Genomic DNA, 56972 nt, shown 5'->3' on the forward strand with positions numbered 1-56972 from the left:
CCAAAACCCAAAACCTAAAACCTAATACCCAAAACTATGCTTACAATAATAGACAAATACATCCTAAAAAGATATTTAACCACATTTGTGGTGATGTTGTTGTTGTTTATCCCCATAGGAATCGTTGTTGATGTATCTGAGAAGATCAACAAAATGCTGGAAAACAAGGTTCCGTTTTTAGAGATTGCACTTTATTACTACAACTTTACGGTTTATTTTGCGAATTCTCTTTTTCCGATATTTTTGTTTTTATCCGTGATTTGGTTTACCTCAAAACTGGCAAATGATACGGAGATTATTGCTATTTTGAGCTCCGGAATTTCATTTACGCGTTTCTTAAGACCGTATATTATTGGTGCTTCCATAGTTTCTGTTTTTGTTTTACTGATGGGATTTTTTGTTGTTCCCGCTGCCAGCGAAGGCTTTAATAACTTTAGGTATACGTATTTAAAAGGAGGCGGAAAAGAGGCCATGCGCGGGGATAATACGGATGTGTATCGCCAAATTAGTAATGATGAATTTATCTATGTAAACAGTTTTAATACGGAGTCTAAAATAGCTTTTAATTTTTCACTGGAAAAATTTAAAAACGAAAAACTCGTTCATAAAATCACGGCCAGCAGGATCAAATGGAATCCAAAGGACAGTACCTACACCCTGTATGATTATACAAAAAGAACGGTGGGCGAACTGAATGATAAAATTGAAAAACTACCCCAGAAAGAGGCTATTTTCACATTCGATTTAGAGGATTTAACTCCAGTGGTGTATATTGCAGAAACCCTGAATTTAGGAAAATTGAATGCCTTTATTGCCAAAGAAAAAGAACGCGGTTCCTCTAATATCAACATCTATTTAGTGGTTTTGTACAAAAAATACAGTGTCCCGATATCCGCATTTATCCTGACCATCATTGCAGTTGCAGTCTCATCGATGAAACGAAGAGGCGGAATGGGAACGAATCTGGCCATAGGAATTGCGCTGGCTTTTGCCTTTGTATTCTTTGATAAAATCTTTGGTGTTCTTGCAGAAAAATCCAGTTTCCCTCCCCTATTAGCGGTTTGGTTGCCCAATATTGCTTTTGGAATTTTAGCCATCTACCTATTACGAAATGCAAAACGATAATTTAAAAAGTTACTTAAACCTCCATTTGATTGTTTTTATTTGGGGTTTTACCGCCATTTTAGGCGCTCTAATCACTATAACGGCAGATGCCTTGGTGTGGTACCGCATGTTTTTTGCCGGTATCTTTTTAGCTCTTTTTCTGGTGTATAAGAAAAAATCGTTTCGGATTCCGCTAAAATCATTTTTTAAATTGATTTTTGTCGGATTATTGATTGCTTTGCATTGGATTTTATTTTTCAAAGCGATCCATGTTTCTAATGTGTCTATTACATTATCCGTTTTTTCATTGGGTGCTTTTTTTGCATCGCTGCTGGAGCCACTTTTTTATGGTCGAAAAGTACTGTGGTACGAAGTCTTTTTTGGACTGATCATAATTGCAGGGCTGGGACTGATTATGAAGGTCGAAATCAATTACCTGGACGGAATGTTATACGCCTTAGCATCCATTATATTAGGTGTTTTATTTACGCTGATGAACGGAAAACTCATTGCGGATCACGATCCTTCGGTTATCTCGTTTTATGAATTCCTGGCGGGTGTTGGTTTCATATCGATTTACTTTGTGTTCGAACAAAAATTCACGGCCGATTTCTTTGTATTAACGGCTAATAATTGGATCCTGATATTGATTCTGGCATCCGTTTGTACCGCCTATGCCTTTACTGCTTCAGTAAAAATAATGCAAAAACTAACGCCATATACCGTAATGCTGACTACGAATTTAGAACCGGTTTACGGCATTGTTTTGGCCTATTTTATCCTTGGCGGAAAAGAGAAAATGAGTTTTGAATTTTACATTGGTGCACTAATAATTGTAATCACCGTAATCCTAAACGGGGTGATTAAACACTATCAAAAAAATAAAATTAAAAAAGAATCTCCCGCTTTAGAGAAGCAAACTTTTACACATAAATAGAATATTTACCTTTTCGAACGATTTAAAATTTTATATTTGCGGTTCGAAATAAAAACAAAAACGCAAAAATCCTATGGAATATTTAGATTTTGAGCTTCCAATAAAAGAACTAGAAGAACAGTTAGATAAATGTCTTATTATTGGTCAGGAATCAGATGTTGATGTAACGAATACTTGCAAACAAATCAACAAAAAACTAGAAGAGACCAAAAGAAAAATCTATAAGAATTTGACTGCCTGGCAACGTGTCCAATTATCCAGACATCCAAGCCGCCCGTATACAATGGACCACGTGCGTGCCTTGTGTGGCGATACGTTTCTGGAACTTTTTGGCGACAGAGGTTTTAAAGATGATAAAGCCATGATTGGTGGTTTAGGAAAAATTGACGGGCAATCCTTTATGATTGTGGGTCAGCAAAAAGGATTCAACACTAAGACACGACAGTTCCGTAATTTTGGAATGGCCAATCCGGAAGGATATAGAAAAGCGTTGCGATTGATGAAGATGGCAGAGAAATTTGGAATTCCTGTTTTGACGTTGATCGACACTCCAGGGGCTTACCCGGGATTAGAAGCCGAGGAACGCGGACAAGGAGAAGCCATTGCCAGAAACATATTTGAAATGATTGGTCTTAAAGTGCCAATTATTACTGTTATCGTAGGAGAAGGTGCCTCTGGTGGCGCATTAGGAATAGGAGTTGGTGACAAGGTATACATGATGGAAAATACCTGGTATTCCGTCATTTCTCCAGAATCATGTTCTTCTATTTTATGGAAAAGCTGGGAATATAAAGAACAAGCTGCCGAAGCACTGAAGCTGACTTCAGCTGACATGAAAAAACAAAAATTAGTAGATGATATTATTCCTGAACCACTAGGCGGTGCACATTATGACAGAGCAACTGCTTTCAAAACGGTAGAGCAATATATTATGAAAGGTTTCAACGAATTGAAAGACTTATCAACAGCAGAATTAGTGGCTCAAAGAATGGATAAATACTGCAAAATGGGAGAATATAAAGAGTAAAATCTTACGAATTACTATTTAATCCGAAGCCTTGCCGTTTCGGATTTTTTTTTGGTTATAAACAAAAAATAGTTAGTTATGAACAATTATTTGTAACAACTCAACGACTATGTTTTTTTAATTTTAGTTACTTTCGCTTCATGGAAAACTTCAGAAATATTAATCCTGTCAAGGTTGATAAAACGACTATTATAAGCCTTGAAAAAGGAAAATTACAACCACAGGTGCTCGATTTAGAAGAGGCTGTGCTTGGTGCCATGATGATTGACAAAAAAGGGGTTGATGATGTTATTGACATATTACAACCTGATGCTTTTTATAAAGAAGCACACAAACATATTTTTGAGGCTATTGTTCAATTGTTTACAGAAACACAGCCTATTGATTTATTAACCGTTTCTGCCCAACTGAAGAAAAATGTAAAATTAGATTTAGCAGGCGGTGATTTTTACTTAATTCAGCTTACGCAAAAGATATCCTCTTCGGCACACATTGAATTTCACTCCAGAATCATTCTTCAAAAGTTTATTCAACGCAGTTTGATTCGGATTTCTACTGAAATCATTGAAGACTCTTACGATGAATCAGCGGATGTTTTTGATTTATTAGACAGAGCTGAATCTAAATTATATGAAATAACACAAGGAAACATCAAACGAAGTTCAGAGACAGCTCAAAGTTTAGTGCTACAGGCAAAAAAACGAATTGAAGAAATTGCCGGTCAAGAAGGATTGAGCGGTGTTGCCACTGGTTTTGATAAGTTAGATAAGATTACTTCCGGTTGGCAGCCCAGCGATTTAATTATTATTGCGGCACGACCTGCAATGGGAAAAACTGCATTTGTATTATCCATGGCCAGAAATATGGCTATTGATTACGGAATACCAGTGGCTTTATTTTCTCTGGAGATGGCATCAGTACAGTTAATTACCCGGTTAATTTCCTCTGAAACAGGTTTATCATCAGAGAAATTGCGTACCGGAAAACTAGAAAAACACGAATGGGAACAGTTGAGTACCAAAGTTAAAAACTTAGAAAAAGCACCTCTCTTTATTGATGATACGCCTTCCTTATCGATTTTTGATTTACGGGCTAAAGCCAGGCGATTGGTTTCGCAACATGGGATCCGAATTATCATTGTGGATTACTTGCAATTGATGACGGCTGGCGGAAACGGAAAAGGAGGCGGAAACAGAGAGCAGGAAATTTCTAGCATTTCCCGAAACTTGAAAGCATTAGCCAAGGAATTGAACGTTCCTGTTATTGCACTTTCTCAATTATCTCGAGCGGTAGAAACCCGTGGATCCAGCAAGAGACCGTTATTGTCTGATTTACGGGAATCAGGAGCGATTGAGCAAGATGCGGATATTGTGTCTTTTTTATACCGTCCTGAATACTACAAAATAGACGAATGGGATGATGAAGAAGCCTCACCAACAGCCGGTCAGGCAGAAATAATGATTGCCAAACACCGTAATGGTAGTATAGAAAACGTTCGGTTGAAGTTTATTGGACATCTGGGAAAATTTGATAACCTGGAAGATTACAGTGGCGGATATGATGACTTACCATCCAGTATGAATCAGGATGACAACCCTTTCATTACTAAAAACCTGCCCTCTGCCAATGATGCTTTTGGAAGCAATTTGAATGATCCGGATGATGACAGCGATGTTCCTTTTTAACAAACAAGCCTCATCAGCATGCGCACTACCCGTTTTTCTTTACAAAAAAAAGCAAGCATAATAAATACAGTTTATAATTCACAAGAAAGCCCGCTATTGCGGGCTTTCTTGTGAATTATAATTGAACCTAAAAATAAAGACAATGGTATTTTGACACTATTCTTGTTTAATTTATTTATTTGCTTGTACGCAATCGTACCAAACAAAAAACCGACACAGATTCCACAGATTTTCAATAAAAAAATGTCTAATTTGTAAAAATATATGAAATGTGTGTCAAAAAATATTTCTTACGTAGAACTACAGACAAGCATACTTCTTTATTAAACCATGGCCGGGTAATCAGTATATCCTTTCACAGTATCCGTGTAAAACGTGCTTTGATCTGGTTTACTTAATGGAGCATCAGTCTCAAAACGAGCCACTAAATCCGGATTTGCAATAAAGGGAACTCCATAAGCAACAAGATCTGCATACCCATCTTCAAGCACTTTGATTCCCATTTCTTTTGTAAACCCTTTATTGATGATTAATGTTCCTTTGTAAAACGGTCTGAAATGCTTAGCTACTTCAGTAACAGCAAAAGGTACATCATCAACCGGCGTAAAAGGCTCCGTCAAATGCACATACGCTAAACCATAGTCATTCAAACGGTTTACAATATATTCATAAGTAGGAATTGTCTGTTCATCTAACATCATTCCCTGCGTATTATGCAGGGTAGGATTCAAACGAACACCCACTTTAGAATAATCAATAACACCGGCTAAAGCATCTAGAATTTCAAAAAGGATTCGGGTTTTATTTTCTATTGAACCACCATATTCATCGGTACGATTATTGGAATAACCATTAAAAAACTGTTGTAGTAAATAGCCGTTGGCAGCGTGCAATTCGACACCATCAAAACCCGCCTCAATAGCATTTTTAGCTCCATTTTTAAAATCTAAAACGGTTTGTTTTATGTCTTCAATAGTCATTTCTTTTGGAACAACAGTGTCTACAAAACCGTCTTTTGTGTAAGCTTTTGCATACGGATTCAAAGCGGATGGCGCATGTGGTAATTCGCCATTATGCAAATCCGGATGCGACAACCGTCCCGTGTGCCACAATTGTGCAAATATAGTTCCTCCTTTTTCGTGAACTGCTTTTGTAACCAGTTTCCAACCTTCGGTTTGTGCTGCACTGTAAATTCCGGGCACATTGATAAAACCCACTGCTTTTGTACTCACAAAAGTTCCCTCGGAAACAATTAAACCTGCTGTAGCTCTTTGTGTATAATATTCTGCCGTAAGTGCAGTAGGAACATTACCTTCATTATTAGAACGGCTTCTGGTCATTGGAGCCATCACCATTCGATTTTTTAAAGTACTGCTTCCTAATGTATAGGGTTGAAATAAAATTGATTTACTCATTTGATTTTTGTTAAAAATTAGTGTTTTATTAAATTAAATACTGGCTTTCAAACCAATACTTGTAAATAGAGTTAAAATAGTGTTTAAGGTTTCTTGCTCATTTCCTTTCAAAAGAAGGGAATCGTTAGAATCATACGCTGATTCGTTGCTCAGAACAACTTTAGAAAAAGGAAACAAATGCTGTAATTTATCCAGTGTACTTTCGGAATTAATCACCTCCATTTCGTTTCCCAAAATAAGTACGATTTTACCCGTTGCCACTTTTTTGATTTTTTCAATAAGAGTAACATTTGTTTCCACATCATTTGAAAGTATAATAATATCTGCCTCCCAACTTGCATTGGTTGGACAAATCATCATTTCTACATTTGCCTTCGGATTCTCTGAAATAATTTCGGTATACACCTCCAAAAGTGTAGCGGCTTTTTGATCAAACAGCAAAACGGGATTGGTTTTGGCAATTTGCTTTGCTAAAACAATACTATTAGTTACTGAAACTCCTAGGACTGCAAATGTGGTTCTATTTGACATCGACTTATATTTACAGGACAAATTTAAGGCTGTATTGCAAAAGTTTTCGTTGATGTAAAACAAGAAATTCTATTGATCTATGTCAATTAAAATGAACTTCGATTGTTAATTTGTTTGCGAACCCGACTCAATGTTTCCGGTTTCAGACCAAGGTAAGAGGCGATCATGTGTTGGGGTACACGTTGAACAATTCCGGGATAAGCAATTCCTAAATTGGTGTATTTTTCTTCGGCGGTTTCTGTTAAAGTCGAATTTATTCTGGCTTGATTGGCGATGTAGGCATTTTGCAAAAGCAAGCGTTGGTATCTTTCAAACATGGGGACTTTATCCATTAAAGCTTCTCTTGCCGATGTTGTCAGCAAAAGCAGTTCAGAATCCTCCAAGGCTTCAATCGTATAAATAGAGGAACTATTTGTTAGAAAACTGGACAAATCTGCGATCCACCAGCCTTCAATTGCAAATTGTACGATGTGTTCATTTCCTTTTTCATCGATGGAAAAAGAGCGCAGTATTCCTTTTTCAATAAAGGCATTGTAGACACAAATGTCTCCTTCTTGCAACAGGATTTGTTTTTTGCGTAATCTTTTAGGGATAAAAAAAGTTTTACACAACTCCATTTCTTCCTGAGTCAGTATCACTTTTTCCTGAATGCTTTTGAATAATTGTTGAAACATGGTTGCAAGATACTAAATAATCAAGAATTCTTAAAAATAGTATTGCTGCTAAAAAAACAATCCTTGATAACTATTGATAAATCTAAAAATGGAAGTCTGTATAAATCAAAATATCTGACTACATTTGCCCAGACTAATTTTAACACACAAATGAAACCGAACACACAACAATTAAACGATTTAACAATCCAAGTCAGAAGAGATATTCTTCGAATGGTACACGCTGTCAACTCAGGTCACCCAGGTGGTTCTCTAGGTTGTACTGAATTCCTTGTCACTTTATATCAAAATATAATGGAACGCAAAGAAGGTTTTGATATGGACGGTATTGGAGAAGATCTTTTCTTTCTTTCAAACGGGCATATTTCACCTGTATTTTACAGTGTTTTAGCTAGAAGCGGTTATTTTCCAGCAGCAGAACTAGCTACTTTCCGTTTGATCAATTCAAGACTACAAGGACACCCAACTACACATGACGGCTTACCAGGAATACGTATTGCATCTGGTTCTCTTGGACAGGGATTATCAGTAGGGATTGGTGCTGCTCAAGCAAAAAAATTGAATGGTGACAACCATATTATTTATACACTTCATGGTGATGGTGAATTACAGGAAGGTCAAAACTGGGAAGCAATCATGTATGCTGCTGCAAAAAAAGTGGACAACCTTATTGCTACAATCGATTTAAACGGAAAGCAAATTGATGGAACAACTGACGAGGTTTTAGCCATGGGAAGTATTCGTGCCAAGTTTGAAGCTTTTGATTGGGATGTTTTAGAAATTGAAAAAGGAAATGATATCGAAGCTATTATTGCCGGAATGAATGATGCCAAATCCAGAACTGGAAAAGGAAAACCAGTTTGTGTATTGTTGCACACTGAAATGGGTAATGGGGTAGATTTTATGATGTACAGTCACGCTTGGCACGGTAAAGCGCCTAATGATACGCAACTTGAAATTGCTTTAGGCCAAAACTACACAGCAGCAGAAAGCGACTACTAATCCCCACCTAGCCTCCCCGAAGGGGAGAAACAGCTACAGAATCATTAAATAAAAATTTAAAACCCTATTTACCCCAATAGGAGCTCCCCTCCTTTGGAGGGGTTGGGGGAGGAAAATGAAAAAATATACAAATACAGGAAGTAAAGATACACGTTCGGGTTTTGGAGCGGGAATGACTGAATTAGGTCAAAAAAACGAGAATGTTGTGGCACTTTGTGCAGATTTAATTGGTTCTCTTAAATTTGATGATTTCAAGAAAAATCACCCAGAACGTTTTTTCCAAATTGGAATTGCAGAAGCCAACATGATTGGAATTGCTGCCGGTTTAACTATTGGAGGAAAAATTCCTTTCACGGGAACTTTCGCTAATTTTTCTACGGGAAGAGTGTACGACCAAATTCGTCAGTCGGTTGCGTATTCAGAGAAAAACGTGAAAATTTGTGCTTCACACGCCGGATTAACTTTAGGGGAAGACGGTGCAACACACCAAATCCTGGAAGATATTGGTTTAATGAAAATGTTACCGGGAATGACGGTAATCAATACGTGTGATTACAACCAGACAAAAGCGGCTACATTGGCAATTGCGGATCACCACGGTCCTGTTTATTTGCGTTTTGGTCGTCCGGTTGTGCCTAACTTTATGCCCGCTGACGAACCTTTCGAAATAGGGAAAGCGATTGTTTTAACGGAAGGGACTGATGTAACTATTGTTGCTACGGGACATTTAGTTTGGGAAGCTCTTATCGCAGCTGAAGCATTAGAAGCACAAGGTATTTCTGCTGAAGTAATCAATATTCACACGATCAAACCATTAGATGAAGAAGCAATTTTGAAATCATTGGAAAAAACAAAATGTATTGTTACCGCTGAAGAGCATAACATTCTTGGTGGTCTGGGCGAAAGCATTTCTAGAGTTTTAGCTTTGAACAGCCCATTACCACAAGAATTCGTGGCAGTGAATGACAGCTTTGGAGAGTCCGGAACACCAGAACAATTAATGGATAAATACAAATTGAACAATCAAGCGATTGTTGAAGCGGTTCAAAGAGTAATGAAAAGAAAATAATAGCTTCCTTTTACTTATACAAAAAAAAAATCCAGTTCAAATTGAACTGGATTTTTTTTGATTTGTATGTTTTAATTGCATTTTACTAAATGTCTTTTGATTCTTGCCGGATCAGTAGTATTTCCGTTACAGCTTGGGATAGATTCAAATGGGATTAAAACGCCATTAGCATCCGTGATTTCCGTTCTGGTACTCACACTGTCTCCATCATCATCAGTATCTAAAAAGTTTGGAATTCCATCTCCATCCGTATCATCCGGATTTATAACTCCTGTCGCTAAAACGCGCATATAACCATCGCCGTCAAGATCTTCTTGAAAATTCATGATTCCATCACCATCTGAATCCAGTCTGTTAATTTCGTATAATTTAAAACTAAAAACTAGAGGTGCGTAGGAAGGAATCGATCCACTTCCTGAATTATAATATCCTAATCCAGAAGGCAAAAACATTACTCCTGCTCCAAAATCTCTGTAAGATACGGTGCCATCTGTATTAGAATCGTAAGTCCCAGTCTTAAATTGCGGAAAAGTTTCGCCCCATCCTACTACTGTAGTAAGCAAACTAAAGAATTGTTGTGGGTTTTTCACCACCTCAAACTGAGTAGCAGAAAGTGTCGTAACTTCCGAAACCGTGGTTCGGGATAAATAATCTCCTTTGTAAGAAGCCAATACCGCATCAGCATTAGTAGGAGATTTGCCCGCTCCCTCTCTAAGCACTAAATAATACAAGGTATACGTTATATCATGAAGTTTGACATCTCTACTCAAAAGTTTAGGAAAGGTTGTTTTATCTTTATAAGACCAAATAGAGGGCTGGCTACCTCCTGCAGGAATTTTTGTATAGCTAACGTCCTGGTCGTCCGGGAAACCGGCGTGATTTACAACTGTGATATAATAGTTTTTTAAATATTCTTCGATATCCGTTAAATCAGTCGCATATTGCACTGCGAAATCTCTAGGCGGTTGAATTTCAGCAGCCTCATCCTTTGAGCATGAAAATAAAGAGATAGTTGTAATTAATAGAATAAAATAATACTTAAATTTGTTCATTATAGCTAATTTTTTTAAGTGCGCAAGATACAATATTGATTGATTTTTGTAAACAATTTAACTCCTATTTTAGAAAATTTATGAGAATAGATAAATATTTATGGTGCGTGCGGTATTATAAAACCCGAAATATGGTTACTGAAGCCTGCAAAAAGAATCACGTAACCGTTAACGGTCTTGTTGCCAAGCCTTCTAAAGAAGTTTTCGCTACTGACAAAATCACGTTTCGGAAAGACCAAATTACCCAAATAATCACCGTGTTGGATATCCCGGAAAATCGTGTCGGAGCAAAACTGGTTGATATTTACAGACGAAACGATACTCCGGCAGAAGCGTATCAACATTTAGAATTACTAAAACTATCAAAAGAACATTATCGAAAGAATGGCACGGGAAGACCTACCAAAAAAGATCGAAGAGATATTGATGAATTTCTCCCCTCCCCGACCCTCCCCGAAGGTGAGGGAGACTAGCCTTAGTAAATTAAGTACAATCCCGAATGAACTTTATCAAACACAATTCTCACCCCAGAGTTTTGAATGTAAGATAAGTGACAAATAAAAATTAAGTAAAACATCGAATAACCTTTGCCAGTCCTAGCTCCCTTCCCTTCGGGGAGGGTTGGGGAGGGGAATATAAAAATTTTAAATAATGAGCAAAAATATCATCTTAACAAATCAGGAAATTGATCACAAAATAAAAAGAATTGCCTACCAAATATATGAAACTTTCGTAGATGAAGAGGAAATAGTCATTGCAGGAATCGCCAGTAATGGTTTCATTTTCGCAAAAAAAATAGCCGCCGTCCTGGAAACTATTTCCCCTCTTAAAGTTGCACTATGCGAAGTGCAGATCAACAAACAAAACCCTCAATTACCCATTCATACTTCGTTATCAAAAGAACAGTATACCAATAAAGGTTTAGTTCTGGTAGATGATGTATTAAACTCCGGAACGACACTTATCTATGCCGTACGACACTTTATAGATGTTCCTTTGAAAAAATTCAAAACCGCAGTGCTTGTGGATAGAAATCACAAAAAGTATCCTGTAAAAGCAGATTTTAAAGGAATCTCGCTTTCTACTTCGTTATTAGAGCACGTACAAGTTGTTTTTGATGAAAACGATACTAATTATGCGTATTTAAGCTAAAAGAGCCACAATATCCTGCGCAGTCTGATCGATTGTTTTACCATCAACCACAACTTTATATTGCGCTTGGTTGTAATAAAAGCTCCTGTCAAAAAGGTGTTTTGCTATGAACTCTTTCATATCTTCAGGACTTTTATCCGCAATCAGTGGACGCTTACTTACATTAAAAGCCAATCTGTTCAATAACGTTTCAATAGAAGCCTTTAGATAAATAGAAACAACATTATCTCCTTTTAGCAACTCATGATTATTGGCATAACAAGGAGTCCCTCCACCTAAACCTATAATACATGATTCGGGAGCGTTTAATAATTCGATAAAAACTTCGTGTTCTACCTTTCTAAAATAAATTTCTCCATGCTTTTCAAAAATGGCATTTATAGACAAATTCATCTTCTCTACTATCTTTTCATCCAAATCTACAAAAGGAAATTGGATAATTTTGGACAACTTATTTGCAATTGTAGACTTACCACACCCCATATAACCTAATAAAATTATTTTTTTCATCTGAATAAAACCTTACAAATTAAGGTGTTGAGTAATTTTGTTTAAAAAAGACAAATTTATAATAAAATTGCTTGGAAAACTCCAAAATAAGTCCTTATATTTGCACCCGCATTCAAGGAAAGAAAATGACTCGATAGCTCAGTTGGTAGAGCACATCACTTTTAATGATGGGGTCCTGGGTTCGAGCCCCAGTCGGGTCACAATTTTAGTGATCAACACATACTTTCCTTGAAGCATTGACTCGATAGCTCAGTTGGTAGAGCACATCACTTTTAATGATGGGGTCCTGGGTTCGAGCCCCAGTCGGGTCACAAAAGGTCGAGTAATTTATTACTGGACCTTTTTTTTTATAAGGCCACGTGGAGAAACGGTAGACTTGCCAGCTTGAGGGGCTGGTGCTCGCAAGGGCGTGTGGGTTCAAATCCCACCGTGGTCACAATAAAAGCCTATTTACAGGGCTTAACAAACATTTTAGTTAACATTTACTTAACCATTTTCAAAACACTCATTTTTTGGGTGTTTTTTTAGTTTGATTACTCACGTCTTTTACCCTTGAAAAAACCGTTTTCAACAAAAAATAAATGTTTTGTTTTGAGTGCATATTTTACACATTTTACATTTCATCTATTCAATTTTAATTTTATTGAAAATATCTCGAATATCAAAATCCAAACTACATTGGTTTAAAAATATCGGACGTTCTCCAGTATTATTTTTGCAAAAAGTTTTAATGTAATATTCGGTAGCTATTATAACCTCATCTTTTGTCATCTCAAATAATGAAACTACATTTAATGCTTTGCATACTATCTGGGTGGCTTGTTCAGAATTTATATCTTTTAGCTTTATAAACTCCAGCAATTCAGCATAATTAGTGATGTGAATTTCCATTAATACTTTGCTTCAAGTTCAGGATTAATACCAGTGCCCAGATTTATTATTACTGGATTAAATTTGTTTTCGTTTCCGATGGTTAATTCTGTCGCCTTCAAAGTAGGAACTACAAATTTTGCTAATTCTAAAAGTATCCTTATCCTGTCTTTAGGTTCTAATAAATCAATATCACTTTGGATTTTATCGAAATTATTTTCAATCAATAAAGTAAATTTTTCTCTTAACTCTAAGGTAGTTTTATTTAATGTTCCCGAGGTACGCCCGCCTGTTTTTATGCCTGTTGCCATTTGTCTAAATTTATCTATTATAGATAAAACAAATGTAATAAATTATTTTAATAGTTATTAATTATAGTTTATATTTGTTGAGGTTTACCACTTGCCTGTGGTTGGCTATTTGAACAAAAAAAAAGAGCAACTGTTTGGTTGCTCTTTAATATTTAAAAGATTTTTCTGTTTACCAACCATCTTTTGTTTGCGAATTAACCGCTGATTGAATCGATAACATAGTTGCTTTCATATCAGCAACAATTGTAGAATTTATTCCATCATACATTGGTTTAGTATTTGCTTTATACGTTTCTCTTTTCTCTTTACCAATGAATCCCATTTTTAAAGTTGTTTCTAAAGAATCATTTATACTTGTTATTACTGCAACTGGTGTACCATTAAGATTTATACAATCAAAACCATTCTTTGTTAATGATGGTGTCATATAAACTGCAACTGCTTGGTCATATTCTATTTCAAGAATTCTATAATTAACTCTATACTTGTTTTCCTTAACATTAATTTCAATTAGATGATTGAATTTCATTACGTTAATTTCTGGTATTGATTTCATATTAGGGTATAATATTTTTGCACCATTATTATAATTAATTTGATTGATACCTTTTACAACTATATTACCCGCTTCAGCATCTAATAATTGTGTTACTGATTTACCACTATTATAATTGATACTAATCCATTTATTTATAGCCGAAAAGATTTCAGCTTTGGTTTTACTTGGTACTTCAAATACACCTGTTAAACTTTTATCATCATTGGTATATGTTTGTGCATAATCAGTAAGTGAAAACATAAGCAACATTGCTAATAACATTCTTTTCATTTTTTAAGATTTAGATTAATAATTTTCAAATGTAATCATTTAAAAATCATTTACTTTACGGTTTCCCGTAAACTGGATATGCAAATAAATCCTGCAGTATTAGTTAATCAACATTTTTAAAATTTTTCGATTCTTTTTTATAATTTAAAATTAAGGTTTTTATTCTTAACTTTTTATGCGGGTAAAGTTAGCAAGTCCATTGGTGATTTTTTATTGGTTTCATTTTGTAAAATAAATTACATTTAAATGCGTTAATTTAATATCTAACTAAAAAATAGTACCTTTATAGTGCAATTTTATTCTTTACCCGAGTTCTTAACAAGCCCAATACTCTGCAATCTATTTTTATGAAAAAATTAATTTTTCTTGCATTATTATTAAGTTCCTTAACTGGCTGGAGTCAGAGTCCAATTGCCTACGAATTTTTTGACCAAGCTTTAAAAAAAGCAGAAACAGGCAATCTAAAAGGCGCTATTGCTGATTATACTAAAGCCATACGAGCTGATCCATTGTTTGCTGAAGCCTACTTAAACAGAGCCCTTTTGAAACAAAAATCAGGCGATATAAAAGGGGCGTTAGATGATGTCAATAAAACCATCCTCATTGAACCTAAAAAAGGAGATGCTTATACCACCAGGGCTGACATCAATTACAAGGCTAAAAATTATACGGGAGCCATTGAAGATTGCACGATATCTATCACGTTAAATCCTAAAGACTACATTGCCTATAATCTTAGAGGGTTATCTAATATTCACATTCAAAATAAAAAAAATGCGTGCGCTGATTTCACCAAAGCCATTAAATTAGGAAGCCAAAGTGCCGTTAAAAATAAAAAAATGTTTTGCAAATAATATTCTTGAAATAGGCATAAAAAAAGCGTCTCGATTACAACATCAAGACGCTTTTTTTTATAGATATAACTCTGTTTATTTCATGAACTGCTATAGCGGCTTCAATTGTTCTAAATCAATGTTCGATTGTTGCAATACGCTCATCATAATCATTACGCTGGTTGGGTTCCTCTTATTTTCTGCCTTTAGTTGCTTTTTTTAAGTCATCACCTCCTGGAATTCGCATCTTATCGGTAAGAACTGAAATTTCATTCAAATCAAAATTTCCTGTCAATGACATCAGCACTGTATCCTCATTTTTAGCTCCTTCAATAAACATCAGCAATTCTCTAATTTGAGAATCTGAAGTTCCTGATTTTACCAGAATTTTTATATTCCTTCCGTTTTCATTCACGCGCATCAACTCTTCTAATCCCGCTGTTTTGATGTACTTCTCTGCAGCAGCTTTCATTTCTCCCTCTGCTCTGGTACTTTTTGTAGTAAAAACTTTTAGGTTGTCCAATTTTTTTATCAAACTCAGGTACTGTTGCGTTTCTTTATCAGAAGCATCTACTTTGACCTTACTCATCAAGTCGAACATTTTTTTATTGACTATAATGGACGTAACATCATCTTGTCCGTCAAATTTGTCAAAGACTGCTTGCGCAAAAAATGGACTCGAAATAACTAGAAATACTAAAGTGATCAGACACTTTTTGCTAAAACTCCTATTGATACTTTTTTGAATGGTTGCTTTCATTTTATTTAATTATTTTATTGTTAGTATTCTTAGTTTGATTTTTAGGATCTTTTCCACTCTTTTTTAGCGCTTACAAAAACCCTGTTTTTAACGGTTTGATATTCTTCAATGTATTGTACACTTTTTATGCCAATATTCACATTCTTGGATAATAATGACAATGCTTTTTGAGTGGCCCTAAAAGCGGCTTCAGGATCTTCATAGGTTCCTAAATTTGTATTTTCTTTTGTAGCATCCAAATCAAAAAGGACATACGTTGCTATTCCCATCAAAACAACAACTGAAGCTGCAATAGAAACCCAGCCTAAATTCCCTTTTTTATTCTTGTTTTGATCCATAACAACTTCAAATACTGGAGTTTTATTCATATTCTGCTGCTCTTTTGCAACAGCAAAACAGTCAAATAATGAAGCATACTGTTGTAAATGCGAAGCAACATCCTGAGACGAAAAATAATCCCGCAACTCTTTTTCTTGGGCTAAAGTGGCCGCTACCTGAAAGTATTTTCCTAATAAACCCTCGACTTTATTTGATTCCATAATTGTGTATTTGTATCATAAATTCTTTAATCGTTTTTCGTGCCCGGGAAAGTGACACCCGGATTGCGTACTCTTTCATATCCATTAAAAATCAAACGAGTTATACTATTAAGATGAATCCTATTTATTTTTGCAACAAAAAAACATAAAATAAAACTAAAGTTAGTATTTTTACGTTAATAAAGTATTAAAATACAATTATGAGAACAGTATTCAAATTTACACTTTTATTTTTCATAGCTACTTTCACTTTACAAAGCTGTCAGGACAATGATGACGTGACACCACCTGCAAGTCTCGAGATTCAGGATTTCATTTGGAAAGGAATGAATCTGTACTATTTGTGGCAAGCTGATGTTCCAAATTTAGACGATGACCGATTCGCAGATCAAACTGCATTAAACTCTTTTTTAAAAGACTATCCCGTGCCTGAGGATTTGTTTAATGCATTGCGGGTAAATCCCTCTACGGATAGATTTAGTTGGATTGTAAGCGATTATTTAGAACTCGAAGGAACGCTTCAAGGTACCACTAAAAACAATGGTATCGATTTTGGTTTAAGTTTTAAACCAGGTAGTACAACTGAAATATTTGGCTACGTTCGTTATATTATTGCAAACTCAGACGCCTCCAGTAAAGCTATAAAACGTGGTGATTTTTTTACTGCCGTAAATGGTACACAGCTGACTTTAAGCAATTATGAATCGTTACTTTTTGGTTCAAACGAAAATTACACACTAAATCTTGCTGATTATAACGGAACTACAATTGTCAGCAACGGTAAATCAGTGGCATTGACAAAAACAGTCCTATCCGAAAATCCAATTTTAATCAATAAAGTAATCACCTCCGGCTCTCACAAAATAGGCTATTTGATGTACAATGGCTTTTATGCTAATTTTGACACTCAATTAAACGATGCTTTTGCATCTCTAAAATCACAAGTAGTTACGGACTTGGTTTTAGATTTACGTTACAATGGCGGTGGTTCTGTACAAACGGCTACACGATTAGCAAGTATGATTACCGGGCAATTTAAAGGAAAAGTCTTTGCAAAACAACAATGGAATGCAAAAATTAATGCTTATTTCGAGGCTGAAAATCCCGAAGCATTATTCAATTATTTTACCGATAAAATAGGAAGCACAGCCATCAATAGTTTAGGATTGACTAAAATTTATATTTTAACTACGAAAAGCTCTGCATCAGCAAGCGAGTTAGTAATCAACGGGCTAGAACCTCACATTCAAGTTATACAAATTGGGGATGTTACAGTAGGAAAAAACGTAGGATCCGTAACGCTTTATGACTCCCCGACTTTTGGAGCTCAAAGCAGGAATCCCAATCACAGATATGCCATGCAGCCAATCGTGTTAAAAATTGTCAATTCAGTGGGTTTTGGGGATTACTTCAGTGGGTTACAACCTGATTTTCTACAAAAAGAAACATTGATCACTCTGGGAATCCTTGGCGATTCTGCAGAACCGTTATTAAGTACAGCCATTCGCAAAATTACTGGAACTGGTCGCGTATTGCGACAAAGTCCCGGACAAGATTTTGAGTTTTTCACGGATGCCAAATCAATAAAAGGAATCCAAAACCAAATGTACATTGAGAAAGCACCAGAAGGTCTTTTGAGAGCTTTGGAATAGAATAAAGTTACACAATAATTCTTATTTTTATAAGTTACAATTGAATAACAAATTAAACAAAACCACATGAAAAAAGCAATTCCGTTATTTCTAACTCTTGCCACCGTCGTCTCTTTTGCATTTGTAATTCCGAATACTGTCCTATCTAAACAAATAAATGTTGTTATTGATGCCGGACATGGTGGATCTGATTTTGGAGCAACTTCCAGTAGTGCTACTGAAAAACAAATTGTAGCGAAAATCACAGACAAAATCAAATTTTTGAACAAAAATGAGAAAGTGACCATACACCTTACAAGAATTGGAGACCAATTTCTTTCTTTGAGTGACCGTTCTGCGTTGATCAACAAGATCAAACCCGATTTAGTTTTGTCACTTCATGTCAATCAAAATTTAAATCTATCAAAATCAGGAATGGAATTTTATATTGCCACAGAATCAATTGCGAATGAAAGGTCAAATGAGATTGCGGTGGAACTTCGCAACAAATTTATCCGCAATACTACTATAAAATCATCAGAAATAAAGAAAGCTCCCTTCTACATTTTAAAAAAATCAGAAGTCCCGGCTGTACTTGTTGAATTGGGTTATATGTCTAACCTTGGTGACCGAGACTATTTAACCAATGATGTGGAACAAAATAAAATTGCAGCAACTATCGTAGCATTCATTTCAGAATTGAAATAAGAATATTTTATAAACTAAAAAGAGGCTTTCATCACTGAAAGCCTCTTTTTTTATGGAATAATGCAATGGTATTACATTTTGATATTCAAACCTACTTTGAAATTTCGTCCTCTGGTACTAAACCCTCTTGTTTCAACAAAATCCTTATCTAAAATATTATCTGCTGCTGCAAAAATATTCATTCGATTTTTGATCAACTCATACCGTACATTCATGTTGATCAGCTGGTAATCTTTCAGTATTTCAGAATTCAATACCGGATCAAAAGTGGGTGCCGGATATGTTGTATACTCAAAATAGCGATCCGAAACAAATTGATATGTGGCATTAAAAGCCAAACGTGGCGTTGCTTGCAGATCAACTGCGGCGTTCGCTTTGTGTTTTGGATTCAGCACTCGCGATTGTTTTTCTAATTCTGTAAACGCATAATTGGCATTCAAATTTATTTTAGCCGTCAAAGCATACGAAATCATGGTCTCAAACCCTTTGACTTTATTTAGACCCGCAACATTAAAATACTTGTAAGACACTAAATCAAACCCAATCGCATTTTCTTCCTCTCTTTGAAAAACCAAAGCATTCAGAACCAATTTTTTATCAATCATCGTTGTTTCAAAACCCAATTCAAATGTTTTATCTTTCTCTGAGGATAAATTCAAATCACCATAAGGAGAATACAATTGATACAAGCTAGGGGCTACAAATGCCGTACTGTAAGAAACTAATAGTTTCAAGGGTAAATTAGGAAATGAAAAAGAAGGATTTACATTGTAAACTAAATTATTTCCGTATTTACTGTGCATGTTGTAACGAGCTCCCAAATTCAGGTTTAACCCAAATTCAGAGCTATAAACCGCCGTCACATAGGGATCAATCATATTAAATTTGGCCAATTCATTTGCTATGGCCTCGTACGGGCTCTCATTAGACATTTCATGAAATTGAAATTGAGCACCTGTTACCAGGAATAATTCAGGTGAAATTTCATATTTATTAAACGCATCTGCATTGACGCTTCTGGATTTATAATCCAACATTGTTCCATAATTAAAAATGGACCTTGTAATTAAATTAGCACTTGAATTGATTACAAATTCTCCTTTTTTATATTTGTATTTTGGTGAAAACCCAACTCGAAATTGTTCAGAGGCACTGCTGTTTTCATCGTTATCCGCAAAAGATCCTGCATCAAAATCGCTTTTTATTTTATCGTAGTTTGCAAAGAAATCCAAATCTAATTTAGCTGTTGGCTTGAAACCAATTTTCACCACTGAGTTCACTCTGGAAAAACGATCAGCTTCAAATAAAACAGCGTCATTAGGTGATTTTGCCTCAGAAATTCCCGTGGTTTCGGTGCTGTTTAAGGAAGCATAATAATTAATTTTTTCAGCGCTTCCGTTCAAAGCAACCCCTTGGCTGTAGTCATTTATACTATAATTTTCCTGATTGGCAATCGTTTGGGTGCCCACATTAAGGTATGCATTTGCTGCAATCGCTTTTTTGGAGGCTTTTTTCAACGTAATATTAATAACTCCGGCAGCGGCACCTGATCCGTATAAAGTACTTGAAGCGCCTTTCATCACCTCAATACTTTCTATTTGTTCAACGGGCAGCAAGCGCAAATCATACGATAAGCTAATTCCAGAAGCATCGGTAACCGGAACGCCATCAATAAGAATTAGCACTTGATGATTTCGTCCCCCACGAATGTAAACCCCTAAATCCTTTCCATTCCGGCTTTGGTTTCCGTTGATTTCAATTCCGGCTACTGAACTCAAAATGGTAGCTACAGTTTGCCCTTGTCTTCTCTTTAAATCTTCGGCTGTAATTTTTACGATTACTTTTCCGGACTTTTCTTTTGGCAAAGCAAATTTAGAATCGGAAATTACGACCTCATCCAATTGATTTGTGGATGCAATGGTGTCTTTTTGTTGTGCGAAAGCACACGAAGTCATCAGTACGCAGAGCGCACTAATACGAACGATTTTCTTGTTCATTTTGAAACATTTAATAGCAGTTTTATGGTACTGCCACATGACTATAAATGGGAGAAAAGCATAGAATTACCCATACCCAAACCTTTTTTCCCGAAAGTTTGATACTCGATGTAACAGGCAGGTCTCCTGGCTCGCGTCTTGTTGTTTACCTTCCCATTCGCAAAGACGAACAGTGGTTTTGTAGATAACAACAAGCTTTATAGCTTACAGTTGCGGGTACAGCCCAGGATTTTTGATTCTTGATTTAGGATTCTTGATTTAGGATGTAAACTCTCTAATCTGAATACTGAAATCTGTAATCGCTTACCTGATTCCCTTTTAATGCTGGTATGAAAAACAAAACAGCAACCTCATTACGGCGGCAAAGATAAAATTATATTACGTTATTATCCTACACTATTCTCTAATTATTATTTCAATTTTAATCACCGCTCCAAAGTTCACTTTATTTTGAAACGCATCTCGTAATGGCAACTTTGTAATTTTACACAAAATACTTCGAATCACTCCGGCATGGGTCACGATCACAATAGGTTTAATGGTCTTTTTAGGAAGTTCATGATCTAAAAAATCGCTAACTCTATCATGGAGGTCTGCAAAAGACTCCCCGTTTGGCACACGAACATGAACGAAATCATTCATCCAAGGGGTCAAATCGATAACAGGAATGCTATCCCAATTTTTTAATTCCCAATCACCAAAATTCATTTCCATTAACCGGGAGTCCATTTGTATTTTTGTTGATGATAGGAAGTTTGCCAACTCCACGCATCGATTTAACGGACTAGAGTACACGATACTTTCAGCAGGAATTTGTGCTTTTATGGCTTCAAATTGTTGTTCATAAGGTTCCAACAATGCCACATCAGCTTGTCCGTAGCAAATTCCTTTTTCACAAACGGTTTCGGTATGGCGTACTAAATAAACTTCCATAAAGCAATACAAGATAAATAGAATATAATTTCACAAACTTGCTGTGTTGCACCAAGACAATCCCCAGTGTAGCCGTCTATCCATTTATGAAAATAGAGGGCCAAAAAATAGCGGGTGATAAAAACCGGCACTAACACCAACAGCATTTGCCAATGAAAAAAAGACAAAACAATAAGCGGTAACAACCCAAAAAAGAACGCCCCAATCACCTCACGCCAGGAATAACTTTGTGCAATGGGCTTGCTTTTACTCGAAGCATCTTCACGGGAATACTGATGCGTAAAAACAATAGAAATGGCTGCCAGACGACTCACGGAATGTGCTGCAACAAAAAGTAATAAATTCTGTAATGAAGAAGTAGTAAGTACCTCCGAAACAGCCTGAAACTTCAATAAAAACAGCAGTACCAAACCTATGGCGCCATAAGCTCCAATGGCACTGTCTTTCATTATCACCAAGATTTTTTCTTTGGTCCAACCCCCACCAAAACCATCACAAACATCAGCAAAACCATCTTCATGAAAAGCACCGGTAGTAAGGATTCCAGCAATCATCGAGAGAACAATCGCTATTTCAGGGGTAAAAACACCAACCGATACATCATAGACTATAAAACTAATAGTACCTACAATCCAACCAATTAAAGGAAAATAACGAGATGCCTTGTTTAAATAATCCGGGTTATGATCGATGTTTTTAGGACAGGGAATTCGGGTGTAAAACATCAATGCGGTAAAAAATATGTGTAGTTCTTTTTTCATGTGAATGCAATCTGGATTTTATGTCGTTTTTAGTGCTCTATTTATGAATTTGGACTGAAAAAATTATTATTTTGTACTCACACCGGCACTGTCAAAACTGGCCATTTCATTCAAAAAAGCAACTGCCGATTGAATAATTGGAAAAGCCACCGCACAACCCGTTCCTTCACCCAAGCGCAAGTCAAGTTGGAGCAAGGCTTTTACACCTAAATAATCCAATAATTTAGCATGCGCCTGTTCTGCAGAACAATGACAGAAAACAGCATTTTTTAGAATCAGTGGATTTTTTTTATATGCAATCAAAAAAGCCACACTGCAAATAAATCCATCTACAAGAAGCAGCATTCTGTTTTGATGTGCCGTGAGCATTCCAGAAGCCATTTGCATAATTTCAAAGCCACCAAAATGAGCTAACTTATCTTCTAATGTTGGCGAGCCTTGATAATCCTCAATAGCTTTTTTGAGTAAGCGGTGTTTTTGAAGTAGTCTTTCATCGCTAACTCCCGTTCCTTTTCCGATACAGTCTTCAATTGCAATTCCAGTAATTACACTCATCAAAACTGAAGCAGTTGATGTATTCCCAATACCCATTTCTCCAAAACCAATACAATTACTTCCCGTTTTGGCAATAGCAGTAACAATTTCATTCCCCTTGGTATAACAGTGCTGCAATTCGGTAAGACTCATTGCAGGACCCTGCAGAAACGACTGGGTTCCTTTGGCAATTTTGGCCGAAATCAAAGTACTCGTCATCGAAAAATCATAATTTACTCCTGCATCAACTATGGCTAATTTGATGGAATTTTGTTTACAAAACACATTTATTGCAGCTCCACCGTCCAGAAAATTAGCCACCATTTGTCTGGTAACATCTTGTGGATAAGCGCTAACACCGTGGGCAGCAATTCCGTGATCTGCAGCAAAAACAACAAGTGTAGGTTCTAAAATTTTTGGTTCCAATGTTTGAAAAACTTCGCCAATTTGTTTGGCTAAAACTTCCAAAACACCCAATGAACCTGTTGGCTTGGTCTTCTGATCGATTTTATACTGCAGTGCTTCAGATAAATGGATTGTATCTAGAATGGCAGTCTTAAATTCCGGCACCGAAATTTTATCTTTTTGATGCACTTTCGTAATTTCTTCGACAGATGGACTTTCTGATTTTTGTTTCCAATTCAATTGCTGTAACATGGGTTGGTTGTCGTAATCAGTAGCTGGTTTTCCCACACAGAAATACCCTAAAGGCTCCATGTTTTCTCCCAAACCCAATAATTCCTTGAACTGACTATAATTCAAAATAGAAACCCAGCCCATGGAATACCCTTGTTCGGTTAGGGAAAGCCAAATATTTTGCGCAGCACAAACCGCACTAAATTTGATGGCTTCATTACTTCCCACGGTGCCGATGGTAAAATTATTCAAAACCGAACGATCATAACAAATCACCAATCCAAGCGGTGCTTCCTCTATTGCCTCTAATTTTAAAGCTTGATACTGCGTTTTTTGTGCTGCCGTGTCAGTTTGATTCGCTGCTTTTTTATCAAAATCCAAAAATAAATTTTTTATGGCTTTTTTTATGACATCTGATTTAATGAGGTAATATTTTGTAGCATCCGTCAATCCAACAGAAGGAGCATAATGACCGGCTTGCAATGCTTTTTCAATAACAGATTCAGGGACTGGTTCCGAGGTAAAATGACGGGTATCTCGGCGCGATTTTATAATTTCATCTAAGTTTTTCATCTTGAAATACGATGTTTTTGAGTACTTTTAAAGTTTGGACAAACAGTGATTCAATAGCCACCTGCATTTTTTGGGCTTGCTGCTTCAAAACAGACAACGGCAATCCGTGTGAGCGGGAAACTTTCCCGTTTTCATTCATCATATTGAGTAATCCCTTTGGAATAAAACCGTTTTGACTAGCTTTCATCACAGCATAACAGCTGTCTTTTCCTCCGCTCCAAGAACTTACAAAATTCATCTTTTATTGTTTTATAGTAACCGGAATTCCAGAAATCATCAAAATCACCTTATCCGCATTTTTAGCTAAATATTGATTCATCCAACCTTGTAATTCGGTAAATTTTCTGCCAATTTGAGTTTCAGCATGTACGCCCATGCCTATCTCATTAGTGATAATAATAACGGTTGTATTTTCCTGATTGGCCACTTGTTCAAATTCGGCTTTGGCTTGTTCCAAACATAAAGCGACATCATTTTTAGTGTCTACAAAAAAATTAGTCAACCAAAGGGTCACACAATCAATCACGGCTACTTTACCGGAAAAATCGATCTCGCTCCATTGTTTTTCTTTCTCGATATTTATCCAGCGCTCGTCACGTTCTTGTTGGTGACGATCAATTCGCTTTTGAAAATCACCATCCCATTTTCTGGCGGTTGCCACATACATGGGTCTGGCCGAAAGTTCCATTGCCAGGTCCTGAGCATACCTACTTTTTCCGGAGCGTTCTCCACCTGTTATCAAATATATCATGCTACTTCTTTTTAAATCCATAGGGACAATGGCGGCAACCATTAGTACAACAATGTCCTCTTTTTAAATGAAACCAAGCCTTAAAAACGTAATTGCCTTGTGCAATATAATAATCGATTCCTTCGATTAGCTGATCCGTTTTAGGCAAAGTTGCTGCTTTATTTCCTTTAGCCGTTTCCGGGGTTATTGTGCCCACATACTCCTCAATTTTAATCGAACAAGCCGTAGCAAAACAGCTGGGACAAAGGCAATCCACACCATCTAAAGGAGAAAAAACAGGAGGAAAATCAGCACACCAACAGCTATTACCTTGAAAATCGTCCCCGCAGTTAAAAGGTTTTGTACAACTGGAGCAGTTTTTAATCTTTAGGCTATCCATTTGTCAAAGATAGTATTTGTTGAAATTTTTACTATAAAAATTAAACAATAAATTTTATAAATGGCCTACCTTTGCCAGTATTGAAAATGGAATCATGAAAATTTATCTTTATAAAATCCTTTTTGCGGTGGCACTTTTATCATTCGTCAGTTGTAAAAAAAACGAAAACCCTGCAACACTAAAAATAAGTAACGCTAACAACGAAATTGAATATGCAAGTGGTCTGGCTATTTACAAATATCAAGGGTACTCGCTGGTAAAAGTGAGTAATCCATGGCCAAATGCTGCTAAAGACTTCACTTACATCTTAAAAGAAAAAGGAGCTGTTATTCCCGATACTTTACAAAAAAACCTCATAATTCAAGTGCCGTTAGAAACGATTGTGGTTACCTCAACAACCAATATTCCTTTCCTGGAAATGATTGGTGCCGAAAACAAATTAGTTGGTTTTCCGCATACTGATTACGTATCTTCTGAAAAAACCCGTCGTTTAATTGACAAGGGGTCCGTCAAAAATGTGGGGCAAAATGAAAAGCTAAACATGGAACAACTCATCGATATCGCTCCTGACCTGATTGTCACTTTTGGCATCGACAATAACAACCCGATGATTGAAAACTTACAAAAAAGCGGATTGAAAATCATGATTCAAGGCGACTGGATGGAACAATCTCCTCTTGGAAAAGCAGAATGGCTCAAACTTTATGGCGCTCTTTTTGGCAAAGAAAAAGAAGCTAAAATACTTTTTGACCAGATTACAAAAGACTACAAGGAAGCGGTACAATTAGTTGCAGACAAACAGCCTGAATCTACTGTATTGTATGGCTCAATGTATCAAGATCAATGGTTTGTTGCCAAGGGAAACAGCTGGGTGGCACAATTCATGAAAGATGCAAAAGCAACGTATCTCTGGGCAAATCTGGAAGGAACAGGAAGCCAGGCACTTTCTTTTGAACAGGTATTGTATAAAGCAAAAAATGCGACTCACTGGATTGCTTCCGGGTCATTTAAAAACCTGTCAGAATTAGAAAAAAGCAATCCCCATTACAGTCAGTTTAACGCTTTTTCTACCAAAAATATTTATACTTTCGAAAGCAAATTAGGAGCAACAGGAGGAACCATTTATTATGAAACAGGACCGAGCAGACCGGATTTGATTTTAAAAGACTACATCAAAATTTTTCACCCTGAATTGCTTCCAAATTATACTTTTACTTTTGCACAAAAACTGAACTAAGTTGGCCAATAAAAACCGAAATATCCTTTTATTTTCCGCTCTTGCTTTAGGGCTTCTTTTCTTGTTTTTTCTGAACATCAGTTTGGGTTCGATACGAATTCCTTTTCGGGAGGTGTACACGAGTTTAACCGGTGGTCAGTCCAGCAGATCAACTTGGGAATACATTATCATCAACTACCGCTTACCTAAGGCTATCACTGCAGTTTTAGTGGGAATGGGACTTTCGATCAGCGGATTATTAATGCAAACCCTTTTTAGAAACCCGCTGGCTGGTCCCTATGTTTTAGGGTTGAGTTCAGGAGCGAGTCTGGGAGTTGCCTTTGTAATTTTGGGTGCGGGATTATTACCTCCATTTCTAAGTGGTATTTTACTGTCGTCTTACGGAGTAGTCCTTGCCTCTACCCTTGGCAGTTCTATCGTTCTACTTGCCATTTTAGTAATTTCCAGACGCTTGCGGGACACGATGACCATACTGATTGTAGGCTTGATGTTTGGTAGTTTTACAAGTGCTGTGGTTGGCGTACTGACCTATTTTAGCTCGGCAGAACAATTGCAAAAATTCACTTTCTGGTCTATGGGATCTTTAGGGAACCTTTCTTGGTCCTCGATTTTGATTTTGACAGTGTGCGTAGTTATAGGATTATTATTAAGCCTATTCAGCGTAAAACCACTTAATGCCTTGCTTTTAGGAGAGAATTATGCCCAAAGTATGGGACTGAATTTCAAAAGAACACGATTGATTATCATTATTGCAACGAGTATTTTGGCGGGAAGCATTACTGCGTATGCTGGACCTATAGCTTTCATTGGTTTAGCCGTGCCACATATAGCAAAATTACTGTTTCAAACCAGCAACCATTCTATATTGTACTGGAGCACCCTCCTTTTAGGAGCAGCAATAATGCTCATTTGCGATGCAATTTCCCAAATGCCAGGTACGAATATCACATTGCCAATAAATGCCATCACTTCCTTACTAGGAGCGCCTATAGTTATCTGGCTGATTGTCCGAAAACGAAAAATGATGGGATAATATTAAAAATTGCGTGCCTATATTTATATTTGTTTTTAAAATCGATATAATCGACGTTTAAATTTTCCAAAAAAAGAAAAATGAGTACCACTAAGAACATCCTTTCAACAAACAATTTGAGCATTGGTTACAAAACTAAAAGTGCGGCTATTTGTATTGCCGAAAACCTCAACTTAAACTTAGATAAAGGAAAACTCATTACCTTAATAGGCGCTAACGGAATTGGAAAATCTACACTTTTACGAACCATAACCGGAATTCAGAAACCCCTTTCAGGAACTGCTTTGCTGAATAACAAAAATATTCAAGAGCTGGATACGTTAACCTTGGCACAAAATTTAAGCATCGTTTTAACTGAAAAATTACCGCCCAGTAATTTGACCGTTTGGGAACTCATCGCTTTAGGAAGGCAACCGTACACCAATTGGATTGGAAAATTAACCGACACTGATATTGCTAAAATTAACCAAGCAATTGCACTCACACAAATTGGTCATTTGGTCTCAAAAAAACATTACGAAATCAGTGACGGACAGTTACAAATCGTTCTGATCGCAAGGGCTTTAGCACAAGACACACCGTTAATCATTCTGGATGAACCCACGACCCATTTAGATTTATTACACAAAGTGGTGTTGTTTAAACTCCTAAAAAAACTTACAGCGGAAACTCAAAAATGCATTCTTTTTTCTACACATGATATTGAAATGGCCATACAATTAAGTGATGAAATGATCATTATGACTCCGGAAACCGTCGTTCAGGACCAACCTTGTAATTTGATTATGAAAGGAACTTTCAATACGCTGTTCAAAGATGAGCATATTGTTTTTGATGCTAAAAAAGGGAAGTTTATTATTTCTTAAATCTGCAATCCTATTTGTCTTTTTGCTTCGCCAATGACAAAAGCCACGGAATTAGCAATATTGAAACTCCGGATCAGCGGTGCCATAGGAATTGTCAGATGATTGGGGAATTCGTTTAAAACAGCTTCACTCAACCCTTTGCTTTCTTTGCCAAAAACCAACCAGTCACCCTCTTGAAAATCATTTTCTAAATACGATTTTTTAGAATGGGAACTCATCAGAAAAACGCGGGACAAATCCGGAATCTGCACTTTCCATTCGGCTATATTTTGATATTCGGTAACGTCAAGATGCACCCAATAATCGAGTCCAGAACGCTTTAGATTTTTATCATTGATCACAAAACCAAAAGGATGAATTAGATGCAACCGGCTTTCGGTTCCTACGCACAATCGGCCAATATTTCCGGTATTATTTGGTATTTCGGGTTCTACTAAAACGATATTTAACATTGTAACTATTGTATTTTTTATTGTTATTTTTCATTTGAAAGGACTGCAAAATCAGACACTTCCACAACTTCTCCCGCCTGTAAATCATGTAAAAAAACATTTCCTATCCGCACTCGAACCAATCGCAAGGTAGGAAACCCAACCGCTGCGGTCATTTTTCGTACTTGGCGAAACTTTCCTTCATTGACAGTAATTGAAGCCCAGGAAGTTGGACCATGGCGTTCGTCCCGTATTTTTTTCCCTCTGGCACCAAAAGCGGGAACTTCATTTATCAAAAAAGCAGTACACGGTTTAGTGATGTATTTAGTGCCATTAAAACCAATTTCGACTCCTTTTTGCAATTGCTGAATGGCATCCTGATTAATAATACCATCAACTTGTACATAATATTCCTTGTCGACTTTTTTGCTTCTAATGATTTCGCTCATCATTCCGTCCGTGGTCAGCAACAATAACCCTTCTGAATCTTCGTCAAGACGTCCTATTGCCATCGTTCCTTTGGGAAAATCGTACAATTCACCCAGCAGTTTCTTTTTCCTTTTGAGCTCATAAATAAACTGGCTCAGATAGCCGTATGGTTTGTGTATGATAAAGTGCGAATGAGACATGTTATACTTTCTGTTTTGGCACAAAGATAGCTTAGTTTTTAATGGGTTTAAAAAAGTAAAACCGAAAACATTTATTGGTGTAAACTAAATATTTTATTAACGAATAGAATTACTTTGGATAAATGATGAACTGTTACAACAAGTTGCTATCTTAACTTTAAAAATACAGATTGCAGAAAAACAACTGCTTTAGGTTTGAAAAAGCCGACTGACAGATGAAGTATGCAGTAGTAGTTAAAATCCACCCAAAAATATAAATTCTGAAGTATAGCTTTTGAAATCGAAGGAAATATAAAACTGGATAAAATAAGAATTCATCGTATTGAAAAAAAGCGAACAATTGCGTTTTACTTAAGCTCTTTTCTTTTATAATAAATTCCTTTAAAAACAATCTGAAGTACGAATTTATAATATTCTGTTAACGTAAGAAATGTTATTTTTGACTCCTAATTCAATCGTAAACCTATGAAAAACAAGTACCATTTGTGCCATATCCTGGCTTTTTTAAGTTTTTTTTATTGCTTTACGGCCTCTGTTTTTGCCCAAGGAACTGCGCCAGCTCCTCAAGATTTACTTTTTTTACAGGATTTTTCAACTTTAGATGCAGCCTCTGCTACATATCCCGCCGGATTTCAGGGCTGGACAGCCAGTACAGCACCGGGAAGTACATTTAATACCGCAGCTGCAGTTGTTGCAGACAAACCATTAGTGGCCAGTAGTACCGCTGCAACAACGAGCGGGAATTTCCATAATTACAATGGAAAAATTGGTTTTCTAAATACCGGTTCATTGGATTTAACTTTAGGATTTGCTTTCAAAACACTTGGTAAATCTAGAATTACCGTAGAATATGATGCCATGGTGATTCGTAATCCCTATAACGGAACTTCTAATACGCGGATCAACGAGTTCGTCCTGCAGTACAGAGTGGGCACCGCTGATGCTTTTATTACTTTATCCCCAACGGTGTATTCGAGCGGTACAACAGGACAAACTTCAGGAACAATAGGGCAAAACATTCAAAAAATAAAAGTTGTACTGCCAATAGAATGCGACAATAAAGACGTAGTTCAGATCCGATGGATTTCAAGACAAGTTTCAGGCGGTGGTTCCCGTCCCTCATTTGCCATTGATGACATTAGTGTGATAAATGATGTTACAGCTCCTGTAAATGCCGTGGGATATCCAAAAATAAGCAGCATTCTTTCTGATGGATTTGATTTTTCGACTAAACTAGACGAGCCCGGAAAAACCTATTTTGTGCTATTGCCTTCAGGAAGTGCAACCCCAAGCGGTGCACAAATAAAAGCAGGAACAAATGCGACCAATGCACCCGCTTTACAATCCGGTATCCTGGAAATTAAGGACGCCGCGATTGAGTCTGTAAAAACCATAACGGGATTATCGTTAGGCACTGATTATGTTTTATATTCTATATCTGAAGATGCAACTGGTAATACTCAAACTGAAAGCAATCTATTAAACATAACAACTTCCAGCGTTCTTGTTCCCTCTTTGTCGACTACTAAAGCTGCATTAGATTTTAATTTTGTGGAGCAAAATTTCAGTTCAACGGCAATAAACTACCAGATTGAAGCGCTTAATCTTACTGGAGCAGTAACCCTGACAACATCCGGAAACTTTACCATTTCTAAAAATCAAAGTACTGGTTTTCAAACGGCATTGGTTTTTGCTTCCCAAGATTTCAATAACAATACAACACCTACAGTTTATGTACGATTTACACCTACTACAACTGGTCTTTTTTCAGGTCAAATCACTCATGAATCTACTGGCGCTTCTACAAAGACGGTGTCTTTATCAGGAACAGGAATAAATCCTTATTTTCAAAATTTTAATGATGTAAATGTACTTACAAACAGTGGTTGGACAGAATATAGTGTGGCAGGAGGCAAGAGTAAATGGGTGAGCACAACTACCCGTTTCAACAGTTCTCCTGCTGCTGTACAAATGAATGGATATTCAGAAACAGGTGCCAGTAAAGATTGGTTAATTTCTCCTAATTTACGTTTGGACACTTTTGATAAATTCCCATTATTGTCTTTTTATTCGCGTAAATTTTTCGCTGGAACACCGCTTAAATTAATGGTCTCAGTAGATTATGATGGCAAAAGCACCCCGGAAACAGCCACTTGGACGGTTCTTGAAGGCGATTTTCCAAGTACTACAGGAACTTTCAAACAATCGCAATATATCAATCTCGAGGCCTATAAAACCAATCATACTTATGTGGCCTGGGTATATGAGGCTGCAACTTCCGGCGGTACGGATAGCGCCGAATGGACTGTTGATGATGTGAAAATATCTAATGAAGCGTCATTTTTAGCTTCAAATCCTAATTTTAATTTTGGAGAAGTAGCACCAAATACCGCATCAACAAGCCAGTCGTTTGTTTTCATGGCTGGTGGTTATAGCGATATCACTGTTACAGCTCCTGCTGATTACCAGTTGTCTGTTGACAACAGTAATTTTCAATCCAGTGTAGCGGTTTCAGCTGCTGACGGAGTTGCTGGGAAAATAATTTATGCACGTTTTTTCCCTTCCTCAAAAGCATTGAGTATTTCAGGTCGTTTGACCGCTGTTGGAACCGGATTAAATGAAGAAATTGGATCTTTATCAGGATCCTCATTACCTAAAACAGAAACATTTGACATCGTAACGTACAACGTAGAATTTTTTGGAAGCAATGTAATCGGTTCAACGGGAACTGAATTTGGTCCAACTGATGATGCGCTACAAATTGAAAATGTAGCAAAAGTCATGAATACGTTGAATGCTGATGTTTATGCCGTACAAGAGGTTTCTGATGATGCGGCTTTAGAGACATTAATCCAAAAAATAAGCATCAACGGAAAAACTTTTGCCAAAGTGATTTCTCCTGCTTGGTCCTATTCTTTCAATGCGCCTACACCTGACTTCCCTGCTCAAAAATTAGTGGTTCTTTACAATACTCAAACAAGCTCAGTAAAAAAGAGTCGAGTACTGTTCAGCAAACTTTTTGATGATATTCGTGCAGGAAATGCAACTTTACCCAATTACCCTGGCGGAAATAGCGCTAGTTTTTATTCCTCTGGTCGCTTACCGCAAATGGTTGAAATTGAAACTAATATTGGCGGTGTAAAAAAAGACATAAAAATCATTAACATTCACGCCAGAGCAAATAGTGGCAGCGATATCGCACGATACAATATGAGGAAATATGACGCTGAATTGTTGAAAGACAGTTTAGATGTCAATTATCCAGAGGCCAATTTAATCCTCTTAGGAGATTATAACGATGATGTCGACGAATCTGTAATTGCAGGTAACCCATCCTCGTACCAAAAAATGGTTGAGGATACGGCCCGTTACAACCCTTTGACTTTAGAAATCAGCAAAGCGGGAGCTTTCAGCTACCTGTCTTCTGGAGGTTTCTTAGACCATATTATCATTTCAAATGAATTAATGGCAGAGTATGTGCAAAATTCAACAACAGTTTACGATCCGAGACTAGATGTGGCTAATTATGTCAACACCACCTCTGATCATGGGCCGGTCATTGCGCGTTTCCAACTTAAAACGAATACCACCTTATCAACTAATGATTTGATTTCGATTACTAAATCAACAGTAGTTACGTATCCAAATCCTGCTTCAGAATCTTTTACTATCGTAATTAATTCCGGAAACACAAAAGACCTGAAGCTAACTATTTATGATATTCAAGGAAGATCGGTGGGAGTTCCAATTGAATTAAAAGGTTTTAACAGCGATAACACAACAAGAATTGATGTGGCTCATTTACCGGTAGGAATTTATATTTATACCCTTTCCAATGGTACTAAAGTAGTTTTCAAAGATAAATTAGTAAAAAAGTAAACGACTAATTTCAGTATTCAAAAAAGCCAGATTTCATTTTTGAAATCTGGCTTTTTTATCTAATATGTTTTTAAAACTCCGCCTGTTTGAGTCATCAAAATTAATAACTTTCTATAAAAAAACTTGCATTAGTATTTTGATTTCCGAAAGAAAATCAGGAAACTTTTGTTTATTTTTACAACGTTTCAAAAAGAAATTCTATGTCAGATATGTTTCCGTTTTTATTGATTTTTATTGTTGCGCTCGCGATTGGTGTTTTCATTGGCAAGCTCATTTTCTCTGCTCGATTTCAATCGGAAAAAATTAGTTTAGAAGAAAAACTGATTGCATTTTCCACCCAATTCAATCAACTGAAAGAACAACTAATTGTAGACAAAATAACTTTTGAAAAGCAACTGGAAAACACCCATTCCCAAAAAGAAAGCATCAGGAACGAAAAAGACAGTTTAGCCATTCAGCTTTCAAAAAAAGAAGTTGATTTTGAGAATCTTTGGGAACGCAACAAAGAACAAAAAGAAGAAGTGGAAAAACTACAAGAAAAATTCACCAAGGAATTTGAGAATCTTGCCAATAAAATATTAGAAGAAAAGTCCAATAAATTCACGGAACAGAACAAGGAAAACATGAAAAATATCCTGACACCATTACAGGATAAAATTCAATTGTTTGAAAAAAAAGTTGAAGACACCCACAAAGAAAGTATTGATTATCATGCGGCATTACGCCAACAAATTCTGGGCTTACGCGAAATGAATATCCAGATGAGCAGGGAAACTATTAATCTAACTAAGGCTTTGAAAGGAGACAGTAAGATGCAGGGAAATTGGGGCGAATTAGTATTAGAACGCGTTCTTGAAAAATCAGGTTTGGAGAAAGGCCGTGAATATGAGGTGCAACAAGCCTTTACAACCGAAGATGGAAATCGTGTTTTTCCTGATGTTGTGATCAATCTGCCGGAGGGTAAAAAAATGATAGTTGACTCTAAAGTTTCTTTGACGGCGTATGAAAAATATATCAATGAAGAAGATGATCTACTGAAAATTGCCTATCTAAAAGAGCATGTCAGTTCCATCAAACGCCACGTAGAGCAACTTGGCAATAAGAACTACCATGATTTGTACCAAATAGAAAGTCCTGATTTTGTGTTGTTATTTATTCCTATTGAACCTGCTTTTGCCATGGCACTCAATGAGGATACGTCTTTATACAACAAAGCGTTCGAGAAAAACATTGTCATTGTTACTCCAGCAACTCTTCTGGCTACCCTGCGAACAATTGACAGCATGTGGACCAATCAAAAACAACAGGAAAACGCACTCGAAATTGCACGTCAAGCTGGCGCATTGTATGATAAATTTGAAGGTTTTGTGGCAGACCTAATCAAAATTGGAAAAAAAATAGACGAGAGCAAAATAGAATACAGCGGTGCGATGAATAAACTTGTAGAAGGAAAAGGAAATCTAATTGTGAGTGTCGAAAAATTAAAAAAAATGGGAGCTAAAGCGAAAAAATCACTTCCCGAAAGCATTATAAACCGAGCCGAAAAAAACGAAAATTAACTTTAAACTAAATCCTAATGAAAAAATTCATACTAATCCTTTCTGTACTGCTTGTAGTAACTGTTGCGGGTTATTTCACTTTTATATACTATGCTACGTACAGTGAAGGAGTTCGCTCCGGCGAATTAATAAAAGTGAGTCGCAAGGGAGTTGTATTCAAAACTTGGGAGGGCGAAATTAGTCAAGGCATTTCCGGTGCGCAAATTTTTTCTTTTTCGGTAATGGACAGTGCGGAAAAAGTAATTACGGATTTAAAGAAATTTGAAGGACAATACGTCCAAGTAACTTATATGGAACGTTATAGAACATATCCATGGTGGGGCGATTCACACTATTTTATTACTAATGTCAAGAAAGTTAATTCTCCCTTTAAAATCAAATAAATGAACAGCATTTTTAAAACAGTAGCATCATCTGACATTAGTATTTCAGAATTGATGTTACCCTCAAACACTAATTTCAGTGGCAAGATTCATGGTGGGTATATCTTATCCCTAATGGATCAAATTGCTTTTGCCTGTGCTTCAAAATTTTCAGGAAATTACTGCGTAACGGCATCGGTAGATACGGTTAACTTTCTTAAACCTATTGAAGTGGGTGAATTGGTAACCATGAAAGCCAACGTGAATTATGTAGGGAAAAGCTCTATGATTATTGGCATTCGGGTAGAAGCCGAAAACATTCAAACCGGAAAAATTAAACATTGTAATTCCTCCTATTTCACAATGGTTGCCAAAGATAAGGAAGGCAACAGTACCCTTGTTCCCAGATTGATCCTCACGAATCTCAATGAAGTACGCCGTTTTTATAATTGCATCAAACTAATAGCGTTAAAAGAAGAAAAAAATCTCCATAAAGAAGCGTTTGATTACCGTTCAGAAAAAGCACTAGAAAATATAAAAAAATATAATGTTCGGGTAGAATTATAATGTTGCAAACACTTATTATCCAAAAGACCAGCTGTTCTTTTGGACAATAAACCTCTAATTTCTTATTAAAAAAGAACAGATAAATTAACTTATCCAGTTGTTATTTCAAGCAAACAATAATTTTATATTTGCTGCTTATTTTGTAACTTTAAGTAATTTAATTCATAAATCATTATGAAAAAAATTATACAAATAATGCTGCTCTTTACTGTAATAGCAACCACTGCTCAAGAAAAAATGGTGTCCTATTCCGGAATCATTACTTTTGAGGCTTCAATCCCATTATTTGAAGAAGTGAACGCAATCAACGAGAAAACAACCTGTATTTTAATCACTAAGACAGGTCAGATCATTTGTTGGATTAGCATCAAAGATTTTAAGTTCAAAAAAAAAATGATGCAAGAACATTTTAACAATAATTATATGGAGAGCAACCGTTTTCCAACAGCCATTTTTAAAGGGAAAATTGCTAAATTCGATTTAAAAAACATAAATACTACTGTAGGAGAATACCCAATAAATGGAAAAATAACCATTCGTGGAAGAACTAAAAGGCTCCTTTTTAACGGAACCTTAAAAAAAGTAGATCAGGGAATTGAGCTATATGCCACATTTCCCCTAAATACGGATGATTTCAAGATTAAAATTCCGTTCATTGTTCGCAGCAAAATATCCAAAAATGTGAACACAAAAATCATTTGTGTCTTATATTAAATCTATTTTGTTAAACAATTTCTCAAAGCTCCTTCTAAATTTTTAAATTTAAATTTAAACCCAGTTTGAGTTATTTTATCCGAAGAAACCCTTCGTCCCGTTAGTACAATTACCGCCATTTTCCCCATCGCTAATTTCAATACAAAAGCAGGTACATTTGGCAACCATATTGAATATCCAAAAACACATGCCAAGGTTTTAGAAAAAACGGTGTTTGTAGTATTATCAGTAATCGCTGCATTATACGGCCCAGCCATATTGGGATTGACAATTGCCTGAAAGTAGATCGCACACAAATCATCGATATGAATCCAAGGCATGTACTGCTCTCCAGATCCCAATGCAGAACCTAACCGATACTTGAATAAAGGAGTGAGTTTCATTAAAAAACCATCATTTTTTCCTAACACTAATCCGGTACGAATTTTTACGGTACGTATATTTAAATTTTCTATAAAATCTATGGAATCTTCCCATTTCTGGCAGGTATATCCTAGAAAATCATTGGCAGGAGCCATGGTTTCTGAACAAATTTCTTCGCCATTGACAGCACCATAAATGCCTACTGCCGAAGCGGAAATAAACGCTTCTACTTTTTTATCATGCTTTTTTAGAACCGTATAAAGCAACTGAACAGATTGCTCCCTGCTATCAATAATGGCCGCTTTTTGTTTGGCCGTCCAGCGCCTCTCCCCAATATTCTCGCCAGCTAAATGTACAATATAATCGGCGTTCAAAACTGCCGCTTCATCAATAGTGTGATTTACTACATCCCACTTATAATAAAACACAGCTTCTGTATTACGCTTTTCACTTCTACTCAAAATGGAAACTGTATACCCTTTTGCGACCAACAAAGCAGTTAAATTTTTTCCGATAAATCCCGAACCTCCGCTTATTAAAACATTCTTTTTCATAATACTGTAAAGCTACTGATTTATATTGATACTAAAATTATATTAAATTTTGTTTAACTTTATTGATATATGTTTAAACATTTATTACCTTTATACTCTAATTTGAAACACCGTAAAAATGGCTACTAAAAAAACAACCGTAACAAAAGACAAAATAGTTTCGTTCTACATGAATTATGTTCTTGAACACAGCGAGAAACCAAAATCAGTATATCATTTTACAAAAATAAATGATTTTACAGAAACTGAATTTTATGCTTTTTTCGGTACAATTGAAAGTATTGAGAAAGAAATTTTTAAAATGTTTGTAGAAAAAACTACTGACTTACTGAACAAAAATAAGGAATACGAAATGTATGACATGAAAAGTAAAATGTTAAGTTTTTACTTTACATTTTTTGAGATCCTGACTGCTAACAGGAGTTACGTTGTTCTTGTATTAAAGGAGCACAACAATCAGTTGAAAAAACTAATGCAACTCTCTGGGCTCAGAAACAGTTTCAGAAATTATTTATCTGAAATAATCTCAGATGAATTTAGAACACAACAGGAAAAACTGCAAAACTTTCAAGAGAAATCCTTTCAGGAAGCATCCTGGATTCAACTTTTGTTAACGCTAAAGTTTTGGTTGGATGATGCCTCAGCTGCTTTTGAGAAAACAGACATTTACATTGAAAAATCTGTTAAAGTAACTTTTGAATTAATGAATATCGCACCGATAGACAGCTTAATCGACTTTGGAAAATTCATTTTCAAAGAAAAAATATACAACAAATAATGAAAACTATAGATTATATTCCCACATCAAAAATTGAAAGAGCAACTAAGCTGGTACAAACCGGTGCTAAAGTTGGCGTAAATTACCTAAAATATTACGGTGAAAAAATAGTGAATTCTGATTTGACCCGTGAAAAATTAAACGAGGACAATGCCGAGGATATTTACGACGGACTCAAAAGCCTAAAAGGAAGTGCGCTCAAAGTAGCACAAATGTTGAGTATGGATAAAAGTTTTTTGCCTCAGGCTTATGTAGAAAAATTTTCACTATCCCAATTTTCTGTCCCACCACTTTCAGCTCCGTTAGTACTGAAAACCTTCAAAACAAATTTTGGGAAGACACCCTATGAAATATTTGATGAATTCAACGCCAACTCTGTAAATGCAGCAAGTATTGGGCAAGTGCATGTTGCTATGAAAGACGGTAAAAAACTAGCGGTAAAAATTCAATATCCCGGAGTGGCTAACAGCATCTCCTCTGACTTATCCATGGTGAAACCTATTGCCATCAGAATGTTTAACCTTCAAGGAAAAGACTCTGATAAATATTTCAAGGAAGTTGAAGACAAATTGATTGAGGAAACTAATTATGTTTTAGAATTAAAACAAAGTCAAGAAGTAGTTGACGCCTGCAAAAAAATAAAAAATCTGGTTTTTCCGGAATATTACCCTGCCTTTTCAACTGACAAAGTCATCACAATGGACTGGATGAATGGCAAACATCTCTCTGAATTTACAAAAACAAATACCAATCAGGAAGTAGCAGACAAAGTTGGTCAGGCTTTATGGGACTTTTATATGTACCAAATTCATATTTTAAGAAAAGTACACGCTGATCCACATCCTGGAAATTTCTTAGTCAACGATGCAAACCAATTAGTAGCATTAGATTTTGGTTGTATGAAACAAATTCCAACAGAATTTTACACCCCCTATTTTGAGCTGGTAAGTAAAGATGTAATTAACGATACTAAAATATTCAATTCAAAATTATTTGAATTAGAAATTTTACGTGCTGATGATTCTGATGCAGAAATAGCCTATTTCACAGAATTGTTTCATGATTTATTATCGTTGTTTACCAAACCTTTTCAAGAGAAAATATTCGATTTCTCGGATGAAAGTTTTTTTGAAAGTATCGCACAATTGGGGGATCGCTTTTCAAAAGACACTAATCTTCGAAAAATGAACGGGAATAGAGGTTCTAAACATTTTATTTACATGAACAGAACTTTTTTTGGCTTATACAATTTGATGTTTGATTTGAAAGCGAAAATAGTTGTCAATGAATTTGAAAAATACAAGTAGTGAAAAAAGAAAATCTGCCTTCAAAAATGTGTATGGTCTGCAACCGGCCATTCAGCTGGCGGAAAAAATGGGGAAAAGTTTGGAACGAAGTTAAATATTGTAGTGAAAAATGCAAAAGAAACAAAAAGGGTTAGTTTGGTTTAGGAATGATCTTAGAGTTCATGATAATGAGTCTCTATCTACTGCGATGGAAGAAAATGACAATGTAATTGCAATTTATTGCTTTGACCCACGACATTTTGAAGAAAAAGAATATGGTTTCAAAAAAACAGAAAAATTCCGTGCTAAATTTCTATTGGAATCGGTAGCGGCTTTAAAACAGAATCTAAAAAATTTGAATGTTTCTTTATTGGTTTATCACCAAAAGCCAGAAGACTGTATTCCAGCGATTATCATTCAAAACGAAATTAGTTCGATCTATTTTCAAGAAGAATGGACTTCTGAGGAAATGATAGTTTCCGATAACATAAAAACTCAGGTTCCAAATTCAGTAGCGTTTAAAAGTAGTTATAATCAGTTCTTATTTCATCCGGAAGAAATACCGTTTGCTATTGAAGCAGTTCCAAATGTTTTTACACAATTCCGAAATAAATGTGAAAAAACGACAAAAGTCAGACCTGAATTTTCAGTTGAACCGTTGTCAATTGATAATTACACCATAGACCAAACTGTTATTCCTACGATAAAAAATTTAGGGTTTACTGATTTTGAAATAGATTCCAGAACGGCATTTCCTTTTGGTGGTGGTGAAGATGAAGCAATGAAACGTTTGCAAAATTATTTTTGGAAAACCAAAAAACTGAGCGTTTATAAAGTAACTCGAAACGGATTAATTGGAACTGATTTTAGTTCGAAATTTTCACCTTGGTTGTCTAATGGATCAATTTCTGCAAAAACTATTTATTGGGAAATTTTGAAATATGAACAACAAATCGAGAAGAATGACTCAACATACTGGTTGGTTTTTGAACTAATTTGGAGAGATTATTTTAAATATATTTCGTTAAAAAATGGAAATTCAATTTTTAAGATTGGCGGAATTTTAAACAAAAAATATGATTGGAAAAGAAACAAGTATGCCATCAATAAATGGATTAATGGTACAACTGAAGAACCAATAGACACGAGATTCATTCTGGTGATGCTTTGGATTTTTGGCGCGTACTATATGCCAATAAACAAGAAGGAAAATTAATCTTGTTTGCCGAAATGAAGCTACCTGGTGAAGCGTGGCTGGAATTCAAAATAATAGGAAATACGCTGTACCAATCGGCTACTTTCCTCCCAAAAGGGATTTGGGGAAATTTATATTGGTATTCTGTTTTGCCGTTTCACGGGTTTATATTTAATGGCATGCTGAACAAATTAATAAAATAAATCACTTCAGAATTCCGGCTTTGTACGTCGCAATAGCTCTGTCTCTAGCCATCGCATGTTCTACCATTGGCTGTTTGTATCCTAAATCGAATTCTTTAATCCATTTGCGGATATAGATTCCTTTTTCATCGAATTTTTTTAGCTGGATCTCTGGATTGAAAACTCGGAAATATGGCGCGGCATCACAACCTGTTCCCGCAGCCCATTGCCAATTGCCAACATTGGCAGACATCTCATAATCCAATAATTTTTCGGCAAAATAGGCTTCACCCCATTGCCATTGAATCAATAAATGCTTGCATAGAAAACTCGCGACAACCATGCGAACTCTGTTGTGCATATACCCGGTTTCATTGAGTTGCCTCATTCCGGCATCAACCATTGGATAGCCCGTTGTTCCGGTACACCAGCGCTTGAAATCTTCTTCATTATTGCGCCACTGAATCCCATTATAGGCTGATTTGAAGTTTTGCGTACCGACTTTTGGAAAACTAAATAAGATTTGCATGAAAAATTCTCTCCAAATTAGTTCACTCAAAAACACATCATTTTTATTAAATGCCCAATTGACTAATTTCCGGATACTTACCGTTCCAAAGCGCAGATGTGGCGAAAGATAAGAGGTTTTATCTAAGGCTGGGAAATCTCTTATATCTTGGTAATTTGCAATGAATTTAAGGTTATGTGGTTTTACTTTGATAAGACTTTCTACGAAACCTATTTGTTCCAAAGTGGGAAAAGCAAAACTGTTTTTATAGAAATTAGCAAAATAAACAGCAGTATCATATTCTTGAACTGGAGTCATTGACTTGTATTTCTCCAACCATTTATTTTTAAACGGTGTATACACCGTGTAGGGCAATCCATCTGCTTTAGTAACTTCTTTTTCTTCAAAAATGACTTGGTCTTTAAAAGAATAAGAAATGGTTTTATTAGTTTCTAAAAATTCACAAATTGCAGAGTCACGTTGTATCGCGTACGGTTCGTAATCTTTGTTGAAAAAGACTTCTTTAACATCAAATTCTTTTAATAAAAATTGCCAAACAGCGGTAGTTTTTCCTTTTTTAACCAAAAGTGAACTTTCAATTTCCTGTAATTGTCTATTTATTCTAGAAAGTGATTCGTGAATAAAACCGACTCGAGCGTCGTTTTTAGGCAAAGTATCTAAGATGGAATCATCCAAAATAAACAACGGAATAACCGGATATTCAGACTTTAAAGCATGAAACAATCCAACGTTATCTTCCAGACGCAAATCGCGTCTAAACCAAAAAACAGAAATTTCTTGCTTGCTCATTACTTTGAATTAAACATTTGGTCCACTTTTGCAACACGATACGCAAAAATGGATTTCAATTTATTTTTCACGATTAAGGTGTTCATGATTCGTCCCAATATACCAAGTGGTAAACCGTAATGGACCACATCGGTCATTTTTGTTCCATTTGGTGTGGTCTCAAAGAAATGTTTGTGGTGCCAGAAACTATAGGGACCAAAACGCTGCTCATCAATAAAATAATCATTTTCCTTTACTTGTGTAATTACCGTCATCCACGACAAGGTAATCCCAAAAAGTGGCGTTACTTTATATTGAATGATTTGCCCGGGATACATAGATTTATTATCGAAATCTGTGATTTGAAAACCCATTCCTTCCGGTGTGATTTTTTGAAGATTTTTTGGATTGGAAAAAAAAGTCCAACATTCTTGGACAGTTGCATTCACGTGCTGAACGGTTTCTTGTTTGTATATTTTCATAGTTGTGTTTTAAAGATAAATACCGTTATGGAACACTGGGTTTGCGTGAGGGATAGTAGTGGAGCTCTTTTTATACCTGGCTTTTTTGCCTGGTATAAAAAAGCGGGAACGGATAGCCTGACCCCGCTGTAACACTAGTGAAAGCGGGGTCACGCCCAAATTAAATTTATATTTTGTAGTATTTTAAAGGAACGAACAGCATGCCAAAACATTCTCCATGCTCTTTGCCTAAGTGTTTGTGATGTACTTTATGGGCTTTTCGCAATCCTATTAAATACTTGTTGTTCGTGTTTTTGAACCACTTGAAACGTTGGTGAATTAGGACGTCATGGATCATGAAATAGCAAAGGCCGTAAAACATAATTCCCAGTCCGAGAAAGAATTTATAATTCAGTCCTCCTTCGACACCATAATAGAAAAGCAGGATGCTTGGGATGGCAAAAATGACGAAAAAAATGTCGTTTCGTTCAAAAACATTAGTGTATTTTGGTTGGTGATGATCGGCATGAAAGTACCACATTGAGCCGTGCATAACGAATTTGTGGGTACACCAGGTGACACATTCCATTATTAAAAAAGTACCTATAAATATCAAAAAAAATATCATTTTATTCTATGTTTAATTAAAAAATATTTAAAAACAAGCTGTAACTTAAACTAACTTCAATTTATAAGAGACAAAAGATTTTGCCAGTAATCCGGCTTTGGTGTAGTTAGAAACTCGGATTCTTGCACTTCCAATTTCATGACACGGAGTGTTTTCTAGCTTTTTTAATAGTTTTTTGTAGTACACAAAAGCGGTGTATACGCCAAACTTAGCTTCAATAGGAAGTTTTACAATTCCTTCATAGGCTACTTTAAAATCTGCTTCAATTTCATTAATGATAGCCGCTTTAGCATTTTCATCGAAGGAATTTAAATCGACTCCTGGGAAATAATTCCGGTTCAGGACAAGATTATCGTCTTTTAAATCCCGAAGAAAATTCACTTTCTGGAACGCAGATCCCAGTCGCATGGCTTCGTTTTTCAGTTGCTCATATCGTTTGTGATCTCCGGCAACAAAAACCTTGAGACACATAAGACCCACCACATCAGCCGATCCATAAATGTAATCATCATACTCTGCTTTACTGTGATAATCCGATTTGATTAAATCTAATTTCATGCTTTTTAAAAACGCCTGAACGAGATCATCAGAGATGTTGTATTTCTTCACCGTTTGCTGAAAAGAATTTAAGATGGGATTTAAACTAATCCCTCTGTCAATCGCTTTGTAGTATTCATCCTCAAACTCAGTGATCAAATTTTCTTTGTCAAAACCATGAAAAGTGTCCACAATTTCATCCGTAAAACGGACAAAACCATAAATACTATAAATGGCATCCCTAATACTGGGCGAGAGCATATAAACCGCCATAGAGAAAGAGGTACTGTAGTTTTTAGTGACTAATTTGCTACATTTAAAAGATACATCATCAAATAATTGTTTCATAATTGTTGTGCTAAAAATTGTTTGTTAATTAACTCAGACACTAATTTTCCGGAAATCAATGCTGGTGGAACACCTGGTCCGGGTACGGTCAATTGACCGGTAAAATATAAATTTTTCACTTTCTTGCTCTTTAACTTAGGTCTCAAAAAGGCAGTTTGCAATAATGTATTTGCCATTCCGTAGGCATTTCCTTTGTATGAATTGTATTCTGATACAAAATCATTTTTACAAAAGGATTGTTTAAATAGTATAGTATTGCGTACTTTTTGTTGTGTTAAAGTTTCGAAACGATCCATTATTTTTTCAAAGTATTCTTCTCGGAGTGCTTCAGTATCGTTGATTCCGGGAGCTAAAGGTATTAGAAAAAACCCTGATTCCATTCCTTCCGGAGCTGCAGTTTCATCTGTCACTGATGGAAAATTAGCATAAAATAAGGGTTCTTTTGGCCACTGTGGTTCATCATAAATGTCTTTGGCATGCTGATAAAAATCAACATCAAAGAATAAGGCATGATGTGAAATGTTTTTTATTTTTTTATTGAAACCAACATAAAACAATAATGATGATGGTGCAAAAACGCGACTGTCCCAATATTTTTCAGAATAAGTACGGTGCTCCATATCCAATAATGTTTCCGTGTGATGGTAATCGGCTCCGCTTAGAATTACATCAGAGGTAATGATTTCTCCATTTACCTGAATTGAATTGGCTGTTTTATGCACTACGATGATTTTTTCGATGTTGGAATTCATTTGAAATTTCACTCCCAACTCTCTTGCTAAACTTTCTATACCCCGAACTACATCAAACATTCCTGTTTTAGGATGCCAAGTTCCCAGACCAAAATCAGCATAATTCATGAAACTGTAAAATGACGGGGTATCAGATGGCTTGGCTCCAAGAAATAAAACCGGAAATTCCAGAATTTGAATCAATCTTTCGTTTTTGAATTTCTTACGAACATCTTTACTGATAGTACTAAAAAACTGACCCACTTTCATGGCTGTTTCTGCTGTTATTAATTCCAGTGGAGAAATCCCGGGGCGATACACTAAATCTTTGATGGCGATGTCATAATTACTTTTGGCCTCAGCCATAAATTCGTTTAACAGGCTGCCGCTTCCTTTTTCGATGGCTTCAAAAGCGATTGTAATATCCGTTAAATTATCTGCTATGGTAATAAAATCATCAATTCCATAGTACACGCGGTAGGCTGGTGCTAATTTTATTAATTCGTAATAATCAGTGGTTTTCTTTCCAAAATCAGCAAAGAAGCGATCGAATACGTCTGGCATCCAGTACCAACTTGGTCCCATATCAAAGGTGAAACCTTCTTTTTTTAATTGTCGTGCTCTCCCTCCAATTGTTGCATTTTTCTCATATACAGTCACATCGTGACCACTTTTTGCTAAATAGCAGGAAGCGGATAAAGCCGAGAATCCAGAACCTATAATTGTAATTTTTTTTATATTCTTCATTTGTTTAGCAAATATACAAAATGTTTAAACAAAAAATAACTAGATCCAATCTACCAATTCAGTAATTGAACTAAAAAGAGTAATTCGATCTGAAAGTTCCTCTTCTTTTATAAACTCAATCATACGACCAATATACCATAATTCAGTCGTATCATCCACCAACTCATCGGACATTTTTTGAATGTATCCATCGAGTTGACATCTTTCGGGTTGTACTGTAAGGTAGGAAACAAAAATAATGGAATCAAAATGTTTTTTCAAGTCTTTCAGATTTTCAATAGGCATACTTTCTCCTAAATAAATAGTTTTGTAGCCATGCAATAAAATCTCATAATTCAGGTACATCAGACCTAATTCATGAATTTCATTCATAGGAAGTGACAGGACAAAAACTTTATCTACTTTTGTTTGCTTTAAAACTTGAAGTTTTTCGGTGTTAACTAATAATTTTTGTTTAATTAAGTAGCTGATAAAATGCTCGTGGGCTGGAGTTATCGTGTCCGATTGCCATAATAATCCCAGTTCATTCATTAATGGTATAAAGACTTGATGAAATACTTCCTTAAATGATTTTTCTGCAATTAACCAATTATAAGTATTAAAAAACAGCTCCTGATCAAAATTCATCATGGCCATTTTAAATTCACTTATGGCATGACTTTTTGCTGTTTTGCTCGAAATTATTTCACGTACTAAAGAGGGTATTTTTTCTTGAGGATAGGTTGCTATTTTTGAGATTTTATAGCCATAATCGTGTAACAATGTAATATTTAACAGTTTTTGCAAACTCACTAAATCATACAATCTAATATTAGTGTCGGTACGCATGGGTTGCAAAATATTGTATCTTTTTTCCCAGATTCGTATGGTGTGCGCTTTTATACCTGAAAGATTTTCAAGATCTTTTATACTGAACACATTTTTTACATTGTTTATCATTTATCGAAATTTAATGAACAAATGTAAAATAAATTTAATTATAAACTCTTATGATCACACCGAAACTTTTTTTAAACTCAAAACACCCCAAGATTCTATAAAACGGTACACTGCTGAAACTGATTATTTCTCGAATGCTACTAGCTGATTATAAAACTAATACACACTTTTTTTGGGATTAAACATTGAATAGCAAATAATCAATCCCTTTTAATAATAATAATAAGCCGCAGTTTCCTTCTTATTAAATGGCTGCACTTAAAATTACTTTCTGATTTTCAACTATTTTCAAAAGAAAAACAGCACTAAAAAAAAGCTTTAGAAAAACTACTGCTCCATTTTATTCTCTTAAACATAAGAAAAGCCGTGTGAAAATATGACATTTTTCGCGACTTTTCTTAATAATGATTCCTATTATTTATTAAATTTATTTTTTTATGATTGTTCGGGTGATGTCGTCCTGATTATAGACCGTAATAAAATACATCTCACTAGAATAAGAACTTAAAACCATACTTGCCGCTTCCAAAGTTACTTTGATCTCTTGAACTAAAGCGCCTAACATATTAATACTTTAATGCCTCTGATGGGAGTAATACTCTGAATTTTCAAAATAGTAGTGATAGGATTGAGTTAAGAGCCCGTCAGCGGTGGCAGCTACCCAACTTGAAGCTAAATTATTATCCAGAGTGGTACTTATTAATTCGAGGTAACTTCCTCGACCTTCAGGAGCTAATGGACAAGACACGGAATCAAAATATTCTACTGAATCAATTTTAAATAAGTAATAACCATGGTATAATGTCGTATTTTAAAATCATGTAAAAATCATGTAAAAATCTGATTTAAAGCTGTTTTACTTAAAGTTAATTCTTTTGACTTTACGACTTTTAAACTTTCGACTTACTTACATGACAAAAAGCGGTTATAAATAAACAAATAAGCTTGACCCTGACCCTAACTAGATCGAGTTTGACTTTAAAATGAATTTGCAAAACTGAAATTAACGCTGTATCTTTACTCTCAAGACCGATGTTTCTCATTAGAAATATTATCTGGTAATAATTCTTTAATATACTAAATTTCAGTGTTTTTACTGATTAATTATTATTTATTGTATCGATTTTTATTAAAATATATTTTTGTCATGTACTAAAAAATAATAGCTACAATTTAATATCGTATTTTATTAAAACTCTAAATTTCTTTACTACCGATTTCACAGATTAACACAAATTAATTCGTCATTTAGCTTTAAAAATCGTTTTAAACCTTCAAATCTATGACAAAACTCTTTTTAATAATTGCGACAATATATCTTTCATGCTGCTTATTTCAGTATAAAATAACAATCGGACAGGTGAATAAAGCGTAATCTTACGCAAATTTATTTAACACTAGAGTAGCGATATCCTTTTTGAAACCGTTCCGGTGCATTCGTATTTTTTCTTAGTAAACCTATTGCATTTTAAAACTTAAAAATGATTGTTTATTCGTTTTAAAAAGTATAAACAACTAATCTTAAAATACTTAGACACCTAAAAACAACTAATTTAAAACACAAAATCATGAGCATACTCACTGACAATGTAATTCCAGGAAATCATGGTAAAATTTTTGGTACCAATGCGATCAAAGATTTAGATTTATTAGAAATTAAAGCAAGTCTGCTGAAGTTAGACGGAATAATAGACGTCCTTTTGAATACTGATCTTTTCCCTAGAGAATTTACAATACACACCTCCAAGATGATTCCTGTAAGTGTTATTCAAGATCAAGTACGATCAGTGGGGTTTCACGCCATCCCAAAAGAAGTATTTGAACTTTAATTTTTAAAGGTAACTTTTAAAAACCAACACTATCTTAAAAAAAATCAATATCATTTGTTTATTTCAAATCTATATCGTAATATTGCAATATAAATATATAACGATGGGAATTACTAAATCAGACCATTTCACAGACGAGCAAAACGAATTGGCAACTTTAGCCAAAGCCATAGGCCATCCTGCACGTATTGCTATTATTCAACACCTCATCAAGGTGGATAGTTGTGTGTGCGGTGATATTGTAAACGAACTGCCTCTAGCCCAGCCTACGGTTTCGCAGCACCTGAAGGAACTTAAAAATGCCGGACTCATAAAAGGCAATTTTGAAGGAAATGCAATTTGTTATTGCCTAAACGAAGAAGGCTTTAATAAAATAAAAGGCTTTTTTCAGCACATCAATACTTATTTAGAAAACAAGAAAAATCAATGCTGTTAATTTTTAAATTACAAAAATAATGAAACTATCCGAAATTAAAAAAGAGTTGATCACATTAGACAATGTTGCTTTTGTATTACCAAACGGAACCTTTGTTCCTGAACATTTCCATGTAACTGAAGTGGGTTTGATCACTAAAAATTTTATTGACTGCGGTGGAAAAGTTAGAAAAGAAACTGTGGTAAATTTTCAATTATGGGATGCCAATGACTTTGAACACCGCCTAAAACCAAAAAAACTTTTAGAAATTATTGCGCTTTCAGAAAAAATACTGGGCATTGAAGATTATGAAGTAGAAGTCGAATTCCAATCAGAAACTATTGGGAAATACGACATTCGTTTCAACGGAACAGCATTTACCTTAATCAACAAGCAAACGGCTTGTTTGGCAGAGGATCAATGCGGAATTCCTTCCGAGAAACAAAAAGTAAAATTATCCGAAATTCCAAGTCAAACCAATACTTGCACCCCTGGTGGTGGCTGTTGTTAATTTTAAAACTAAGATATGACATTAATCAAAACAAACTTGTTTCCAGAAATAGAAACACAAATAGCTGCCTTTGGTTTTGAAGATATTTCAGTTGAACGCAAAATTATTTTGCAACCGCTAATTGACTTTATTCAGACAAAAGTAGCCCATCAACAAGAGATCAGATTGAATTTGATTTGCACACACAATTCCAGAAGAAGTCATCTGGCACAAGTTTGGGCACAAACAGCCGCAGCATATTTCAATATAAAAAATGTATTTTGCTATTCTGGTGGGACCGAAGCAACTGCTTTATTTCCTATGGTTGCCCAAACTTTAATACAATCAGGATTCAAAATCAAAGCAATCACAGCAGGAAATAATCCCATTTACAGCATAAAATATGGAGAAAATGAGCCTCCTATTATTGGTTTTTCCAAGACCTACGATGATGATTTTAATCCGAAAAATGAATTTGCAGCGATTATGACTTGCTCTCAAGCAGATGGAGGCTGTCCTTTTATCGCTGGTGCTGAAAAACGTATCCCAATTACTTTTGAAGATCCAAAAGCATTTGACAACACTCCGCAACAAGCCGAAAAATATCAGGAGCGAAGTTTACAGATTGCCACCGAAATGTTTTATGTCTTCTCCCAAATAAAATTATAAATATGTCAGCATCTACTTGTTTTCCCGCAGCAGAAAGAAAAAAACTAGGTTTCCTAGATCGATTTTTAACCCTTTGGATCTTCCTTGCAATGGCACTTGGTGTTGCTGTAGGGAATTTCATCCCTTCCAGTGGGAATTTTATCAACTCTTTTTCCAGCGGAACAACTAATATCCCACTCGCCATTGGTTTAATCTTAATGATGTATCCGCCATTAGCCAAAGTGAATTATAGTAAAATGGGAGACGTATTCCAAAACACCAAAGTATTGGGTGCTTCCCTGTTCCTGAATTGGGTGGTAGGCCCAATCCTCATGTTTTCATTAGCCTTACTTTTCCTAAATGGATATCCGGAATACATGATTGGAGTCATCTTGATCGGATTAGCCCGATGCATTGCGATGGTAGTGGTTTGGAATGATCTGGCCGACGGTAATAGAGAATATGCCGCTGGATTAATCGCTTTGAATAGTATTTTTCAGGTATTGCTTTACAGCGTATATGCGTATGTTTTCATAACCATTTTGCCACCGTATTTTGGCTATACCGGTTTTAATGTGACGATAGGTATTGGTCAAATTGCAGAAAGCGTAGGTATTTATTTAGGAATTCCATTTGCTTTGGGAATAATCAGCCGGTATGGTCTTATAAAACTCAAAGGCGAAACTTGGTTTCAAAACAAGTATATACCTTTTATTTCTCCTATTACTTTAGTGGCCTTGTTATTTACCATCATATTAATGTTTAGTCTGAAGGGCGCATTAATTGTGCAAATCCCCCTGGATGTAGTTCGGATAGCTATTCCTCTTGTCATTTATTTCACCTTAATGTTTGTGATCAGTTTTTTTCTCGGAAAGTATTTTGGTGCTGATTATTCTAAATCTACCGCAATCGCTTTTACGGCAACCGGAAACAATTTTGAATTGGCTATTGCAGTTGCAATTGGCGTTTTTGGAATCAACAGCGGACAAGCATTTGCCGGCGTTATTGGCCCACTGGTCGAAGTTCCGGCGCTAATTGCATTGGTAAACGTCGCTTTTTGGTTTAGAAAAAAATATTATACAAAACCCGAATTAGACCCAAAAACTGGAACCTCTTAAATGTTCCGCTACTAGAGAACTCAACTATTTTATTACAGACTCTCTTTTGTTTTAAACTTGTTTTAAAACAGTAAATCTGTGGAGATCTAAAAAACTAAAATAGAATTTAATCCAGATTCAAAACAGAATGAATGAAATTAAAGAGGTCATTATCATTGGTGGTGGACAAAGCGGATTGGCTTGCGGATATTATTTAAAACGCAATAAATTAAACGTTTTTCTCCTGGATAAAGAAGAAAAATGCGGTGGTACCTGGCAACATGTTGGGGATAGCCTAACGCTTTTTTCTCCTGCCGAACACAATTCATTGCCCGGCTGGCTAATGCCAAAAATCTAAAACTGATTTCGGGCTTTTTTATACACGCTAAAAAAAATTATTCTGCAGAAATAACTAGTTCTGAGGTAATGGCTTCTAAAACTTCAAAAGCAGTTTCTGCCATTTTATTTCCTTTGGTGTCTAATAATGGGTTAATCTCGACAAATTCGATACAAACTACTTTTTTGGTTTGAACAATTTGTTTGATGATCGCTATTACTTCATACTGATCAAAACCTTTGGAAACCGGTGTTCCAGTCCCGTAAGAAATCATATCACAATCCATAGAATCCACATCAAAAGAAACATATAGCACTTCACAATGCGATAGTTTAGTTAATGCTTCCGCGACACACTTTCGTAAACCGCGATACCGCACTTCATCAACTTTATAATTTTTGATTTGCAATTTTTCAATTTGCTTATCCTCCTCTTCTTCGGTATCCCGAACGCCAAAATATACCAGGTTTTCTGCCAAAACTTTCGGTCCCTTACAACCTATATTTTTCATGTCTTCCCAGTGCTGTTGGGTTTCCGGAGGCACTTCGTTATTCTGGCAACTCAAATTATCATCCGCAAGAGCCGCAGATAGTGGCATTCCATGAATATTACCGGATGGCGAAGTGTAAGGTGAATGCAAATCCGCATGGGCATCAATCCAAAACACCCCGATATTTTGTTCCGGAAAAGCGGCTTTTATACCACTTAATGTTCCTAATGCCGAAGAATGATCACCTGATAAAACAATTGGAAAATAATTTCCTGCTAAATTTTTCTGTACTGCATTACAAACTCTGGTGCATTGCTCCACTACATGCTCAATTCGTTTAGCCGAAGAACTTCGGTTTTTATCATATATGGATTCGTTGTGCGTTTTGACATCTTCAAACTCAAACTGATTAAAATAATCACTGTTTTGATTGATTGCCGCAATTTCGATAGCATCAATCCCTAAGTCGGATCCTCGTGTACCAGCACCTATATCGGATCTGTTCTTTATTAATTTTATAGATTTTCCCATTGTACTTAAAATTATTTGAAATCGTTTAGAGCTCGCTCAATTATACCCAAACATTCCTGTATTTGAGGTTCTGAAATTACTAATGGTGGTGCAAATCGAATTTTGTTGCCGTGTGTTGGTTTTGCCAATAATCCATAATCTCTAAATTTCATACAAATATTCCAGGCTAAATCAGATTCTTCACCACTGTTGATAACTATGGCGTTCAGTAATCCTTTTCCTCTGACCAACGTAATTAATGGGTTTCTGGAAGCAATTTCGTTAAGTCCTGTTCTTAAAACTTCGCCTAAGTACGCCGCATTTTGTGCTAAATTTTCCTCTTTCACTACTTCCAGTGCAGCAATAGCCACAGCCGCTGCAACAGGATTTCCTCCAAAAGTGGAACCGTGTTGTCCTGGTTTAATCACATTCATAATGGGATCATTCGCTAAAACTGCCGAAACTGGGTACACACCGCCCGAAATAGCTTTTCCTAGAATAAGGATATCTGGTTTTACTTCCGGTCTGCCTTCACATCCTTTTTTACAGTCACAATTTCCGCAAGTTGCTAATAATCTTCCCGTGCGTGCAATTCCTGTTTGCACTTCATCCGCGATAAATAGAACGTTATGTGCTTCACAAAGCGCTTTTGTTTTTGCTAAATATCCTTCGGCAGGAACATACACTCCCGCTTCTCCTTGAATTGGTTCCACTAAAAATCCGGCAATATTTGGGATTGATTTTAATACGTTTTCTAGAGCGTCAACATCATCGTACGGAATTTTAATAAATCCAGCAGTGAATGGTCCAAAGTTTTTACGGGCACTCTCATCATTCGAAAATGAAATGATTGTTGTTGTTCTTCCGTGAAAATTGTTTTCACAAACAATGATTTGTGCTTGATTTTCAGGAATTCCTTTTACCTCATAGGCCCATTTTCTACACAATTTCAAAGCAGTTTCCACTGCTTCAGCACCTGTATTCATGGGCAACACTTTATCAAAACCAAAATACTTAGTCACATATTCCTCAAAAGGTCCTAGTTGATCATTATGAAAAGCACGTGAAGTTAAGGTCAATGTTTGTGCTTGTTTTATCATTGCATCCACAATTTTTGGATGACAATGCCCTTGGTTTACGGCAGAATAGGCCGATAAAAAATCATAATATTTTTTTCCGTCTACATCCCAGACATAAACCCCTTCGCCTCTTTCTAAAACCACAGGTAAAGGATGGTAATTGTGTGCTCCGTATTGATTTTCTTTAGCTATTAACGCTTCCGATTTTGAAGAAAGGTTTTGTTCTGTGTGTGTCATGATATTCCTATTTTGATATTACAAAGTACAAAACTACAGATTTTTTTTAAATTGACAATAAAAATAAATATTTTGACTTTTTTAAAAGTATTATTTTAAATAAATTACTTAATTTACATGAAAAAAAGTCATTTTTTAAATATAAAATTCAAATAATAGAACTATTCCAATATAAATAAAAATAAGTACTTTTATACAAACACAAAAAGCATCATTTATAAGTAAACCAACATGGATATATTAGACGAGTTTGATATCAACATTATCAAAGAATTAGAGAAAGATGGAAGAATGGCGTATTCTGCTATTGCAGCCAATCTAAAAATATCAAATACAATGGTGCATCAGCGCATGAACAGATTAACAGAACAAGGAATACTTATCGGAATAAAACCGGTCATCAATGAAAAGAAAATTGGATATGATTGGGGATCATTCACAGGAATTACCTTGAATAAAGACCAAGATTCTGACCGGATTATTGAGGAACTGAAAAACATTCCAGAAATAACGGAATGCTATTATATCACCGGATCTTTTACCCTTTATATAAAAATAATTGCCAAAAATCATGAGCACATGCGTAAAGTTCTGTATGAAAAAATAGACACTATTCCGGGTATTGCCAAAACAGATTCCATAATCGAACTGGGGTGTGCATTTAAACGAAACGTAAGTCTCTAATTAAAATTCAATAATAATGACGTATTTCAAGAACCATTTACCCCTTGCAGTTTTAATTTTTTGTTTTAGTTGCTCCCTGTTTTCACAAAAGATATCAAACCAAGAACTAGAAAGACTAAAAAAAATGTCGCAACAAGTCACTATTATCAGAGACAATTGGGGAATTGCGCATGTGTATGGCAAAACGGATGCAGATGCCGTTTTTGGAATGCTGTACGCACAATGTGAAGACGATTTCAAACGGGTAGAAATGAATTACATTGAAAAACTGGGCCGTCTTTCCGAAATCAAAGGACAGTCCGTTTTGTACAATGATTTAGAAATTAAACTTTTAATCGATACCGAAGATGCTAAAAACGATTATAAAAAAGCAGCGCCTTGGTTGAAAAAATTATTAAACAGTTATGCGGACGGAATCAACTTTTATCTATACAATCACCCCGAAGTAAAACCCGCTTTATTAACTCATTTTGAGCCTTGGTTTCCATTGCTTTGGACTGACGGAAGTATTGGAGCCATAAGCACAGCTGATCTTTCTACTGGAGAATTGAAAGCTTTTTATTCGGGAAACACCGATAAAGTAGCCTATATAGAACGAGAAAAAGACGTACAAACGGGTTCTAACGGATTTGCAATTGCACCTTCAAAAACAGCGTCTGGGAATGCCATTTTATACATTAATCCGCATACCACTTTTTATTTCAGGCCAGAAATACAGATGAGCAGTCAAGAAGGGCTGAATGCGTATGGAGCCGTTACTTGGGGACAATTTTTTATTTACCAAGGATTTAACGAAAACTGTGGCTGGATGCATACCTCCTCAAGTGTTGATGTTGCGGATATGTATGCCGAGAAAATCGTGACCAAAAACAACAAACTATTTTACGAATACGATACCAAATTAGTTCCAGTTGTCGAGAAAAAAATAACCATCAAGTATCTGGAAAATGGAAAATTGATTCCTAAAACATTCAATACTTATTATACCAATCACGGTCCAATCATGGCCAAAAGAGACGGGAAATGGATTAGCTTAAAATCCAATAACCGTTCGATGAAAAGTCTGGAACAAAGTTGGATACGAACAAAATCAAAAAGTTTTGAAGACTACAAAACTGCAATGGATTTGAAAGCCAATACCTCAAACAATACTGTTTATGCCGATAAAGAAGGAAACATTGCCTACTGGCATGGGAATTTTGTTCCCATTCGGGACAAAAACCTAAATTGGTCAAAAGTAATGGACGGTACGACACCGGCTACACAATGGAAAGGATTACATGAAGTTTCAGAAACAGTACATTCTTATAATCCTATAAACGGCTGGTTACAAAACTGTAATTCTACACCATATACCGTGGCAGGAGATTATAGTCCAAAAGAAGAAAATTACTTGCCTTATATGGCTCCAGACGGAGAAAGTTTCAGAGGATTAAATGCTGTACGATTATTGAACAAAGGCAATAAATATACACTAGACAAAGTGATTGCTGACGGTTACGACACGAAACTAACGGCTCTCGAAGTGTTAATTCCATCCTTAATTTCCAGTTTTGAGAAAAACATCAGCCCCGAAGATCCGCTTTATACAGAACTGTCAGAACCGATAACCTTATTGAAAAACTGGGATTATTACGCCCGGGAAAATTCTGTGGCTACCACCTTAGCTGTGGAATGGGCTTATAAATTAAACCCCATTATTCAAAAAGTATATATTGATCAGGGCCAAAAGGACCAAGTAGAAAATACCCGTGATTTTGCTAAAAATGCGTTTCCAGATCAACTGATTCCACAATTGCAAATGGTGATAAACGAATTGAAAATAAAATTTGGTACTTGGCAAATTCCTTGGGGCGAAATCAATCGTTTCCAGAGAACATCAGGCGACATAAATCTGGTTTATAGTGATGCTTTGGAAAGTTTACCTATTAGTTATGGACCAGCGCTTTGGGGAAGTTTACCTGCTTTTAAAAGCAATTATCAAAAAGATACCAAAAAACGCTACGGATTTAACGGAAATAGTTTTGTGTGTGCGGTGGAATTTGGACCAAAAATAAAAGCCAAATCGTTACTTGCGGGAGGAAATAGCGGTGATTCAAAATCGAAACATTTTTACGATCAAGCTGAAATGTACCGAAAAGGACAATTCAAAGACGTATTATTTTATAAAGAGGATGTCCAGAAAAATGCCGAAAAAACATATCATCCCGGCGAGTAATCGCTTGTCTGTACGCCATAAGAATTAAAAATCACATCATCAATTAAAAAATCAAAGTCTTAGTTTTAGGATAAATTGATTGAGACATTTGTAAAAATAAAAATATCTAATATGAAAAATATTTTCTTTGCCTTTTTAGGATTCTTTTTGTTTTCCAATGACACATTTGCACAATTAAAATCCGTCAAATACACGGATGGAAACCAACAATTAAATGGCTTGTCTATTGCACCTAAAAAAGGAAGCAAAACAAAACCCGGAATTCTAATCCTTCCCGCTTGGAAAGGAATCGATACACATTCAAAACAATCTGCTGAGAGACTTTCAAGCATGGGCTATTATGCATTTGTAGCAGATATTTATGGCCAAGGGAATTATCCCGGAACCACACAAGAAGCCGGAAAGCAAGCTG

61 protein-coding genes, 3 tRNA genes, 2 pseudogenes and 1 riboswitch (1 of these 67 running past the window's edge) are annotated in these 56972 nt (G+C 35.7%); of the genes and pseudogenes, 36 read left to right on the forward strand and 30 right to left on the reverse strand.

The window, feature by feature from the left end; all coding sequences use genetic code 11:
• Positions 1-36: 36 nt before the first annotated feature.
• The 4 genes from EKM01_RS07250 to dnaB all read left to right on the forward strand — a co-directional run bounded on the left by EKM01_RS07250 (position 37) and on the right by dnaB (position 4753).
• Positions 37-1125 (forward strand): LptF/LptG family permease, encoded by a 1089-nt coding sequence (locus tag EKM01_RS07250; RefSeq protein ID WP_126460835.1) that lies wholly within the window; start codon positions 37-39, stop codon positions 1123-1125.
• On the forward strand, positions 1112-2041 hold the full coding sequence (locus tag EKM01_RS07255; protein ID WP_126460832.1) for a DMT family transporter: 930 nt from the start codon (positions 1112-1114) through the stop codon (positions 2039-2041). The genes EKM01_RS07250 and EKM01_RS07255 overlap by 14 nt, the downstream gene beginning before the upstream one ends.
• A gap of 73 nt (positions 2042-2114) precedes the next feature.
• Positions 2115-3068, forward strand: a complete 954-nt coding sequence (locus tag EKM01_RS07260) for an acetyl-CoA carboxylase carboxyltransferase subunit alpha (RefSeq protein ID WP_126455741.1) — start codon at positions 2115-2117, stop codon at positions 3066-3068.
• Positions 3069-3208: 140 nt separating this feature from the next.
• Positions 3209-4753 (forward strand): replicative DNA helicase, encoded by a 1545-nt coding sequence (gene dnaB, locus EKM01_RS07265; protein WP_126767591.1) that lies wholly within the window; start codon positions 3209-3211, stop codon positions 4751-4753.
• 323 nt (positions 4754-5076) lie between these two features.
• Here the strand turns inward: dnaB and EKM01_RS07270 are convergent, their stop codons facing one another.
• The 3 genes from EKM01_RS07270 to EKM01_RS07280 form a co-directional block, all read right to left on the reverse strand.
• Positions 5077-6168, reverse strand: coding sequence for an alkene reductase (locus EKM01_RS07270; RefSeq protein WP_126460826.1), 1092 nt, complete (start codon positions 6166-6168; stop codon positions 5077-5079).
• Positions 6169-6201: 33 nt separating this feature from the next.
• Positions 6202-6699 carry a hypothetical protein gene (locus EKM01_RS07275; protein WP_126767593.1) on the reverse strand — a complete coding sequence of 166 codons (498 nt, stop codon included), beginning with the start codon at positions 6697-6699 and terminating at the stop codon, positions 6202-6204.
• A gap of 86 nt (positions 6700-6785) precedes the next feature.
• Positions 6786-7373 (reverse strand): Crp/Fnr family transcriptional regulator, encoded by a 588-nt coding sequence (locus EKM01_RS07280; protein WP_126455733.1) that lies wholly within the window; start codon positions 7371-7373, stop codon positions 6786-6788.
• Positions 7374-7523: 150 nt separating this feature from the next.
• Between EKM01_RS07280 and EKM01_RS07285 the strand changes: the two genes are divergently transcribed.
• Entirely contained in the window at positions 7524-8375 is an 852-nt protein-coding gene (locus tag EKM01_RS07285; RefSeq protein WP_126556365.1) for a transketolase, read from the forward strand.
• Positions 8376-8490: 115 nt separating this feature from the next.
• Positions 8491-9444 (forward strand): transketolase family protein, encoded by a 954-nt coding sequence (locus tag EKM01_RS07290; RefSeq protein ID WP_126515735.1) that lies wholly within the window; start codon positions 8491-8493, stop codon positions 9442-9444.
• Between the two features lie 71 nt (positions 9445-9515).
• On the opposite strand, the gene EKM01_RS07295 is transcribed toward EKM01_RS07290, so the two are convergent.
• Positions 9516-10496: an FKBP-type peptidyl-prolyl cis-trans isomerase gene (locus EKM01_RS07295; protein ID WP_126460814.1), complete on the reverse strand. Its 981-nt coding sequence runs from the start codon at positions 10494-10496 to the stop codon at positions 9516-9518.
• An 80-nt stretch (positions 10497-10576) separates the two neighbouring features.
• Here EKM01_RS07295 and EKM01_RS07300 point away from each other — a divergent pair, with 80 nt between their 5' ends.
• Together EKM01_RS07300 and EKM01_RS07305 are read left to right on the forward strand one after the other, a co-directional pair.
• Positions 10577-10969: an RNA-binding S4 domain-containing protein gene (locus EKM01_RS07300; RefSeq protein WP_126460811.1), complete on the forward strand. Its 393-nt coding sequence runs from the start codon at positions 10577-10579 to the stop codon at positions 10967-10969.
• A 178-nt stretch (positions 10970-11147) separates the two neighbouring features.
• Positions 11148-11648, forward strand: a complete 501-nt coding sequence (locus EKM01_RS07305) for a phosphoribosyltransferase family protein (RefSeq protein ID WP_126455725.1) — start codon at positions 11148-11150, stop codon at positions 11646-11648.
• Here the strand turns inward: EKM01_RS07305 and EKM01_RS07310 are convergent.
• A complete protein-coding gene (locus EKM01_RS07310) occupies positions 11640-12158 on the reverse strand; it encodes a shikimate kinase (protein WP_126460808.1) in 519 nt (172 codons plus the stop codon). The two genes, EKM01_RS07305 and EKM01_RS07310, sit on opposite strands and share 9 nt — an antisense overlap.
• 127 nt (positions 12159-12285) lie before the next feature.
• Here EKM01_RS07310 and EKM01_RS07315 point away from each other — a divergent pair.
• The 3 genes from EKM01_RS07315 (at position 12286) to EKM01_RS07325 (ending at position 12594) form a co-directional block, all read left to right on the forward strand.
• Positions 12286-12358, forward strand: a tRNA-Lys gene (locus EKM01_RS07315).
• A gap of 38 nt (positions 12359-12396) precedes the next feature.
• Positions 12397-12469: transfer RNA gene (locus EKM01_RS07320), tRNA-Lys, on the forward strand.
• A 42-nt stretch (positions 12470-12511) separates the two neighbouring features.
• Positions 12512-12594: transfer RNA gene (locus EKM01_RS07325), tRNA-Leu, on the forward strand.
• A 188-nt stretch (positions 12595-12782) separates the two neighbouring features.
• Here the strand turns inward: EKM01_RS07325 and EKM01_RS07330 are convergent.
• The 3 genes from EKM01_RS07330 to EKM01_RS07340 all read right to left on the reverse strand — a co-directional run bounded on the left by EKM01_RS07330 (position 12783) and on the right by EKM01_RS07340 (position 14168).
• Positions 12783-13049 (reverse strand): hypothetical protein, encoded by a 267-nt coding sequence (locus EKM01_RS07330; protein WP_126569245.1) that lies wholly within the window; start codon positions 13047-13049, stop codon positions 12783-12785.
• Positions 13049-13339 (reverse strand): hypothetical protein, encoded by a 291-nt coding sequence (locus EKM01_RS07335; RefSeq protein ID WP_126739966.1) that lies wholly within the window; start codon positions 13337-13339, stop codon positions 13049-13051. Before EKM01_RS07335 ends, EKM01_RS07330 begins: the two co-directional genes overlap by 1 nt.
• 169 nt (positions 13340-13508) lie before the next feature.
• Positions 13509-14168: a DUF4468 domain-containing protein gene (locus EKM01_RS07340; protein WP_126767596.1), complete on the reverse strand. Its 660-nt coding sequence runs from the start codon at positions 14166-14168 to the stop codon at positions 13509-13511.
• A 347-nt stretch (positions 14169-14515) separates the two neighbouring features.
• On the opposite strand from EKM01_RS07340, the gene EKM01_RS07345 reads away from it, so the two are divergent.
• Positions 14516-15022: a tetratricopeptide repeat protein gene (locus tag EKM01_RS07345; RefSeq protein ID WP_126556271.1), complete on the forward strand. Its 507-nt coding sequence runs from the start codon at positions 14516-14518 to the stop codon at positions 15020-15022.
• A 172-nt stretch (positions 15023-15194) separates the two neighbouring features.
• Here the strand turns inward: EKM01_RS07345 and EKM01_RS07355 are convergent, their stop codons facing one another.
• The 3 genes and pseudogenes from EKM01_RS07355 to EKM01_RS14775 form a co-directional block, all read right to left on the reverse strand.
• Positions 15195-15761 (reverse strand): DUF4252 domain-containing protein, encoded by a 567-nt coding sequence (locus EKM01_RS07355; RefSeq protein ID WP_126460802.1) that lies wholly within the window; start codon positions 15759-15761, stop codon positions 15195-15197.
• A gap of 41 nt (positions 15762-15802) precedes the next feature.
• Positions 15803-16300 carry a hypothetical protein gene (locus tag EKM01_RS07360; protein WP_126767599.1) on the reverse strand — a complete coding sequence of 166 codons (498 nt, stop codon included), beginning with the start codon at positions 16298-16300 and terminating at the stop codon, positions 15803-15805.
• A pseudogene (locus EKM01_RS14775) lies at positions 16287-16388 on the reverse strand (RNA polymerase subunit sigma-70); the annotation flags it as partial. The gene EKM01_RS07360 and the pseudogene EKM01_RS14775, both read right to left, overlap by 14 nt.
• A 112-nt stretch (positions 16389-16500) precedes the next feature.
• Here EKM01_RS14775 and EKM01_RS07365 point away from each other — a divergent pair.
• Complete coding sequence (locus EKM01_RS07365) at positions 16501-17952, forward strand: S41 family peptidase (RefSeq protein ID WP_126561759.1); 1452 nt, start codon at positions 16501-16503, stop codon at positions 17950-17952.
• A gap of 66 nt (positions 17953-18018) precedes the next feature.
• Positions 18019-18639, forward strand: a complete 621-nt coding sequence (locus EKM01_RS07370; RefSeq protein WP_126561758.1) for an N-acetylmuramoyl-L-alanine amidase — start codon at positions 18019-18021, stop codon at positions 18637-18639.
• Positions 18640-18710: 71 nt separating this feature from the next.
• Here EKM01_RS07370 and EKM01_RS07375 read toward each other — a convergent pair whose 3' ends face one another.
• The 7 genes from EKM01_RS07375 to EKM01_RS07405 form a co-directional block, all read right to left on the reverse strand.
• A complete protein-coding gene (locus tag EKM01_RS07375; protein ID WP_233589309.1) occupies positions 18711-20636 on the reverse strand; it encodes a TonB-dependent siderophore receptor in 1926 nt (641 codons plus the stop codon).
• Between the two features lie 98 nt (positions 20637-20734).
• Positions 20735-21004, reverse strand: a riboswitch (cobalamin riboswitch).
• 28 nt (positions 21005-21032) lie between these two features.
• The gene (gene cobC, locus EKM01_RS07380) at positions 21033-21569 is read right to left on the reverse strand and encodes an alpha-ribazole phosphatase (RefSeq protein ID WP_126767602.1); all 537 of its coding nucleotides are present in this window, start codon (positions 21567-21569) and stop codon (positions 21033-21035) included.
• Positions 21554-22330: an adenosylcobinamide-GDP ribazoletransferase gene (locus EKM01_RS07385; RefSeq protein WP_126767604.1), complete on the reverse strand. Its 777-nt coding sequence runs from the start codon at positions 22328-22330 to the stop codon at positions 21554-21556. Before EKM01_RS07385 ends, cobC begins: the two co-directional genes overlap by 16 nt.
• Before the next feature lie 66 nt (positions 22331-22396).
• Complete coding sequence (gene cobT, locus EKM01_RS07390; protein ID WP_126767605.1) at positions 22397-24073, reverse strand: nicotinate-nucleotide--dimethylbenzimidazole phosphoribosyltransferase; 1677 nt, start codon at positions 24071-24073, stop codon at positions 22397-22399.
• Complete coding sequence (locus EKM01_RS07395) at positions 24057-24311, reverse strand: hypothetical protein (protein WP_126767606.1); 255 nt, start codon at positions 24309-24311, stop codon at positions 24057-24059. Before EKM01_RS07395 ends, cobT begins: the two co-directional genes overlap by 17 nt.
• A 3-nt stretch (positions 24312-24314) precedes the next feature.
• The gene (locus EKM01_RS07400) at positions 24315-24824 is read right to left on the reverse strand and encodes a bifunctional adenosylcobinamide kinase/adenosylcobinamide-phosphate guanylyltransferase (RefSeq protein WP_126455584.1); all 510 of its coding nucleotides are present in this window, start codon (positions 24822-24824) and stop codon (positions 24315-24317) included.
• A gap of 1 nt (position 24825) precedes the next feature.
• Positions 24826-25203, reverse strand: coding sequence for a DUF5522 domain-containing protein (locus tag EKM01_RS07405; protein WP_126455583.1), 378 nt, complete (start codon positions 25201-25203; stop codon positions 24826-24828).
• A 94-nt stretch (positions 25204-25297) separates the two neighbouring features.
• Between EKM01_RS07405 and EKM01_RS07410 the strand changes: the two genes are divergently transcribed.
• From EKM01_RS07410 to EKM01_RS07420, 3 genes are all read left to right on the forward strand, one after another.
• Entirely contained in the window at positions 25298-26440 is a 1143-nt protein-coding gene (locus tag EKM01_RS07410) for an ABC transporter substrate-binding protein (RefSeq protein WP_126767608.1), read from the forward strand.
• A gap of 1 nt (position 26441) precedes the next feature.
• Positions 26442-27473, forward strand: a complete 1032-nt coding sequence (locus tag EKM01_RS07415; RefSeq protein ID WP_126460775.1) for an iron ABC transporter permease — start codon at positions 26442-26444, stop codon at positions 27471-27473.
• Positions 27474-27553: 80 nt separating this feature from the next.
• Entirely contained in the window at positions 27554-28339 is a 786-nt protein-coding gene (locus tag EKM01_RS07420) for an ABC transporter ATP-binding protein (protein WP_126767611.1), read from the forward strand.
• Here EKM01_RS07420 and EKM01_RS07425 read toward each other — a convergent pair.
• Together EKM01_RS07425 and EKM01_RS07430 are read right to left on the reverse strand one after the other, a co-directional pair.
• The gene (locus EKM01_RS07425; protein WP_126455575.1) at positions 28336-28791 is read right to left on the reverse strand and encodes a tRNA (cytidine(34)-2'-O)-methyltransferase; all 456 of its coding nucleotides are present in this window, start codon (positions 28789-28791) and stop codon (positions 28336-28338) included. The genes EKM01_RS07420 and EKM01_RS07425 overlap by 4 nt on opposite strands.
• 23 nt (positions 28792-28814) lie before the next feature.
• Positions 28815-29399, reverse strand: a complete 585-nt coding sequence (locus tag EKM01_RS07430; protein WP_126561754.1) for a pseudouridine synthase — start codon at positions 29397-29399, stop codon at positions 28815-28817.
• 465 nt (positions 29400-29864) lie between these two features.
• On the opposite strand from EKM01_RS07430, the gene EKM01_RS07435 reads away from it, so the two are divergent.
• The 5 genes from EKM01_RS07435 to EKM01_RS07455 all read left to right on the forward strand — a co-directional run bounded on the left by EKM01_RS07435 (position 29865) and on the right by EKM01_RS07455 (position 36480).
• Positions 29865-33278: a T9SS-dependent choice-of-anchor J family protein gene (locus EKM01_RS07435; RefSeq protein ID WP_126767614.1), complete on the forward strand. Its 3414-nt coding sequence runs from the start codon at positions 29865-29867 to the stop codon at positions 33276-33278.
• Between the two features lie 200 nt (positions 33279-33478).
• On the forward strand, positions 33479-34837 hold the full coding sequence (rmuC, locus tag EKM01_RS07440) for a DNA recombination protein RmuC (protein ID WP_126556090.1): 1359 nt from the start codon (positions 33479-33481) through the stop codon (positions 34835-34837).
• A gap of 17 nt (positions 34838-34854) precedes the next feature.
• Entirely contained in the window at positions 34855-35220 is a 366-nt protein-coding gene (locus EKM01_RS07445) for a 6-phosphogluconate dehydrogenase (protein WP_126561752.1), read from the forward strand.
• The gene (locus tag EKM01_RS07450; protein ID WP_126455565.1) at positions 35221-35766 is read left to right on the forward strand and encodes an acyl-CoA thioesterase; all 546 of its coding nucleotides are present in this window, start codon (positions 35221-35223) and stop codon (positions 35764-35766) included.
• Positions 35767-35940: 174 nt separating this feature from the next.
• Entirely contained in the window at positions 35941-36480 is a 540-nt protein-coding gene (locus EKM01_RS07455) for a YceI family protein (RefSeq protein ID WP_126767617.1), read from the forward strand.
• 2 nt (positions 36481-36482) lie between these two features.
• Here EKM01_RS07455 and EKM01_RS07460 read toward each other — a convergent pair whose 3' ends face one another.
• Positions 36483-37397, reverse strand: a complete 915-nt coding sequence (locus tag EKM01_RS07460; RefSeq protein WP_126455561.1) for a TIGR01777 family oxidoreductase — start codon at positions 37395-37397, stop codon at positions 36483-36485.
• 118 nt (positions 37398-37515) lie between these two features.
• On the opposite strand from EKM01_RS07460, the gene EKM01_RS07465 reads away from it, so the two are divergent.
• The 5 genes and pseudogenes from EKM01_RS07465 to EKM01_RS14980 all read left to right on the forward strand — a co-directional run.
• Positions 37516-38175 (forward strand): TetR family transcriptional regulator C-terminal domain-containing protein, encoded by a 660-nt coding sequence (locus EKM01_RS07465; protein ID WP_126455559.1) that lies wholly within the window; start codon positions 37516-37518, stop codon positions 38173-38175.
• A complete protein-coding gene (locus EKM01_RS07470) occupies positions 38175-39482 on the forward strand; it encodes an AarF/ABC1/UbiB kinase family protein (RefSeq protein WP_126767619.1) in 1308 nt (435 codons plus the stop codon). Before EKM01_RS07465 ends, EKM01_RS07470 begins: the two co-directional genes overlap by 1 nt.
• Positions 39482-39616, forward strand: coding sequence for a DUF2256 domain-containing protein (locus EKM01_RS07475; protein ID WP_126767622.1), 135 nt, complete (start codon positions 39482-39484; stop codon positions 39614-39616). The genes EKM01_RS07470 and EKM01_RS07475 overlap by 1 nt, the downstream gene beginning before the upstream one ends.
• Complete coding sequence (locus EKM01_RS07480; protein ID WP_126767625.1) at positions 39592-40677, forward strand: DASH family cryptochrome; 1086 nt, start codon at positions 39592-39594, stop codon at positions 40675-40677. The genes EKM01_RS07475 and EKM01_RS07480 overlap by 25 nt, the downstream gene beginning before the upstream one ends.
• Positions 40593-40859 (forward strand): annotated as a pseudogene (locus EKM01_RS14980) (DUF2867 domain-containing protein); the annotation flags it as partial. The gene EKM01_RS07480 and the pseudogene EKM01_RS14980, both read left to right, overlap by 85 nt.
• Before the next feature lies 1 nt (position 40860).
• On the opposite strand, the gene EKM01_RS07490 reads toward EKM01_RS14980, so the two are convergent.
• From EKM01_RS07490 to EKM01_RS14555, 7 genes are all read right to left on the reverse strand, one after another.
• Positions 40861-42156, reverse strand: coding sequence for a deoxyribodipyrimidine photo-lyase (locus EKM01_RS07490; protein WP_126767627.1), 1296 nt, complete (start codon positions 42154-42156; stop codon positions 40861-40863).
• Positions 42156-42617 (reverse strand): SRPBCC family protein, encoded by a 462-nt coding sequence (locus EKM01_RS07495; RefSeq protein ID WP_126561743.1) that lies wholly within the window; start codon positions 42615-42617, stop codon positions 42156-42158. Before EKM01_RS07495 ends, EKM01_RS07490 begins: the two co-directional genes overlap by 1 nt.
• Positions 42618-42783: 166 nt before the next feature.
• Positions 42784-43224, reverse strand: a complete 441-nt coding sequence (locus tag EKM01_RS07500; protein WP_126561742.1) for a sterol desaturase family protein — start codon at positions 43222-43224, stop codon at positions 42784-42786.
• Between the two features lie 45 nt (positions 43225-43269).
• Positions 43270-44109 (reverse strand): phytoene/squalene synthase family protein, encoded by an 840-nt coding sequence (locus tag EKM01_RS07505; RefSeq protein ID WP_126767630.1) that lies wholly within the window; start codon positions 44107-44109, stop codon positions 43270-43272.
• The gene (locus EKM01_RS07510) at positions 44106-45587 is read right to left on the reverse strand and encodes an NAD(P)/FAD-dependent oxidoreductase (RefSeq protein WP_126767632.1); all 1482 of its coding nucleotides are present in this window, start codon (positions 45585-45587) and stop codon (positions 44106-44108) included. Before EKM01_RS07510 ends, EKM01_RS07505 begins: the two co-directional genes overlap by 4 nt.
• 39 nt (positions 45588-45626) lie before the next feature.
• Positions 45627-46526, reverse strand: coding sequence for a MerR family transcriptional regulator (locus EKM01_RS07515; protein WP_197037229.1), 900 nt, complete (start codon positions 46524-46526; stop codon positions 45627-45629).
• Between the two features lie 427 nt (positions 46527-46953).
• Entirely contained in the window at positions 46954-47091 is a 138-nt protein-coding gene (locus tag EKM01_RS14555) for a hypothetical protein (protein ID WP_158614851.1), read from the reverse strand.
• 1003 nt (positions 47092-48094) lie between these two features.
• On the opposite strand from EKM01_RS14555, the gene EKM01_RS07520 reads away from it, so the two are divergent.
• The 6 genes from EKM01_RS07520 (at position 48095) to EKM01_RS07545 (ending at position 51363) form a co-directional block, all read left to right on the forward strand.
• Positions 48095-48355 (forward strand): heavy-metal-associated domain-containing protein, encoded by a 261-nt coding sequence (locus EKM01_RS07520; protein ID WP_126460711.1) that lies wholly within the window; start codon positions 48095-48097, stop codon positions 48353-48355.
• A 103-nt stretch (positions 48356-48458) separates the two neighbouring features.
• On the forward strand, positions 48459-48791 hold the full coding sequence (locus EKM01_RS07525; protein ID WP_126460708.1) for a helix-turn-helix transcriptional regulator: 333 nt from the start codon (positions 48459-48461) through the stop codon (positions 48789-48791).
• Between the two features lie 19 nt (positions 48792-48810).
• Complete coding sequence (locus tag EKM01_RS07530) at positions 48811-49281, forward strand: DUF6428 family protein (protein ID WP_126556047.1); 471 nt, start codon at positions 48811-48813, stop codon at positions 49279-49281.
• A 15-nt stretch (positions 49282-49296) separates the two neighbouring features.
• Positions 49297-49929, forward strand: a complete 633-nt coding sequence (locus EKM01_RS07535; RefSeq protein WP_126576832.1) for a low molecular weight phosphatase family protein — start codon at positions 49297-49299, stop codon at positions 49927-49929.
• A 2-nt stretch (positions 49930-49931) separates the two neighbouring features.
• Complete coding sequence (gene arsB, locus EKM01_RS07540) at positions 49932-51026, forward strand: ACR3 family arsenite efflux transporter (protein ID WP_126767635.1); 1095 nt, start codon at positions 49932-49934, stop codon at positions 51024-51026.
• Between the two features lie 127 nt (positions 51027-51153).
• Entirely contained in the window at positions 51154-51363 is a 210-nt protein-coding gene (locus tag EKM01_RS07545; protein ID WP_126563954.1) for an FAD-dependent oxidoreductase, read from the forward strand.
• A gap of 37 nt (positions 51364-51400) precedes the next feature.
• Here EKM01_RS07545 and EKM01_RS07550 read toward each other — a convergent pair whose 3' ends face one another.
• Both EKM01_RS07550 and rocD read right to left on the reverse strand, forming a co-directional pair.
• Positions 51401-52363, reverse strand: coding sequence for an arginase (locus EKM01_RS07550; protein WP_126460693.1), 963 nt, complete (start codon positions 52361-52363; stop codon positions 51401-51403).
• Positions 52364-52374: 11 nt separating this feature from the next.
• On the reverse strand, positions 52375-53658 hold the full coding sequence (gene rocD / locus EKM01_RS07555; RefSeq protein WP_126767638.1) for an ornithine--oxo-acid transaminase: 1284 nt from the start codon (positions 53656-53658) through the stop codon (positions 52375-52377).
• Positions 53659-53889: 231 nt separating this feature from the next.
• Here rocD and EKM01_RS07560 point away from each other — a divergent pair, with 231 nt between their 5' ends.
• The 3 genes from EKM01_RS07560 to EKM01_RS07570 form a co-directional block, all read left to right on the forward strand.
• Positions 53890-54342: an Lrp/AsnC family transcriptional regulator gene (locus EKM01_RS07560; protein WP_126454003.1), complete on the forward strand. Its 453-nt coding sequence runs from the start codon at positions 53890-53892 to the stop codon at positions 54340-54342.
• Positions 54343-54466: 124 nt separating this feature from the next.
• Positions 54467-56560: a penicillin acylase family protein gene (locus EKM01_RS07565; protein WP_233589310.1), complete on the forward strand. Its 2094-nt coding sequence runs from the start codon at positions 54467-54469 to the stop codon at positions 56558-56560.
• 111 nt (positions 56561-56671) lie between these two features.
• Positions 56672-56972: the start of a dienelactone hydrolase family protein gene (locus EKM01_RS07570; RefSeq protein WP_126576836.1), read on the forward strand. It continues 470 nt past the right edge of the window; 301 of the gene's 771 nt are visible here — the first part of the coding sequence; its start codon is at positions 56672-56674; the stop codon falls past the right edge of the window.

This window comes from Flavobacterium sp. RSP46 (genome assembly GCF_003984825.1).
Classification (GTDB): domain Bacteria; phylum Bacteroidota; class Bacteroidia; order Flavobacteriales; family Flavobacteriaceae; genus Flavobacterium.

Coding starts and splice junctions, on each gene's coding strand:
- EKM01_RS07250 (WP_126460835.1), top strand. CDS start 37: ATGCTTACAATAATAGACAAATACATCCTAAAAAGATATTTAACCACA.
- EKM01_RS07255 (WP_126460832.1), top strand. CDS start 1,112: ATGCAAAACGATAATTTAAAAAGTTACTTAAACCTCCATTTGATTGTT.
- EKM01_RS07260 (WP_126455741.1), top strand. CDS start 2,115: ATGGAATATTTAGATTTTGAGCTTCCAATAAAAGAACTAGAAGAACAG.
- dnaB (WP_126767591.1), top strand. CDS start 3,209: ATGGAAAACTTCAGAAATATTAATCCTGTCAAGGTTGATAAAACGACT.
- EKM01_RS07270 (WP_126460826.1), bottom strand. CDS start 6,168: ATGAGTAAATCAATTTTATTTCAACCCTATACATTAGGAAGCAGTACT.
- EKM01_RS07275 (WP_126767593.1), bottom strand. CDS start 6,699: ATGTCAAATAGAACCACATTTGCAGTCCTAGGAGTTTCAGTAACTAAT.
- EKM01_RS07280 (WP_126455733.1), bottom strand. CDS start 7,373: ATGTTTCAACAATTATTCAAAAGCATTCAGGAAAAAGTGATACTGACT.
- EKM01_RS07285 (WP_126556365.1), top strand. CDS start 7,524: ATGAAACCGAACACACAACAATTAAACGATTTAACAATCCAAGTCAGA.
- EKM01_RS07290 (WP_126515735.1), top strand. CDS start 8,491: ATGAAAAAATATACAAATACAGGAAGTAAAGATACACGTTCGGGTTTT.
- EKM01_RS07295 (WP_126460814.1), bottom strand. CDS start 10,496: ATGAACAAATTTAAGTATTATTTTATTCTATTAATTACAACTATCTCT.
- EKM01_RS07300 (WP_126460811.1), top strand. CDS start 10,577: ATGAGAATAGATAAATATTTATGGTGCGTGCGGTATTATAAAACCCGA.
- EKM01_RS07305 (WP_126455725.1), top strand. CDS start 11,148: ATGAGCAAAAATATCATCTTAACAAATCAGGAAATTGATCACAAAATA.
- EKM01_RS07310 (WP_126460808.1), bottom strand. CDS start 12,158: ATGAAAAAAATAATTTTATTAGGTTATATGGGGTGTGGTAAGTCTACA.
- EKM01_RS07330 (WP_126569245.1), bottom strand. CDS start 13,049: ATGGAAATTCACATCACTAATTATGCTGAATTGCTGGAGTTTATAAAG.
- EKM01_RS07335 (WP_126739966.1), bottom strand. CDS start 13,339: ATGGCAACAGGCATAAAAACAGGCGGGCGTACCTCGGGAACATTAAAT.
- EKM01_RS07340 (WP_126767596.1), bottom strand. CDS start 14,168: ATGAAAAGAATGTTATTAGCAATGTTGCTTATGTTTTCACTTACTGAT.
- EKM01_RS07345 (WP_126556271.1), top strand. CDS start 14,516: ATGAAAAAATTAATTTTTCTTGCATTATTATTAAGTTCCTTAACTGGC.
- EKM01_RS07355 (WP_126460802.1), bottom strand. CDS start 15,761: ATGAAAGCAACCATTCAAAAAAGTATCAATAGGAGTTTTAGCAAAAAG.
- EKM01_RS07360 (WP_126767599.1), bottom strand. CDS start 16,300: ATGGAATCAAATAAAGTCGAGGGTTTATTAGGAAAATACTTTCAGGTA.
- EKM01_RS07365 (WP_126561759.1), top strand. CDS start 16,501: ATGAGAACAGTATTCAAATTTACACTTTTATTTTTCATAGCTACTTTC.
- EKM01_RS07370 (WP_126561758.1), top strand. CDS start 18,019: ATGAAAAAAGCAATTCCGTTATTTCTAACTCTTGCCACCGTCGTCTCT.
- EKM01_RS07375 (WP_233589309.1), bottom strand. CDS start 20,636: ATGAACAAGAAAATCGTTCGTATTAGTGCGCTCTGCGTACTGATGACT.
- cobC (WP_126767602.1), bottom strand. CDS start 21,569: ATGGAAGTTTATTTAGTACGCCATACCGAAACCGTTTGTGAAAAAGGA.
- EKM01_RS07385 (WP_126767604.1), bottom strand. CDS start 22,330: ATGAAAAAAGAACTACACATATTTTTTACCGCATTGATGTTTTACACC.
- cobT (WP_126767605.1), bottom strand. CDS start 24,073: ATGAAAAACTTAGATGAAATTATAAAATCGCGCCGAGATACCCGTCAT.
- EKM01_RS07395 (WP_126767606.1), bottom strand. CDS start 24,311: ATGAATTTTGTAAGTTCTTGGAGCGGAGGAAAAGACAGCTGTTATGCT.
- EKM01_RS07400 (WP_126455584.1), bottom strand. CDS start 24,824: ATGATATATTTGATAACAGGTGGAGAACGCTCCGGAAAAAGTAGGTAT.
- EKM01_RS07405 (WP_126455583.1), bottom strand. CDS start 25,203: ATGGATAGCCTAAAGATTAAAAACTGCTCCAGTTGTACAAAACCTTTT.
- EKM01_RS07410 (WP_126767608.1), top strand. CDS start 25,298: ATGAAAATTTATCTTTATAAAATCCTTTTTGCGGTGGCACTTTTATCA.
- EKM01_RS07420 (WP_126767611.1), top strand. CDS start 27,554: ATGAGTACCACTAAGAACATCCTTTCAACAAACAATTTGAGCATTGGT.
- EKM01_RS07425 (WP_126455575.1), bottom strand. CDS start 28,791: ATGTTAAATATCGTTTTAGTAGAACCCGAAATACCAAATAATACCGGA.
- EKM01_RS07430 (WP_126561754.1), bottom strand. CDS start 29,399: ATGTCTCATTCGCACTTTATCATACACAAACCATACGGCTATCTGAGC.
- EKM01_RS07435 (WP_126767614.1), top strand. CDS start 29,865: ATGAAAAACAAGTACCATTTGTGCCATATCCTGGCTTTTTTAAGTTTT.
- rmuC (WP_126556090.1), top strand. CDS start 33,479: ATGTCAGATATGTTTCCGTTTTTATTGATTTTTATTGTTGCGCTCGCG.
- EKM01_RS07445 (WP_126561752.1), top strand. CDS start 34,855: ATGAAAAAATTCATACTAATCCTTTCTGTACTGCTTGTAGTAACTGTT.
- EKM01_RS07450 (WP_126455565.1), top strand. CDS start 35,221: ATGAACAGCATTTTTAAAACAGTAGCATCATCTGACATTAGTATTTCA.
- EKM01_RS07455 (WP_126767617.1), top strand. CDS start 35,941: ATGAAAAAAATTATACAAATAATGCTGCTCTTTACTGTAATAGCAACC.
- EKM01_RS07460 (WP_126455561.1), bottom strand. CDS start 37,397: ATGAAAAAGAATGTTTTAATAAGCGGAGGTTCGGGATTTATCGGAAAA.
- EKM01_RS07465 (WP_126455559.1), top strand. CDS start 37,516: ATGGCTACTAAAAAAACAACCGTAACAAAAGACAAAATAGTTTCGTTC.
- EKM01_RS07470 (WP_126767619.1), top strand. CDS start 38,175: ATGAAAACTATAGATTATATTCCCACATCAAAAATTGAAAGAGCAACT.
- EKM01_RS07480 (WP_126767625.1), top strand. CDS start 39,592: ATGCAAAAGAAACAAAAAGGGTTAGTTTGGTTTAGGAATGATCTTAGA.
- EKM01_RS07490 (WP_126767627.1), bottom strand. CDS start 42,156: ATGAGCAAGCAAGAAATTTCTGTTTTTTGGTTTAGACGCGATTTGCGT.
- EKM01_RS07495 (WP_126561743.1), bottom strand. CDS start 42,617: ATGAAAATATACAAACAAGAAACCGTTCAGCACGTGAATGCAACTGTC.
- EKM01_RS07500 (WP_126561742.1), bottom strand. CDS start 43,224: ATGATATTTTTTTTGATATTTATAGGTACTTTTTTAATAATGGAATGT.
- EKM01_RS07505 (WP_126767630.1), bottom strand. CDS start 44,109: ATGAAACAATTATTTGATGATGTATCTTTTAAATGTAGCAAATTAGTC.
- EKM01_RS07510 (WP_126767632.1), bottom strand. CDS start 45,587: ATGAAGAATATAAAAAAAATTACAATTATAGGTTCTGGATTCTCGGCT.
- EKM01_RS07515 (WP_197037229.1), bottom strand. CDS start 46,526: ATGATAAACAATGTAAAAAATGTGTTCAGTATAAAAGATCTTGAAAAT.
- EKM01_RS14555 (WP_158614851.1), bottom strand. CDS start 47,091: ATGTTAGGCGCTTTAGTTCAAGAGATCAAAGTAACTTTGGAAGCGGCA.
- EKM01_RS07520 (WP_126460711.1), top strand. CDS start 48,095: ATGAGCATACTCACTGACAATGTAATTCCAGGAAATCATGGTAAAATT.
- EKM01_RS07525 (WP_126460708.1), top strand. CDS start 48,459: ATGGGAATTACTAAATCAGACCATTTCACAGACGAGCAAAACGAATTG.
- EKM01_RS07530 (WP_126556047.1), top strand. CDS start 48,811: ATGAAACTATCCGAAATTAAAAAAGAGTTGATCACATTAGACAATGTT.
- EKM01_RS07535 (WP_126576832.1), top strand. CDS start 49,297: ATGACATTAATCAAAACAAACTTGTTTCCAGAAATAGAAACACAAATA.
- arsB (WP_126767635.1), top strand. CDS start 49,932: ATGTCAGCATCTACTTGTTTTCCCGCAGCAGAAAGAAAAAAACTAGGT.
- EKM01_RS07545 (WP_126563954.1), top strand. CDS start 51,154: ATGAATGAAATTAAAGAGGTCATTATCATTGGTGGTGGACAAAGCGGA.
- EKM01_RS07550 (WP_126460693.1), bottom strand. CDS start 52,363: ATGGGAAAATCTATAAAATTAATAAAGAACAGATCCGATATAGGTGCT.
- rocD (WP_126767638.1), bottom strand. CDS start 53,658: ATGACACACACAGAACAAAACCTTTCTTCAAAATCGGAAGCGTTAATA.
- EKM01_RS07560 (WP_126454003.1), top strand. CDS start 53,890: ATGGATATATTAGACGAGTTTGATATCAACATTATCAAAGAATTAGAG.
- EKM01_RS07565 (WP_233589310.1), top strand. CDS start 54,467: ATGTCGCAACAAGTCACTATTATCAGAGACAATTGGGGAATTGCGCAT.